Annotated in this window: 52 protein-coding genes (1 of these 52 running past the window's edge); 10 read left to right on the top strand and 42 right to left on the bottom strand. The window is 46.5% G+C overall.

Going from position 1 to position 57,671, the window contains the following annotated elements; translation table 11 throughout:
- Together ACW73I_RS16340 and ACW73I_RS16335 are read right to left on the bottom strand one after the other, a co-directional pair.
- Positions 1–868: the 5' portion of a hypothetical protein gene (locus ACW73I_RS16340; RefSeq protein WP_458030490.1), read on the bottom strand. 347 nt of this gene lie to the left of the window's left edge; 868 of the gene's 1,215 nt are visible here — the first part of the coding sequence; it begins with the start codon at positions 866–868; the stop codon falls past the left edge of the window.
- Positions 865–1,563 (bottom strand): tetratricopeptide repeat protein, encoded by a 699-nt coding sequence (locus ACW73I_RS16335; protein ID WP_458030489.1) that lies wholly within the window; start codon positions 1,561–1,563, stop codon positions 865–867. The genes ACW73I_RS16340 and ACW73I_RS16335 overlap by 4 nt, the downstream gene beginning before the upstream one ends.
- 175 nt (positions 1,564–1,738) lie before the next feature.
- Here ACW73I_RS16335 and hemJ point away from each other — a divergent pair, with 175 nt between their 5' ends.
- Positions 1,739–2,164 (top strand): protoporphyrinogen oxidase HemJ, encoded by a 426-nt coding sequence (hemJ, locus tag ACW73I_RS16330; RefSeq protein ID WP_458030488.1) that lies wholly within the window; start codon positions 1,739–1,741, stop codon positions 2,162–2,164.
- A 5-nt stretch (positions 2,165–2,169) separates the two neighbouring features.
- On the opposite strand, the gene ACW73I_RS16325 is transcribed toward hemJ, so the two are convergent.
- From ACW73I_RS16325 to ACW73I_RS16220, 22 genes are all read right to left on the bottom strand, one after another.
- Complete coding sequence (locus ACW73I_RS16325; RefSeq protein ID WP_458030487.1) at positions 2,170–3,951, bottom strand: asparagine synthetase B family protein; 1,782 nt, start codon at positions 3,949–3,951, stop codon at positions 2,170–2,172.
- A gap of 15 nt (positions 3,952–3,966) precedes the next feature.
- Entirely contained in the window at positions 3,967–5,319 is a 1,353-nt protein-coding gene (locus tag ACW73I_RS16320) for a phenylacetate--CoA ligase family protein (protein ID WP_458030486.1), read from the bottom strand.
- Positions 5,316–6,521, bottom strand: a complete 1,206-nt coding sequence (locus ACW73I_RS16315; protein WP_458030485.1) for a glycosyltransferase — start codon at positions 6,519–6,521, stop codon at positions 5,316–5,318. The genes ACW73I_RS16320 and ACW73I_RS16315 overlap by 4 nt, the downstream gene beginning before the upstream one ends.
- Positions 6,518–7,729, bottom strand: coding sequence for a TIGR04063 family PEP-CTERM/XrtA system glycosyltransferase (locus ACW73I_RS16310; protein WP_458030484.1), 1,212 nt, complete (start codon positions 7,727–7,729; stop codon positions 6,518–6,520). Before ACW73I_RS16310 ends, ACW73I_RS16315 begins: the two co-directional genes overlap by 4 nt.
- A 55-nt stretch (positions 7,730–7,784) precedes the next feature.
- The gene (locus ACW73I_RS16305) at positions 7,785–8,867 is read right to left on the bottom strand and encodes a nucleotidyltransferase domain-containing protein (RefSeq protein ID WP_458030483.1); all 1,083 of its coding nucleotides are present in this window, start codon (positions 8,865–8,867) and stop codon (positions 7,785–7,787) included.
- A complete protein-coding gene (locus ACW73I_RS16300; protein ID WP_458030482.1) occupies positions 8,860–9,771 on the bottom strand; it encodes an HprK-related kinase A in 912 nt (303 codons plus the stop codon). Before ACW73I_RS16300 ends, ACW73I_RS16305 begins: the two co-directional genes overlap by 8 nt.
- Before the next feature lie 11 nt (positions 9,772–9,782).
- The gene (locus ACW73I_RS16295) at positions 9,783–10,052 is read right to left on the bottom strand and encodes an HPr-rel-A system PqqD family peptide chaperone (RefSeq protein ID WP_458030481.1); all 270 of its coding nucleotides are present in this window, start codon (positions 10,050–10,052) and stop codon (positions 9,783–9,785) included.
- A gap of 6 nt (positions 10,053–10,058) precedes the next feature.
- Positions 10,059–10,862 carry a hypothetical protein gene (locus ACW73I_RS16290; protein WP_458030480.1) on the bottom strand — a complete coding sequence of 268 codons (804 nt, stop codon included), beginning with the start codon at positions 10,860–10,862 and terminating at the stop codon, positions 10,059–10,061.
- Between the two features lie 101 nt (positions 10,863–10,963).
- Positions 10,964–12,850: an XrtA/PEP-CTERM system amidotransferase gene (locus ACW73I_RS16285; protein ID WP_458030479.1), complete on the bottom strand. Its 1,887-nt coding sequence runs from the start codon at positions 12,848–12,850 to the stop codon at positions 10,964–10,966.
- Positions 12,851–12,870: 20 nt separating this feature from the next.
- The gene (locus ACW73I_RS16280) at positions 12,871–14,007 is read right to left on the bottom strand and encodes a TIGR03088 family PEP-CTERM/XrtA system glycosyltransferase (RefSeq protein ID WP_458030478.1); all 1,137 of its coding nucleotides are present in this window, start codon (positions 14,005–14,007) and stop codon (positions 12,871–12,873) included.
- 4 nt (positions 14,008–14,011) lie between these two features.
- Complete coding sequence (locus tag ACW73I_RS16275; RefSeq protein WP_458030477.1) at positions 14,012–15,211, bottom strand: TIGR03087 family PEP-CTERM/XrtA system glycosyltransferase; 1,200 nt, start codon at positions 15,209–15,211, stop codon at positions 14,012–14,014.
- A gap of 7 nt (positions 15,212–15,218) precedes the next feature.
- Positions 15,219–16,238: a FemAB family XrtA/PEP-CTERM system-associated protein gene (locus ACW73I_RS16270; RefSeq protein WP_458030476.1), complete on the bottom strand. Its 1,020-nt coding sequence runs from the start codon at positions 16,236–16,238 to the stop codon at positions 15,219–15,221.
- 17 nt (positions 16,239–16,255) lie between these two features.
- Positions 16,256–17,074, bottom strand: a complete 819-nt coding sequence (locus tag ACW73I_RS16265; protein ID WP_458030475.1) for an XrtA system polysaccharide deacetylase — start codon at positions 17,072–17,074, stop codon at positions 16,256–16,258.
- Between the two features lie 38 nt (positions 17,075–17,112).
- Entirely contained in the window at positions 17,113–18,264 is a 1,152-nt protein-coding gene (wecB, locus tag ACW73I_RS16260; protein ID WP_458030474.1) for a non-hydrolyzing UDP-N-acetylglucosamine 2-epimerase, read from the bottom strand.
- Entirely contained in the window at positions 18,245–19,270 is a 1,026-nt protein-coding gene (locus ACW73I_RS16255) for an XrtA/PEP-CTERM system-associated ATPase (protein ID WP_458030473.1), read from the bottom strand. The genes wecB and ACW73I_RS16255 overlap by 20 nt, the downstream gene beginning before the upstream one ends.
- A 17-nt stretch (positions 19,271–19,287) precedes the next feature.
- The gene (locus ACW73I_RS16250; RefSeq protein ID WP_458030507.1) at positions 19,288–20,886 is read right to left on the bottom strand and encodes a TIGR03016 family PEP-CTERM system-associated outer membrane protein; all 1,599 of its coding nucleotides are present in this window, start codon (positions 20,884–20,886) and stop codon (positions 19,288–19,290) included.
- Positions 20,873–21,784, bottom strand: a complete 912-nt coding sequence (locus tag ACW73I_RS16245) for an XrtA-associated tyrosine autokinase (protein WP_458030472.1) — start codon at positions 21,782–21,784, stop codon at positions 20,873–20,875. Before ACW73I_RS16245 ends, ACW73I_RS16250 begins: the two co-directional genes overlap by 14 nt.
- 16 nt (positions 21,785–21,800) lie before the next feature.
- Positions 21,801–23,330 carry an XrtA system polysaccharide chain length determinant gene (locus tag ACW73I_RS16240; protein ID WP_458030471.1) on the bottom strand — a complete coding sequence of 510 codons (1,530 nt, stop codon included), beginning with the start codon at positions 23,328–23,330 and terminating at the stop codon, positions 21,801–21,803.
- Positions 23,331–23,372: 42 nt separating this feature from the next.
- The gene (locus tag ACW73I_RS16235; protein ID WP_458030470.1) at positions 23,373–24,074 is read right to left on the bottom strand and encodes a polysaccharide biosynthesis/export family protein; all 702 of its coding nucleotides are present in this window, start codon (positions 24,072–24,074) and stop codon (positions 23,373–23,375) included.
- A gap of 46 nt (positions 24,075–24,120) precedes the next feature.
- Positions 24,121–26,535: a tetratricopeptide repeat protein gene (locus ACW73I_RS16230; RefSeq protein ID WP_458030469.1), complete on the bottom strand. Its 2,415-nt coding sequence runs from the start codon at positions 26,533–26,535 to the stop codon at positions 24,121–24,123.
- A gap of 51 nt (positions 26,536–26,586) precedes the next feature.
- Positions 26,587–27,342, bottom strand: a complete 756-nt coding sequence (locus ACW73I_RS16225) for a PEP-CTERM/exosortase system-associated acyltransferase (protein WP_458030468.1) — start codon at positions 27,340–27,342, stop codon at positions 26,587–26,589.
- Positions 27,343–27,374: 32 nt separating this feature from the next.
- On the bottom strand, positions 27,375–27,848 hold the full coding sequence (locus ACW73I_RS16220) for a Crp/Fnr family transcriptional regulator (RefSeq protein ID WP_458030467.1): 474 nt from the start codon (positions 27,846–27,848) through the stop codon (positions 27,375–27,377).
- A gap of 118 nt (positions 27,849–27,966) precedes the next feature.
- Here ACW73I_RS16220 and prsK point away from each other — a divergent pair, with 118 nt between their 5' ends.
- Positions 27,967–30,057: an XrtA/PEP-CTERM system histidine kinase PrsK gene (prsK, locus tag ACW73I_RS16215; protein WP_458030466.1), complete on the top strand. Its 2,091-nt coding sequence runs from the start codon at positions 27,967–27,969 to the stop codon at positions 30,055–30,057.
- A complete protein-coding gene (gene prsR / locus ACW73I_RS16210) occupies positions 30,044–31,417 on the top strand; it encodes a PEP-CTERM-box response regulator transcription factor (protein WP_458030465.1) in 1,374 nt (457 codons plus the stop codon). Before prsK ends, prsR begins: the two co-directional genes overlap by 14 nt.
- 149 nt (positions 31,418–31,566) lie before the next feature.
- Here prsR and cydX read toward each other — a convergent pair whose 3' ends face one another.
- The 10 genes from cydX to ACW73I_RS16160 form a co-directional block, all read right to left on the bottom strand.
- Entirely contained in the window at positions 31,567–31,710 is a 144-nt protein-coding gene (cydX, locus tag ACW73I_RS16205; protein ID WP_458030464.1) for a cytochrome bd-I oxidase subunit CydX, read from the bottom strand.
- 10 nt (positions 31,711–31,720) lie between these two features.
- Positions 31,721–32,860: a cytochrome d ubiquinol oxidase subunit II gene (gene cydB, locus ACW73I_RS16200; RefSeq protein WP_458030463.1), complete on the bottom strand. Its 1,140-nt coding sequence runs from the start codon at positions 32,858–32,860 to the stop codon at positions 31,721–31,723.
- Positions 32,861–32,878: 18 nt separating this feature from the next.
- Positions 32,879–33,391, bottom strand: coding sequence for an aspartate carbamoyltransferase (locus ACW73I_RS16195; RefSeq protein WP_458030462.1), 513 nt, complete (start codon positions 33,389–33,391; stop codon positions 32,879–32,881).
- Positions 33,392–33,407: 16 nt separating this feature from the next.
- Positions 33,408–34,970 (bottom strand): cytochrome ubiquinol oxidase subunit I, encoded by a 1,563-nt coding sequence (locus ACW73I_RS16190; RefSeq protein ID WP_458030461.1) that lies wholly within the window; start codon positions 34,968–34,970, stop codon positions 33,408–33,410.
- Positions 34,971–34,985: 15 nt separating this feature from the next.
- A complete protein-coding gene (gene cydP, locus ACW73I_RS16185) occupies positions 34,986–35,198 on the bottom strand; it encodes a cytochrome oxidase putative small subunit CydP (RefSeq protein ID WP_458030460.1) in 213 nt (70 codons plus the stop codon).
- A 10-nt stretch (positions 35,199–35,208) separates the two neighbouring features.
- A complete protein-coding gene (locus tag ACW73I_RS16180; RefSeq protein ID WP_458030459.1) occupies positions 35,209–36,237 on the bottom strand; it encodes an urease accessory protein UreH domain-containing protein in 1,029 nt (342 codons plus the stop codon).
- Between the two features lie 25 nt (positions 36,238–36,262).
- A complete protein-coding gene (locus tag ACW73I_RS16175; protein WP_458030458.1) occupies positions 36,263–38,077 on the bottom strand; it encodes a multicopper oxidase family protein in 1,815 nt (604 codons plus the stop codon).
- A 70-nt stretch (positions 38,078–38,147) separates the two neighbouring features.
- On the bottom strand, positions 38,148–38,573 hold the full coding sequence (locus tag ACW73I_RS16170) for a phosphate-starvation-inducible protein PsiE (RefSeq protein ID WP_458030457.1): 426 nt from the start codon (positions 38,571–38,573) through the stop codon (positions 38,148–38,150).
- 2 nt (positions 38,574–38,575) lie between these two features.
- On the bottom strand, positions 38,576–39,505 hold the full coding sequence (locus ACW73I_RS16165) for a sulfite exporter TauE/SafE family protein (RefSeq protein WP_458030456.1): 930 nt from the start codon (positions 39,503–39,505) through the stop codon (positions 38,576–38,578).
- 9 nt (positions 39,506–39,514) lie between these two features.
- Positions 39,515–40,213 carry an MBL fold metallo-hydrolase gene (locus tag ACW73I_RS16160; protein ID WP_458030455.1) on the bottom strand — a complete coding sequence of 233 codons (699 nt, stop codon included), beginning with the start codon at positions 40,211–40,213 and terminating at the stop codon, positions 39,515–39,517.
- Positions 40,214–41,222: 1,009 nt separating this feature from the next.
- On the opposite strand from ACW73I_RS16160, the gene ACW73I_RS16155 reads away from it, so the two are divergent.
- On the top strand, positions 41,223–42,275 hold the full coding sequence (locus ACW73I_RS16155; RefSeq protein ID WP_458030454.1) for a vWA domain-containing protein: 1,053 nt from the start codon (positions 41,223–41,225) through the stop codon (positions 42,273–42,275).
- Between the two features lie 334 nt (positions 42,276–42,609).
- Positions 42,610–44,883: a bifunctional diguanylate cyclase/phosphodiesterase gene (locus tag ACW73I_RS16150; protein WP_458030453.1), complete on the top strand. Its 2,274-nt coding sequence runs from the start codon at positions 42,610–42,612 to the stop codon at positions 44,881–44,883.
- Between the two features lie 73 nt (positions 44,884–44,956).
- Here the strand turns inward: ACW73I_RS16150 and ACW73I_RS16145 are convergent, their stop codons facing one another.
- From ACW73I_RS16145 to ACW73I_RS16120, 6 genes are all read right to left on the bottom strand, one after another.
- Positions 44,957–45,841: a carbohydrate kinase family protein gene (locus tag ACW73I_RS16145; protein ID WP_458030452.1), complete on the bottom strand. Its 885-nt coding sequence runs from the start codon at positions 45,839–45,841 to the stop codon at positions 44,957–44,959.
- The gene (locus ACW73I_RS16140) at positions 45,831–46,682 is read right to left on the bottom strand and encodes an HAD-IIB family hydrolase (RefSeq protein ID WP_458030451.1); all 852 of its coding nucleotides are present in this window, start codon (positions 46,680–46,682) and stop codon (positions 45,831–45,833) included. Before ACW73I_RS16140 ends, ACW73I_RS16145 begins: the two co-directional genes overlap by 11 nt.
- Positions 46,679–48,826, bottom strand: a complete 2,148-nt coding sequence (locus ACW73I_RS16135) for an HAD-IIB family hydrolase (protein ID WP_458030450.1) — start codon at positions 48,824–48,826, stop codon at positions 46,679–46,681. Before ACW73I_RS16135 ends, ACW73I_RS16140 begins: the two co-directional genes overlap by 4 nt.
- A gap of 144 nt (positions 48,827–48,970) precedes the next feature.
- Positions 48,971–49,483, bottom strand: a complete 513-nt coding sequence (locus ACW73I_RS16130) for a hypothetical protein (RefSeq protein WP_458030449.1) — start codon at positions 49,481–49,483, stop codon at positions 48,971–48,973.
- Positions 49,483–49,959, bottom strand: coding sequence for an SRPBCC family protein (locus tag ACW73I_RS16125; protein WP_458030448.1), 477 nt, complete (start codon positions 49,957–49,959; stop codon positions 49,483–49,485). Before ACW73I_RS16125 ends, ACW73I_RS16130 begins: the two co-directional genes overlap by 1 nt.
- Positions 49,960–50,145: 186 nt before the next feature.
- Entirely contained in the window at positions 50,146–51,741 is a 1,596-nt protein-coding gene (locus tag ACW73I_RS16120; protein ID WP_458030447.1) for a tetratricopeptide repeat protein, read from the bottom strand.
- A 271-nt stretch (positions 51,742–52,012) separates the two neighbouring features.
- Here ACW73I_RS16120 and ACW73I_RS16115 point away from each other — a divergent pair, with 271 nt between their 5' ends.
- Entirely contained in the window at positions 52,013–52,288 is a 276-nt protein-coding gene (locus ACW73I_RS16115) for a hypothetical protein (RefSeq protein ID WP_458030446.1), read from the top strand.
- 144 nt (positions 52,289–52,432) lie between these two features.
- Complete coding sequence (locus ACW73I_RS16110; protein WP_458030445.1) at positions 52,433–53,293, top strand: L-ribulose 3-epimerase; 861 nt, start codon at positions 52,433–52,435, stop codon at positions 53,291–53,293.
- Between the two features lie 70 nt (positions 53,294–53,363).
- Here ACW73I_RS16110 and ACW73I_RS16105 read toward each other — a convergent pair whose 3' ends face one another.
- On the bottom strand, positions 53,364–54,200 hold the full coding sequence (locus ACW73I_RS16105; protein WP_458030444.1) for a CvfB family protein: 837 nt from the start codon (positions 54,198–54,200) through the stop codon (positions 53,364–53,366).
- Positions 54,201–54,220: 20 nt separating this feature from the next.
- Entirely contained in the window at positions 54,221–56,110 is a 1,890-nt protein-coding gene (gene parE, locus ACW73I_RS16100; protein WP_458030443.1) for a DNA topoisomerase IV subunit B, read from the bottom strand.
- Positions 56,111–56,179: 69 nt separating this feature from the next.
- Here parE and ACW73I_RS16095 point away from each other — a divergent pair, with 69 nt between their 5' ends.
- The 3 genes from ACW73I_RS16095 to ACW73I_RS16085 all read left to right on the top strand — a co-directional run.
- Entirely contained in the window at positions 56,180–56,413 is a 234-nt protein-coding gene (locus ACW73I_RS16095; protein WP_458030442.1) for an exodeoxyribonuclease VII small subunit, read from the top strand.
- On the top strand, positions 56,406–57,299 hold the full coding sequence (ispA, locus tag ACW73I_RS16090) for a (2E,6E)-farnesyl diphosphate synthase (RefSeq protein WP_458030441.1): 894 nt from the start codon (positions 56,406–56,408) through the stop codon (positions 57,297–57,299). Before ACW73I_RS16095 ends, ispA begins: the two co-directional genes overlap by 8 nt.
- Positions 57,300–57,336: 37 nt before the next feature.
- Positions 57,337–57,671 (top strand): 1-deoxy-D-xylulose-5-phosphate synthase N-terminal domain-containing protein (locus tag ACW73I_RS16085; RefSeq protein WP_458030440.1); only part of this gene is annotated, 335 nt, incomplete at its 3' end.

Raw genomic sequence — 57,671 nt, 5'->3', positions numbered from 1 at the left:
AAATAAAAACATCCATATCCTGAAATTTTTCAGGTGCGTTATTTGCTCTAACCGTATTCGCGTCAACCGGAACCAAATTGATGTTGCCGGCAAAGGCATTATTTTGTTCAACGCCGGCAAAAGCTCGTAATTGCTTGTCGTCAGCATCAATCCAGACCTGATGGCTGTCGGGTAGAATGATTAATGGCTTCCAGATCGAATTAAGCTGGAAGGCTCTTTTTTCGTGACCGGCCACTCTGTAGGCCGAAAGCACAAAACTAAGGAAATAGGCCTTCGGGTCAAAACTCGCACTGAGTAATTGATTTTTATCATTAAAATCAACACCGGATAACATCCCGAGAAAAGCGGTATATCCTCCCTCATTGTCTTCAAACATCACCTTTTTCTTAGCCGCTTTTTGTGCATTCCGATCATCGCCGGATACACTCACCGTTGCACGCCCCGTGGTGACCATATGCTCATCTGCGGCAGGCAAAGTTTCATGCGTTTTAGGACCAGCGTCCTGCCTTTCTATCACTGCATGCGATTTCCGAAGTTCGCAAATTTGTGACTTCAGTTCATTTAGGACTTTGGTTAATTGCCCAGCACTGACTGGTTTCTGTACAAAATAAGTGTTTTCAACTTTTAAAAGCTGTAAAGACAATAAGATAATCGGTCTGTCAGGCGTTTGCTGGCGTCGAGTTTCTAAAATTTCACCCGCCGTGGCAAAATCGGCATCGATAATATCGGTTTCCGCCTCGTCCGCACTTACCACCACTGCAACGCCTTTACATGGACCTTTTAAATAGAGTTCCATGGTCTTATAGCTGCGCGAATCCATCCCATACAGCGCGACCTTAAGCGGCGGCGCGCTCCCGGCTTTTTTCATTTCAATTTTCCATCAAAAAAATCTGCCAGCCTCCGCCAATCATCGATCAGCGGTGCGCTTTCTGCTTTGATCGCTTTATACGCCTTGCGAAATCGATCCCGACTGTCAGTCGACTTATACAACTCCAACAATGCCGCTTGTAAGTCTTGCCGTTCAGGGTACCGATCAAGCCCTTGCTCCAATACTGACATCGCTTCTTCTAGCTGACTAAATTCAATAAAGTCGTTCGCGAGCGCCAAGTAATCATGCTGTTCTTCAGAACCTTGCGATATCTCGATCAGGTGAGTTGTCCCCGATATTCCGCTAGTGAATAAAGAATAGCGATTCCCTGGTGCTTGGTGAGGATTGCTTAGGGCACGTTTAATTTCGGATGTACGATATGAGTGAAGTTGCGAACGGCTACCGTGGATGACGCGCAAACTGATTTCACGTCCTTTACCATTTAGAACAATCAGAAAATCCAATATCGATGCATACAGTGGCTCTGCTAACGCATTTTGATAACAGAAAAAAATACGCTTTAAGTGCGCCATTAAATCTCTTGGTTTTCTACTAACTTTTGAACTCAATACATTCAAATTCCGTTCTCTCGGATTTGATTCATTGCCGAATAGCAAAGGTTCATTGTCCAAAAATGCGTCTGGGCTAGGTTCAGTTTGGCTATCAGCGAACAAGTCCATAGAAAACCGAGACATTTAATCCCTCCAAACATCACTATTTGTGAAAGAATAGCAGTTAATCTAAAAACTTTTATTGTGCGACCAACGAGATATGAAGGAAGTCACATAATAACGAATCGCATCTACGCGATATTGCTTTAACGCAATTCTCGCATGTTCGTCACTTGTAGTCGCGGAAGGAGAATCAACGATGCTTTGGTTAAAAGCACTCCATTTAATCTTTATGGTCACTTGGTTCGCAGGCTTATTTTATCTGCCGCGACTTTTTGTCTACCATGCCATGAGCGAAGATGCGATCGGCAATGAACGTTTCAAAATCATGGAACGTAAATTGTATTTCGGCATCATGACACCGGGCATGATTTGCACGTTTATCTTCGGTATCTGGATGCTGGGAGATTATGCATGGACCTTGTATTCCGGTGCTGGCTGGCTGCACGTCAAACTGACGCTGTTGTTGTTACTGGTGTTATATCATGTTTTCTGCGGCAAATGGCTGCTGGACTTTAAACATGACCGCAATCAACATAGCCATGTTTATTACCGCTGGATCAATGAAATCCCGGTATTGTTTCTGTTTGCTATCGTGTGGTTGGCTGTATTGAAACCGTTTTGACTCAATTAATGCTTTTTCCCGGCAAACCATAACTCCAACATCATCAAGATCCAAATCAATTCGCCGTAATAAGCCGCATGGATGCTTTGATGCATCTGGATGGCGTGATCGAGAAATTGCGGATTGAAGTAGCCACGTTTTTTCAAATCATTGATGGTATCGTATGCCAACTCCTTCAGGGGGCGATGGTCTTTTAGCCAGATGCCGAAGGGCAAACCGAACCCATGCTTGGACTTATTGATGATTTGCTCCGGTAAAAAATCCTTCATGGCTTGCTTATAAAACCAACGCAGTTTCCGGCCTTTCAATTTAATGCTTGAGGGAATACGGCAGGACAAATCAATGATACGCTGATCCAATAACGGATAACAAACATCCACTCCCACCATTTCACACATACGGTTGACTTTGACCAAATCGTTATCGTGCAAGGTTGTCTTCCAGTCCATGTACAACATCCGATTTAATGTACTGGCATTTTCGGGCCTTTCATAACAATCTCTAAGCAATTGCAACGGCTCTGAAGTATCAACCTGAGATATAAAATCAGACTGAAAAATATCAGCGACATCATGGCGATGTAGAAAATTGTAATCCTGCATACGGTCAGGCATTGCCGCATTAGCCTGATCGATATATCGTTTTGTCTTGAAAGGCAACTTTTGTTTAGCCAATCCTGCCGGCAAGCGATTTAGGCCGGTTTCCAACACCGCCTTAGCAAAGCCGGGTAAGGAATGATAATGTTCGAACAACATTTGTTTGGCATAACGTTCATTGCCGGCAAAAATCTCGTCGCCGCCATCACCTGCAAGCAAACGCTTGATACCGTTTTCCTTTGCCAATTTGGCACAGTAATAGGCCGCCAACGCCGAGGAATTACCAAATGGTTCGTCGTAATACGCAGCAATCAGCGGTACTGCGTTGACGGTATCTTCCGGCGTTACATAATATTCGTGTTGTCGGGTGTTAAAATGCTTAACGGCGATATTGGCATATTCGATCTCGTCGTATCCCTCCACTGGAAAGCCCATGGAAAACGTTTTTGCCTGTCCCGGAAATACTTTTGACAAGGCTCCGGCGACACTGGAACTATCCAGACCGCCACTTAAAAACGCTCCGGTATTTTCCTGACTATCAGCATTCGATTCGACTGCATCCATCAATAAATCTTTGAACTCCAAGCCTGCCTGTTTCAGTTCAATGTCATCTTCTCGAAAACTTGGCGTCCAGTAACGATGAAGCGTCACTCGGCCTGATTCATAAATCAGACATTGCCCGCCTTCCAACTTTTTTACTTGTTGATAGATGCTATTGGGGCTAGGGATATGATGATAGTAAACGTAATCGTAAATACTTTGCGCATTAAAGGCGTTATCGACATCGGGGTGCCTAATAACGAAATCGGCACGGGAGCCAAACACCAAGCCGTTACCGGTCTGAGCGTAATAAATATTCGTCAGGCCGATTGGATCCGTCGCCAGAATCAAACTTTGTTTCTCCGCATCAATCATCAGCAACGCGGTTGGATTGGCATGACCGGATAAAAAATGATTACCTCGTAGCCGATAGTGATGGAGCAGGTCACCGAGCGGCTGTTTTTGAAGAGATTGCCCTAGTGAAACGAACAAACATTCGCCAAAAAGTTGCATGCTGTGCGCTGGTGCAGCCACCGCATAATTTGAATCGACCTTACAGTCCAAAACCTCATGCGCACTCATACTGTCCAATAAAGCACAGGCTTCTTCGGTTTGTCGGGCTCCTCCGATCCATCCAACCAATTTTGTCATTGCCGTTAAAGAAAGTTAATTGGAAACGTGGCTGATTACATAGCGGAACTTGCCGGATCGCTCTTTGGCAATGTAATCACAATATTGAATATCAACAATCACCGAATCACCCAAACGCTTTTTGAATTCACGAATGATTTTTTCTTCGGCAAGTGCGGCTTGGTAGGTTTGAGTTCGGACGATCTGTACCGTAATCTTTTCAAGACTATCCTGGATGATTTTAAAAGCATCGACACCTTCGAGATCTCGAAGCACATATATCAATGCCAATCCATGTAACACAGTACCATCTTGGGAAACGACAAAATCCGTAGTGCGTCCTTGAATTTCTTCTAGCATCGGCAAACCCCGACCGCATGCACAGACTTTATCGGATAACCTCCCCATATCGCCGGTCCGATAGCGAATAAACGGAAATTCACCGGTTGCAAGATGCGTCACGACAATTTCGCCCAGTTCACCCGTCGGTAATATTCGCCCCTCGGCATCGACGATTTCGACGATTATATCTTCCGCTGTAATGTGCATTCCGCCGTGCGGGCATTCATGCGCGATAAAGCCGGCATCACGCCCGCCATAGCCGTTTGCAACCCGACAACCAAACACGCTTTGTATTTTTTCGCGCTGATGATCATAAAGTCTTTCGGAGGTCACAAAGGCGACTTTGATGCCCAGGCTATTCAAAGATATATGTTTTTTCTCAGCATGACTGGCAATGTGAGCCAATGCGGACGGATAGCCAAATAACATCTTCGGACTAATCTGTTGAATTCGCCGTATAAATCCATCAAGTTTCTCAGGGGACATTTCGAAAGCCGGAATCAAATGAGTTCGGAGCATTTTGTCCCTTATCAAGCGAATTTGATCTTGAGCTTTTAGCTCAATTGGCGACCCCCATACCACGGCTTCCGGGTCGCCGATATCGACCCCCCACCAACGGGTCGCCCGCCATTTTGCCGCCACATCATGACTGACCCTTTGCTTGCCGATATAAAAAATCAACGGTTCGCCACTAGAGCCACCGGTATTGAAACGCGCCAAACTAATTGCATTATAGGCCCGCATCTCTTCTAGATGGCTTCTAATCGTAGCCTTGGTGAGAAAAGGTAAGGCACCAAGCGATTGCAAATCTTCCACCGCATTCGGGTCAAAACCACATTTAGAAAAAAGACTTGAGTAGAAAGGCACATGTCGCTGAGCGTCGATTAAAAAAGCCTTTAATTTTTTTCGCTGCAGTTCCGCTATTTGGTCAGGATTAAACCATTGACTCTTCTCCAGATCGCGCCGAACCTTAACCGTACTGTGTTTTTTGACGGCTTCGTGCAAGGGAAATAACAGTGCTGAACAAACAGAAGTGTAGAGACTCATGAATTGACCAATGTGTGATATTCCGTCAACAATTGTTTAATACGCCTATCCCATTCATTGTCGGCAGCATAATCTATAATCTTCTGGCGATTCCACGCGTGGTCCAAGCCATTGTCAATCGCATCTAGAAGGAGGCTAGAATGTCCAAATGGCACCACAGTTCCCAATTCCGGCGAAGATACGACTTCACGATTTCCACCTACATCAGTGGTGATCACTGGCAAACCACAAGCCATAGCCTCCAAAAAAACGTTTGCCCACCCCTCGTTTGCAGTTGCCAAAACGAAAATATCGGAAGCCGACAAAGGAATATGTAAGTCTTTAGCGGGCATCTCGCCCAAAAATCTGACTCTTTGATTCAAACCCAAGGAGCTAACTTGTTTTTCCAATACGGCCCGATTGTTACCTTCCGGACTTGAACCACCGACAATCACGTAAATCAACGTCGGGTGCTTTTCAAGTAATTTTGGAATTAACTCGATTACACGGTGAAAACCCTTTCTGTCAACCAAACCACCAACCGAAATTAAAATTTCAGCATCACCGGCTAACCCTAATTGCCTCCGAGCATGCATTTTATCGACAGCCATGAACTTTGCGGTATCGACGCCATTGCCAATCACTGTAATTTTCCGGTTATCCGCTCCTAGCGCAACGACGTGACTCTTCAAAGATTCAGATACCGAAAACACTTTTGCCGCCAGCTGCAGAGCCTTCATTAACCGCTTTCGTCGCGCCGGTATTTTAGACAACGGCACCTCGGTACCGCGTAAAGTAATTGTAACCGGTACTCTAAACCATCTGCCTAATTTCGTTGCCGCATAACCGTCAGGATAAGCAAAGTGGGCATCGATTAGATTAAATGCAAATTCCCGTTTGAGTCTCAAAAATATTGGCAAGGCGCCAATTGCCATCAGAAAGCCATCCAAAAATCGAAAAAAACCCGGTATGGCTAAAAAACGCGGAAAATAAACATCTATATCGCTTTGTCGTTCATATCGAGCAGGCTGAGGCCGATATCCCGGCTTAAATAACCGTAGCAATCCCTGCAATGGAAACCACGGAACAGGAGAAACCACCACCAATGGGCAATGCTTAGCAACCCGGCTCATACGTTCACGAATAAAGGTAGCCGCATTAGGCCTGACTTTACTAGGGTATAACGAACAAAAGACAACTAATCTGGGTTCGGTATAAGTCATTGTTTGGCTTCGAGTGCATTTGCATACACAGTCTGATAATTAGCGACGCTACACTGCCAATTCCGTTCACGTTCAACATACAACCTACCGGCATTCCGTATCGCATCCCAATGAGATTGATCGGCTATCGCTTGTATTGCTGTTTCCGTCAACGACGTCCTATCACCAGCCTTAAACAAATAACCAGTCTCGCGATCCCTTATCAACTCACGGTGCCCTCCGACATCAGATGCGACCAATAATCGACCTTGTGCCATGGCCTCGAGCGGTTTTAACGGCGTTACCAAATCGGTCAGGCGCATCGAAAGCCTAGGATAAACAAAAATATCCACCAAATTATAATAACGCTGTACTTGATCATGCGGCACACGCCCGGTCAGGGTAACCTTTTTGTTTAAATTAAGCGCTCGAATCTTGTCTTTAATTGCCTTTAACTGGGGTCCACCACCAACCAATAATAAATGAACATTAGGATGTTTAATTATGATTTCCGATAATGCATCTAGCAAAAGTAATAAGCCTTCGTACGCATAAAACGAACCGATAAACCCCAAGACAATATTCCCCTCAAGATTCAATTGGCGAACTAATTCCAAGTCGGCCTTTCCGCCAAAAGTAAACTTGTTGATATCCACCGCATTGGGAATCACTGTGATTTTATCGGCAGACACACCACGGCTGATAATGTCTTTCCTCAAGCCGTCGCAAATCGTTGTCACCGCATCAGATCGCTTAAAAATATACGTCTCCATAGCTTTCGTCAGCCGATAGCGCAAGCTACCTTCTCGCGTCGTGCCGTGATCGACTGCGGCATCTTCCCAAAAAGCGCGACATTCATAAACCAATGGAATCCGGTATTTTCTCGCCATATTCAACGCCGCAAGACCATTCAACGCCGGTGAATGGGCATGTAAGATATCAGGTTTGATGTCTGGAATGATTTCATCCAGGCGATTTTGTAAACTTTGCACAATCGCCCATTGATTAAGAACCGGCAAATTTGCGAAAGGCCCGTCAGGGGGTATCGACCGATAAAATGACAGACCATTAGCATTTTCAAGAGCCCCTCTTGTCCCAACATGTTTAGCCGATGTTACATGAAAAGTTTCCCAACCTAATTTACGCTGCTGTTCGATAATGGCTTGTGTACGAAAGGTGTAACCGCTATGAAGAGGAATAGAGTGATCAAGAATGTGTAGTATTTTCACGTCTTTAAGCCACAATGATTTGTTTTGCTAAAGTTATCAGTCAATCCATTGAGAGTTAGTCTTCTTTTTTAACTATTCGCAACCACGCTTTTCTGGATAAATGTGGTATCAGCAAATACAACGGCATCTTTAACCAATGAGACCTTACATACAACATCCATCGTGCGAAACCGGTTAAATAATCTTCGCAACTGGGATGACGTGGTTTCAATGCCTTTAAAAACAATTGAGCGACTATTTTATCCTCAAACCTCTTATTAAATCCTTCCACAATCTTAATCGCCTCAATAGACAGCGGCGTATTTAAAATCTTATGTGAACAAAACAATGCATTGAATAAAGGTTTTCGCAAATTTAAAGCTTCCGCACGAACCAGCAGTTTTTGCCAAAAATCTCGATCATTGTTACTAAATTCACGGAGAAGAAGATCAATATCGCTCAAATCACGTAAACCGTTTTCAAACTCTCCACCCCAAAACAAGTGACAGGCACTATGTAAGACCATGTCTTCGGGCGCTAAAGTCCATAAACCTTGATTTGGAACCTCTACGATCGCATTCAATAATAATTCCGGTTTTGGCGCCAAATCACAAGTAAGTGGTAAGACGTTATGATGAACATCCAAGGTCGTACCGCGTTCTATATGGCGTAATGGTGGCAATTCATGCATCCAACATTCGTAATAGCGTTGGTCATAACTATTCAAGCGTTCCGGCAACCAGCCGCTCCACCGTAATGCACGTGTAACTTCGCTTAAACGCTGCTTAGGTACCAATATATCAATATCATTAAACACCCGCCCGAACCCTGCATTTAAGTTTGCCGCCGAATACGCAGTTCCTTTTAGCAAAATAAGCGGTAACTGTAGTTGGTGAAAAATTGGTTTTAAATTATGCAACTCCCAATTAATAATCCTTTTCTGTGACAGCCAATATTTTTCAGCTGAATCCAAATGACGACTAACGAAAGGAGGCGGACAAAACAATTCAAACTTTTTCCAATAGAAAGTTAGCCTAGCTAAAACTCCTGCTGCCCGTGCCTGTCGAATTAACAACTCCCATTCATCCTCTCTATATGAATATGGAGCCAAATCGAACGCCAAGTATCTGATAAGCAACAACGAATTATCATCATTCATCAACTTGCTCATTGATTAGTTGATCAAAACATGCTCGGGCTTGATTAAAATCTCCACTGTAAACAAAATCATAAGCGCGGCAACGTGCAATCAATCCCGCCAACACGTCAAAACCCTGATAACCTAGTGTACTGTAATTAAAAGACAAATCAGCCAAACGCATAAAGGCTTCACCTCTGGACACATTTTTCACCACCAAATCGACACCCTCTCCATAATTAGGAAAAACAACTAAACAAGGTGACGCAATTTGGTCAGCCAATAACACAGCACTAGCAGGTGGTTTCATAAGACTCACCTCGCCTTTCAGCGTATCTCGAACTATAGGACTAAATATGCATTGAGGATAAGTTTTCCTTATTATTTCTATCGACTGATTTTTCAAACTAACTGGACGAGGAACAGGAACAATATTGCCTGTCACGCAATCAATTAAGGTTAATTCGTCCGACAATAATCGCCAACCCGAATTAATCAAAGAAGCGCATAGAGTACTCTTTCCGGAACCCGGTGCTCCCGGCAAAATTAAAGCCTTGCCATAACGCTCTACAACGGCTGCATGAATGATCAAATACTGGTGGGAATAACCAGCGATACACCAATTCAATCCCCATTCAAATAAAGGGTAAGCCTGCGCATAAGGCAATGGTTTAAATGGTGTGAACTGATCAAATGCAAACAAAACTTGTTTTCTAAAAAGTCTCCGCAAGCCTAACGGCGGAAACAAACGCACATAAAAGTCGCAAAAGGAATCTGACGTCAAACGTGGATAGTCGCCATACAACTGATCTATCCCGTCATGCACCGCCATAATGGATGATTGAACTCGAACCGAAAAAGGCCCGATTTTTAGGACAAACGCGCCGTTTTTAATTAATGCTGATTGAGATGTTTTTCCGCTCAAGACCGGCTAGACTAGACTGTTTCGACTAACTGAAGTTCCTGCAATTGCCGTAAGACTGAGTCAAGATCTTTCAAATCAAAATCGCGGCCAGACCGTTGACTCATACCCAATATTAATTGTTTTTCACTCATTGGCTTCTTTTGCTCTATAAGAATTTGAATTACTTGGCACGCGACAGAACTAAGCAGATGAGTTGCTCCACTACCAAAATGAAACAAGACAGATTCTTGATCAAAGGCTCTGATCCCAATCTCGAAGCTACGACAAACACTCCATTTCATTGAGGATTAACTAGCCCAAGCGGCAAGCAAAGCCACAGCCCCACTTGAATTAGTTACTAACAACGAACCATCCTGAAAAGGTGTGCCCAATGCGGCCAAATTCCAAAGAGCGACAATATCATCCTTTGTTACGAATTCAATTTGATTTATCGCGGCGTTCAAATAACAAACACACGCGTTCTGGTCTAAATTATTAGATCCAGCCAAAACTTCTCTGAATGTTGTACCTGAACTGGACGTCGGAGGAGCACCAAATACTTCTTCAAAGGTAGTTTCATCGATTATAGTTAAGTAATTTTTATTCCCAGCGCAAACTTTTGTCGTGGCCGGATAGCCACCCCCTAAACCTTCCCGAAGAGCGGCGCACATTTTATAAGGAATAGAATCACGATTAGCATATTCCAATACGCCACTACACGAGAGTGAATTTAGCGTTCCTTTTATATACCAGTATCTTTTATTATTAGTTTTGTACTCAATATAAATAGGGCTGACACCCGCCTCAGCCCAATGCCTGGCATTGGGTACAGCCCCAGATACCGCGTCACGAGATTCAAAATCTAACCAGTCAAATGTTGAAAATCCCTGAGGACAATCCGACATATTATCTGAATCATGACTAGAAGCATTACCTGACTGCATCCCAGATATTGTGCACTGGTATACGTCACCTAACGCCGCTTTGCTAGCCAATGTCATCGCAACGGGGGAAATTACACCAATCTTTGTAATCGCTCGGCGAAAATGATCAATCTGTTGATTTTGTTTATTTTCGGGCAACGACGCTTTTTCTTGATTGTTCGCTTTCATTATCATGGCCCCTCAATTATAGTAACCGTTAGTATCAGCACTCTAACAAAATGCTCTGCACCTGTCTATTGCACCTAAGGTCGAGAAAATTTGATTCCCAATCACTCTCTACCCCGCAAAAAAGCTTCGAACATCAATAGCGACCATATAGATGTACTATAGTCCCGCAAACCAGCTTGGTGTTGGGTAACCATACGTTTTAGAAAAGCGTCATTGAACCAACCTGTACGACGTAGCGTATCGCCCAACAAGGCTTCTTGCACACGCTGTTTCAACGGCCCCCTGAACCAACTAGCGAGCGGCACGGCAAAGCCCATTTTCGGTCGATACAAAATGTCCTCAGGCAAATAAGGCTCCAACGCTTTTTTAAAAACAAATTTGCCTTCCCTTCCACGCAGTTTCAAATCAGGCGGTAACGTCGCCATCCATTCGACCAGCTTATGATCGAGTATCGGCACCCTAACTTCAAGGGCGTGAGCCATACTTGCCCTGTCGACCTTGGTTAAAATATCACCGGCCAAATAGGTTTTCAGATCTAAATATTGCACCATGGCCAATGGATGTTCCGGCGCATGCTGGCGATAACGTCGAAACACTTCAATTGCGCGATAGCCCTGTAGCTGTTTGTTTAGTTGGTCGCTAAATAGCTTGCCGCGCAACTCGTTCGACATCACCGATACGCTGTGGAAGTAGCCTTCCATCGAATCGCGTCCGATTGACTCTAACGTACTTTTGGCCCTCATCACTTTAGGCGCCCAATCCAATTTTGGATACATGTTGCCTACCATAGAGAACAACGGCATCCGAAACGCGTCCGGCAACAACGACCGCATCTTGTCTTCGTAAGTATGCCAGCGATAACGGCGGTAACCCGCTAGGTTTTCGTCGCCACCATCACCCGACAATGCCACCGTCACTTGCCGTCTAGCTAATTCGCAAACTCGATAAGTAGGCAATGCGGAACTATCGGCATAAGGTTCATCGTATAAGTCTGAAAGTTTGTCGATCAGTGTAAAGTCATCCGGATCAACCTGTTGGACCCGGTGTTCAGTGCGGTAACGTTCCGCAACTTGTGTCGCAAACTGCGACTCATTAAATTTCGGATCGCCAAAGGATATAGAACAAGTATTAACCGGATCGCCGGATAGGCCGGCCATCATCGCGACAACGGCGCTCGAATCGACACCGCCGGATAGAAATGCTCCCAGCGGAACGTCGGCTACCATGCGAATTTTAACGGCCTCGCGCAAGCGCTCGATCAACTCGTCACCAGCTTGATCGGCATCCTTAATTGTTCCCACCTGAAATCGAACGTCCCAATATTGCCGAGGTTTCCATGCTTTCTGACCACGCTTTATTGTTAAGCAATAACCAGGCTCTAACTTGTAAACATTTTGATAAATGGTTTTAGGATCTGGAATATATCCGAAGCCAAAGTAATCCTCTATTGCAGTCGGATCGATATTTTTCTGCAATGCAGGATGCGATGTCAACGACTTGAGTTCCGATCCAAAAATCAGCTGTCGGTTGGCTAATTCAGCATAAAACAGCGGCTTAATACCCAGGCGATCGCGCGCCAAAAATAAGGTTTGACTAGCCCTATCCCAAATCGCAAATGCAAACATGCCTCGCAAACGTTCGACACAACTTTCGCCCCAGGCTTGCCAAGCGTAAAGAATGACTTCAGTATCGCAATGGGTCTTAAAAACATATCCCTGCGATTCCAACTCCATCCGCAATTCGCCGAAGTTATAGACTTCGCCATTATAGGTCAACACGACATTACCATCTTGGCTGTGCATGGGTTGCTGCCCGCTAGACAAATCGATAATCGATAAACGTCGGTGCCCAAAACCCAAGCCGGGTTCTAAGTGCAAACCGCCTTCATCAGGCCCACGATGAAATTGCGATTCGTTCATCCGAGATAACAGGTTACGATCGATTTCGCTAGTGCCTTGAATATCAAATATACCGACGATGCCACACATGTTGATTCTCTTTGGCAGAGTCACTGCCCATCATAAAGTTGTTGATAACGAGCAACCATACCATCAATCGAAAACTCGTTCTGAACACGTTGATATGCCGCTTTAGAAAATTGCCGTCGTTTGTCCGCATCGGTCGTCAGCATTGACATAGCTTCAGTCATTGCCGGCACATTTTCTTTTTCGACTAAATAGCCCGTTTTCCCGTCAACGACCAATTCCGAATTACCGCCGACTCGGGTTGCAATGACTGGCAAACCGGTTGCCATGGCTTCTAATATAGTATTGGAGATGCCTTCCGCTTTTGAGGGCAACACAAATATATCAAAACTACGCAATATATCGGCGATATCATTTCGCTCACCAGGCAGCCAAGCCTGATTCATTAAGTGTCTGTCCTTCAGCAGATCAACCGCTAGTTCGCGCAAAGGACCATCGCCAACCAATACCAGACAGCTTTCCCGGGAAAATTGCACGGATTGCATACAGGCATGAATATAGGCATTAACCAATGTGAGCTGATCCTTAACACCATGCATGCGGCCAACCGTGCCGATCACCACCTTGCCGTCGGAAATTAGCGGACAGTCGGCCGGAACAATACGGTTTCCTGCATGAGGATAAAAGATTTTGGTGTCAACACCATTACAGATCCGCGTGATTTTTCGTTCCGGGATGCGTACTGTATTCTGCAAATAGGCCTGAAGATGTTTCGATAATGGAATGAAACGATGTATGAATAAGCCCAATAGACGACGCAACCACTGATATTTGACGTTATTACCTTCGGGATCGAATACGTCCCAACCATGTTCACCATGTATCCGATACGGCACGCCGGCAAAAAAAGCACAAAGCTGATATTCGATTGCGGCCAAGTTTCGCGTATGGACAATGGCCGGCTTTAATTGCTTGAGGAGACGATAAACCGTGAAAAAAGATGCCCAATCCTGACCTGATCGCTTGTGTATTCGATAGATGGCGACATCGCTACGCCTTAGCCGTTGGCCAAAATCCGTACTATCAGTCAGGCAAACGATGGCATGGCGGTAACGGTCTTCCGGCAGTCGATTGATAATGTTAACCAGTCCATTTTCTAGACCGCCGATTCCCAGTCTATAAATGATATGAACAATCAGAGGCGGCCGTTGTGACGACATGTTGTTAGCCACCCTCTCCATTTACGAAATGACATATATCGTGGCCACTTGTTTGCCAACTAAAATCCGCCTTCACATAACGACGATTACTTGGTTCATGCAGAAACGGCCTCCGCAAAACATTCAATACTTGCTCGGCGAATTTCTCAGGTTCATCCTCTACTTGTATCTGAATCTCTGCGTTACCCGGTATACCCTCCATTGCCGCCGGCGTCACCACGACAGGCCTCGCCATCGCCATAGCCTCCAACACTTTATTCTGAATGCCTCTAGCAATACGTAATGGCGCTATTACCACATTGGCGTGAGCAATATAAGTTCGGACATCGTCGACTCGACCTGTTACGACTACAGCCGCGTCATTATCTGTAAGTTGCCGAACAGCGTTATCGGGTTTAGAACCCACAATATAAAATCGTGCTTCGTTACACCCTCGCCTTATTAGCGGAAAGACTTTCTGGGCAAACCAAACGACTGCATCCACATTCGCCCAGTAATTCATCGCGCCAGTAAAAACAATGACTTTTGTTCCTATCGGAAACGGCGAAACATAAGATAAGTCAGGATCAAAAAATGCAGTATCGACCCCATTATTAACGAAGCTTATTTTTTCCGCTACTGCTGGCGCCAAATCTTTAAATAACTCAGCCTCTTTTTCCGATACAAACAGTGTCGCATGGGCTTTACTTGCAATTCGAGTTTCGAAACTCAAAAGTTTTTCTGCTTCGCGTCGATAAACCCAACTGGCAAGAAAGTTTTTATTCTCTGCATACTGCCGCCATTTATCGGAGTCCACATCGACAAAATCGGCTACGAAATGCAATTTAGAGTAGTTTTCAACATATTGCGCCATCGGCGACGAAAAAATTAATATTCGCTCTATACCTTGTTCCGCTATCGTCCTGTCCACCCAATGTTGTAAAGCCTGGTTGCGGTAATAAGGCAAACTTAACGCTTCGCCATTAATAAATCCTACCAAGCTTTTGAACTTGCTTAATTTAGAATACAGTTCGACGCATAAACTTTCTTTACAAAAGGGACTCAACGCCTCGACATATTGCTTATCATCCGGATCGTCGATAAATGTACCTAAGTAGATTTCGTATTTTTCGGCCAAAGCTTTTAGAAAATTAAACGAACGAATCTTGTCGCCTTTATTCGGCGGATACGGAATACGATGAACCAAATAGAGTAACTTGGTCATAATATTGTCAACCCAGATCTTTTGCCAACCAAGGACCAATTACCTGGCTAAGCGGCAATGGTAGTTTTTTCCAGGCGGCGATTAACAACCGATACTTTGGATTTAACGGATTGATTTCAGGAATTTCGTTCGCTTTGACCAAATCGATTTCGTAAAACAACGGCTCCGCTTCAAAACCCCAATGTTTCTTAAAGCGATACGACCCCGTACCAATTTTGCTGCGGCCATAATCGAATACCCGGCAACCTCTATCGACAGCGCGTCGCATCACTTCCCAATACATGAAATCATTGCCTTTTAGATCTCGCGCCATTTCGGTGCCGCCGCCGTAATAAGGCAACACTTCATCCTTAAAGTAAAAATTCATAACACTGGCGACAACGAAACCATTATGCTCGACCGTTAGAATCTCGCAATCGTCAGCAAAAACTCTTTTCAAGACTTCAAAATAACGTTTTGGAAACACTGGTGTGCCCAAATTTCTGACGCTTTCCGCATAGGCTTGATAAAACCGGTCAACCGACTCGTCTATGACGCTGTTTAAACCAGCCTTTATGCCAGCACGTACCATCGCTCTCTGTTTCCGTGGAATCGCCATCATGTTTTTGTCATGATCGGCATCTAAAGTCTTTCTGAACGTGACATAAAGCTCCTTTTGCGGCCAGTCAGGATGGCTTTGACATCGGTTTCGCATCTCCAGATAATCGACGTTCAACTCCCTAGCCAATTGTTGAGCCTGCTTTTGCAATGCGTCAAAAGCCTGTTCATTACTTGCGACTATGCCGCCGTAAACGCAAAAAGCGTTCGATATCAAAGCATTACCAAATAACAAGCTCTTTATTTGCACAAGCGGCAAAATACCGGTTATTTCACCGTCCTGTTCGTAAAAATAATAATAAGCGTGGTGGGAAAACGCTTGCTGTATTACCTGTTGCCATGCCGAGAGATGAAAAAAACTTGCGTCATCCGACGTCATGACGTAATTATCCCAGCGCCGACAATCGTTTTGTGTCAGTAATTTGATCATGATAAAAATCTGTCGAGCTAAAAACGAAGAAATACGCTTTGCATAGTATCCCAGGCAAAATCGGAAAGTAAGCGCTTTAGTCTGTCTTCGACTCGACTCAGGTTTAGATAGTGTCTAAAGCGCGATTTGAAAGGCAAATTTTGTTGTCGAGGTTGATTAGGGTCAATTTCCCATGGATGAAAATAAAATATACCTGATTGTTTTTCTATCGAGTTAATGTATCGGTAAGCCCATTTCGAAAATTGATAGGGATATAATCGAAAAAAGCCGCCACCGCCACATGGTATATTTTTGTTCAAGACTTTTAACGAAGTAATGGGGATCTCTAACAGATTCCGGACATTCTCCGGATGAAAAGCAAAACGCGGCGCCGACGGCATCCCGTATAAGTCATGTTTAACAGGATAAATACTGGAACTGTATAGATGCCCCTCTTCCTCCAAAATTTGCAAGGCCCATAAGTTTTTCGCACCTATCGAATAACTCGCGGCTCGATAACCAATGATTTCTCTCCCACTAATTTCTTGGAGAATTTGCTTATTCTTTCTAATGTCCGCACGAAATTGTTCAGGCGTTTGTTCGGTTACGCGTATGTGCTCATAGCCGTGCGAGGCTAATTCGTGTCCTTCGTCTACGATTCGCCTAATCAGTGCGGGATAGCGTTCCGCCACCCACCCCAACGTAAAAAAAGTTGCCTTCACATGATATTGTTCGAACAAGTCCAAAATGCGACCGGTGTTGTCAGCGACGCGGTGGGTAAGGTTATCCCATTCTGAGCGTGCAATGTGCTTTTCAAACGCCGAAACTTGAAAGTAATCTTCGACGTCTACGGTCATAGCATTTCTGATGGTGGAAGGCATCGTCACATTGATACTCAATAGCCTAAGTTATAACGGCGCACAATTTCGGCAACGATACGTTCCGCTGCTTTACCATCCCAATATTCCGGGATACGGCCGGTTTTGCCGCCAGTCAGAATAATATCGTCGACACATCGCATAATTTTGTTCCGGTCGGTGCCGACAATCGTATTGGTTCCCTCTGATACAGTAATAGGGCGTTCCGTATTATCTCTCAACGTAACACAAGGCACTCCTAACGCTGTTGTTTCTTCTTGCAAACCGCCGGAGTCCGTTAAAACCAATTTTGACGATTGCATCAATCCCAACATCTCTAAATAACTTACTGGCGGTAAATTAATTACGTTATTTTCCGTTAAAACATTTACTAAGCCAGCCTGAGCAATTTTTTGCTGGGTTCGAGGATGAACCGGAAAAATTATTGGTATTTTTTTTGCGACTTCACCGATAACGTCTACCAAACGTTTTAATGTATCTAAATCATCGACATTCGATGGACGATGTAGAGTCAGCAGCGCAAAACCATTTTTCTTAAGCGGCTGCTTAAAACCATATTTAAGTAATATATCTGATAAAGACGAGGCTTGATTACAATTGCTTAGCAAACTATCAATCATGACATTGCCGGTAAAACAGATACGGTCATCAAGAATCCCTTCCTTATGTAAGTTGTCAGCAGCCTCGCGCTCCGTGGTTAATAGTAAGTCGGCAATTTGATCAGTTAACACACGGTTGATTTCTTCCGGCATTTCTCTGTCATAACTACGCAAACCGGCCTCAACATGAATTAAAGGAATTTGTTTCTTTACCACAACAAGGCCGCAAGCAATTGTTGAATTCACATCCCCGACCACTAATACGGCGAACGGCTTAACATCATCAAGTATCGGTTCGAATGCCAACATGATATTTGCCGTTTGAACCGCGTGAGAACCAGAACCCACGCCTAAATCTTTGTCAGGCTCAGGAATTCCAAGCTGTTTAAAAAAGGTATCCTTCATGGCCTGATCATAATGTTGTCCAGTATGGACTAAGTAAGGTCTGATCAGATGTTTAACAGCTTCCAATTGACGTATGATTGGCGCCATTTTCATAAAATTGGGCCTGGCACCGACCACACATATCAGTGGTTTTGGCTCCGCTGTCTTAATTCCCGATGTCGTCATAAACAGAATCCAAATCCAATTGAATCAAAATGGCTTTCCTAAGCAAGGCTTTTTCTTTTGCCGCACTCGTTTTTAGTTGGAGAACATCATGCTCCAAAGTCAATAAACGTTCTTCCATAGAACCAGCCTCGGCCGTATTAGTTTGAATAGGCGGGATTGGTGTATTAAAGTCTTGTCGGTCGCCATTTTCCAGCCTCATCTCTTCGTTTACTTCAGAAATCACCTTTTCAACGGCATCGCTATCGAGCACGTTTAACTCTTCTAAATAACCGAACAGTAGCAAACGATCACAGATTGCGTTGATTCGGCGCGGAATACCGCCGGAAAATTGATGAATTTGAGCGAATACCTCATTTCGAAACTCCGGCTTACCTTTCCAGCCCGCCGTCTCTAAACGGAAGGTAATATAGTTCCTTGTCTCTTCGACGTCCAATGGCTCCAGATGATAAGTGGAAACTATCCTCTGTTTAAGTTGCTCCATATCTGTGGCATAAATTCGGCGCTTCAACTCTGGCTGCCCCATTAAGAAAACTTGGAATACCTGAGAGCCGTTGACGTCCAAGTTCGTAAACATTCTCAATTCTTCAAGCGATTGTTTCGGTAAATTTTGTGCTTCATCCACGATCAACAACAAACGACGTCCTTCCCTTGCTTTATCGATAATAAATTTTTCAAAACTCGAAATTAAATTAGCCTTATCGTTATGCAGATATTGAAAACCAAAAGTCGACGCAATCAAACGCAAGGTGTCTTCCGGCCCTACCTGCGATGTCATCATTACTCCTATCAATAACCTATCCTTATTGAGACTTTTGATAAGACTTTTGACTAACATGGTTTTGCCAGTGCCTGGCACGCCGGTCACTAACACAAAGCCTTCACCTTGGGTTAAGCCATATTGCATATAAGCTAATGCTCGCTTATGCACAGAGCTTTGAAAAAAGAAATCCGGATCTGTGCTTAATTGAAACGGCTTTTGGGTAAGATTATAAAATCCGTCGTACATTGTATAGATATTAAAAGTTAAAATCGGACGGCAAATCCCGCTGTTGCGCGGTTTTCGGTATAGTCACTGGAAGACAAATCTGACATTTGACTGATATGGCGAAACTCTAATCGTGCCTGCATTACCGAAGGCCTCCATCCTAAATTAATTGGGATGGCGCGGGATAATCCAAGCGCGACATCATATCGAGTATTACTAGAACCGGTTTCTGAGTTACTAATATCCGTGGATTGCCACGTAGGTCGCAGATATAAATTTAGTCGAGATTCAATTTGCCAACGCCAGCTGGCAGAGGCTCCAAATACGTTATCCTGTTGCGGATTCAGCTCGTACGTTCGCCTGGTATTGTATAATGAAATATCATAAAAACTTTTACCACTCCGATAACCAAATGTTAATGTGCCCTGCTTACTGATGATGACATCATCCACTAATAAGGGAAAGTCAATGGTTATAATAAACGGCAATCCAGTTTCCGGATCAATCAGCACATTACCGCTCGGATCAAAAACATTAATGTCATATTGCTGAGTCAAAATTTGTTGAACCGTTGTGGTCTCTTGAGCGTACCTAAAACGCGCAAATCCCTGTTGAGCCCTGTAATTAATATCAGCATCCCAGGAGCTACCGGTATTTAAGCCTACATTTTTATAACGATAAGTGACGAATCCAGTAAGATGATTTGAAGGATTAAAGCGTGCCGTTACATTATAATTGTTACCGTAACCTGCTTCTAACGAATACCATCTGCTAGGACTCCAACGTCCGCCAATAGTATAAAAAAAGCCGTTATTAATAGATCTGTTCAGAGTTTGATAATCGTTATTTTCATATCCGAAATTCGCATAGACATTAAATTTTCTGTTTATAAAATAACGCAAATCTCCGTGATATCGTTCAAACTGTACGTCTTCTCCGGAATCCCTGTTTTGATGTTGTAGCGAATAATTCAGGTTCCATCTAATCTTATGAAACTTACTGCCACTTAATAATCTAGCATCGGCCGAATAGCTCGTAGAATCAGAAATCTGGTTTTCTGAGGGAGAATTGTCATCAAAACCGCCATTATTAAAACCGGTTTGCCTATACCCCCCCCTAACCAGTCCACTTGCATATTGTCCGAAATGTGGCGTCCAATACGGCGAGATATCGAAGTTTGTCACCGTAGTTCGATCACGATTTCCCGTAATATTATCAGTGGCAATATATGAATTATTAATATTCTGTTGAGAGATTGAACTACTGGTTCGCAAAAAAAGCGTATTGCGTACGGCTTGATATAGAGAGTTCATCTGCAATTGATTATGTAGTTCTATAGATTCACTTCCCCCTGCATTGTAAAGGCCTTGAAGCCGGTAATTTAAATTAAAATTGCTCCAGGGCGACTGGCCATACAACGAAAAACCAGGCGCTACTTCGGATACAAAGCCACTTTTTCTTTCCGTGCTCGACAAGGCAAGATTATCAGAAAAAACTTCGCTCATTGAAAGACTCGGATGCGCTCTCCACTCAAAAGCCGCTACCCTTTTGGCCAGAACTAATCCGCACAGTACAAAACAAACGAAAGACGCAATAATGATCCGACTAACAAAACAGCCGTGGTTATGAGTGTCCATATTTTCCATAACCATAACCATAGCCATAGCCATAGCCATAAAGATCGGGCTCTTTTTTGGTTTTGTTCAATAAAGTCATGACCACATCGCAATTGGCCAATTTTGCAACTGACTCATTGACAACATGTTGAGGCGTTTCTTCAGCCGCAATCACAAGTACCACCTGCCCGACTAACTCAGCTAACACTTGTGCTTGTGTCGCGACCAGCAAGGGGGGGGAGTCGAAAATTACAACCCTGTCTTTATAGCGACGACTGACTTCTTCAGCAAAAAGACACATTCGCTGACTGGAAAGCAATTCCGTAGACAATTTATGCTTTTTGCCCGCAGGAATAACGCTCAAACTAGGCAAATCAGTTTTTAACAAAATATCAGAAAACCTCACTTTTTCGTCCTCTAAATATTCTATCAAACCGGGCGACTGATTAATCCCTAACCTCTTTGATACTGTTGGCTTCTCAACATCGGCATCAATGAGAAGAACGCTTTTATCAAGTTCATTCGCTATACTTAAGGCTAAATTGATGGAAACAAACGTTTTTCCTTCCGACGGAAGACTACTACAAATTAAAATCAGATTGGGCCGCGCAAGCCCATTGAGGTCGGCCCCTTGAATATTATTGACCAAGGGCCGTTTAATGACTCGAAATTCTTCCGCCAATTGCGAATTAGTATTTACTCGATCCAGAAAACCTTCAGACGACAAATGATTCCAATTTATCGTTACTTGATTCTCCAGGTTTTGATTCGTACTCTCAACTTCCGGGATAGTATTTTCCTGATTATTTCTCTGATCCAGGCTCGTCTCAAAAGATACGCTTTTGGTAACGTTCTCGATTTCACTGTCAACCAAGCCTTGCTGATTAGCTTTTTTTAAGGCGTTTTCAATTATGCTCATAGAAATTACCTAATGACTATTTGATCACTTCAAATAACATAAACCCGATATAACCGGATAAGATAGCGAGTATCGTAATCAATAATAGCCAGTCAAAATGCTTGGTTTTGGAAATAGTTTGACTAGTCAAAGACACACTCCCCAATAATGGCAGCCCCGTCACCAACCTTACCTGCCTAGTTGACATAAAAACCGGCCGTATAAAATAAGTCAGAAACGCCAAACCGAACCCTGTAACAACCCCACCCACTAACACTAAAGAATAAAAAAGCGGTCTATTTGGAAAGGATGGTTCAGTCGGTCTCGTCGGCGGATCAGCAATTTTAAATTTAAGCCTTGAAGTTTGATCATCGACGCGCTCGGTAATGCGAGCTTGCTCTCGCCGCTCTAGAAGCTGAGAATATTTGGCACTAATGGTTGAATAATCACGATTTAAGTTTTTCATTTCCGTTTCAATGGAAAGTCTTTCATTCAGTCCTTGTTCAATCTGATTAATTCTTGATTGAATTGAACCAATTAACGCCTGATTCGAAGCCACCTCAGCTTCGGCGTTGTCATAGGCCATTTTCAAGCTTTGCACATAGGGATTCGACATTTTTTGCGGGCCAATAATATCTGTCTCCGGAGCAACTTCTTTTTTATCTTGTTCTTTTTGTTCTTTCAAAGACTCTATTAATCGATCAATCGCCAAAACTTCTGGATGCAATTCAGTATATTTAATTAAAAGGTCCATTTTTTTATCAACGAGAGTTGCTATACGAGTGTCATCTTGCGAAAGTTCGCTAGTGAGTTCGGTTAAGCCCCAATCGTCGTCCGATTCTTCAATATTTTCCACCTGTTCAGCAAGAACATTTTTTCTTGCTAAAGACTGTGCTAAAACTACATTCGCCTGCTCAAGCTCAGATTTCAATTGACTCAATTTACCAAACTGGCCGGATTCACCCGTTAGCAAATCGAGATTTGCTCGATTAAAATCCTCTTTGGCCTTTTCGGCTTCTTGTAATCTTATTTCATATTCACGAATTTGTTGCTCAATGAAACGCTGTGCATCATCCGCGTCCGCTAACGCTTTTCCCTGTGTCTGTTCTGAAAAAACCGTCAATACAGCCTGAACGACATTTTTCGCCGCTTCCGGATCCGTTGAAGAGTAAGCAATATCAAATATATCGCGACTACCCGCCGCACTAATTTTTATACCCTGTTTTAATTCCTCAACAGCCTCATTACTAATTCCAGAACCAGATTTACCTATACTTAAATGAGATAATTGAACAATTTTTTCCAAGTTCGGCCTCGTGAACATTAATTGCTGGATAATTCTAATTAGTTCCGATACATTGGGTTCAATAACCATCCCTCTCATCAAAGGCCGGATAACTGTCGATGAATCAATATGAACCTTTGCTTTTGATTCAAACTTATCGGGCATCGTAAACACAAAAGTCCAGCCACAAATACAGACTAACAGTGCAAACAACACTGCAACCCGCTTATATTTGAGCGTTCCCTTAATATAAAAATAGACTTCGCTAAGTTCTTGTTGCATTTTTACAAATTAAAACTTTTATAAAAACTGACACTGTATTATCTAAAAATAAGCGTCAGGGATAATTAAAATATCACCCGGCATCATCAAGACATTTGCCGACAAATCCGCATCATCTATCAAATCGTCGATTCGCACTCGATAAGATTTCAACTCTCCATCAACCTCTCGAATAACGCTAGCTCTATTCCCATCGGCATATTGGTTCAAACCTATTTGAATGATCACATCAAGTAAAGTCATACCTCTTTCATAAGGTATCGATTTGCCTTGGTAACGGCCAAGTCCGCCGCCGCCTCCGCCGCCCAGGCCGCCGCCTCCGCCACCAATGCCGCCTCCGCCGCCTCCAGATCCACCACCTCCTCCACCAATACGCCCAATAACACGTATCTGCTGATCTCTAATCCCTTTAAATCCAGACACCATTACCACAACTTGGGGACTCTTTACATAAACAGCTAATACTTTCTCAATATCTCGGGCTAGTTGGTAAGGCGTTTTACCGTTCGCTAATAATTCTTCAACTAACGGTGTTGTAATTTTTCCATCCGGCCGAACCGTTGCGGACGCAGACAATTCCGGATTTCCCCAAACAAAAATATTAACACCGTCACCCGGCCCAATTTGATATGTGTAGTCTGACGCTTGCTCAACATCTTCTAATAAAGGTTGAGAACAGCCACTAATTCCTAGTAGTACAACAACCATCATCATTACGTAATCGAGCTTTCTTAACTTAGACATAATCATTATCTCGTACTCAAAAGACACTTAATCCCAAATTACTTAATTAATGTTCAAGCTCTTTAAGTAGCTTCATCGCCTCATCCTTATTCGAAAAACTACGATGTTGCTGATCAGCTAAAGCAATAGCTTGTTTTATTTCGATTATTGCTGTTGCTTTATTACCATTATTTAAGTGTGCAACTCCCAAGTGATAACGAAGCTCAGGAATTTTAGGTTCTTTTACGATTAACGATTCTAGTATGGCTAGCCCATCACTATTTTTTCCATTTTTTACTAGTCCCCAAGCGTACGTGTCTCGCATAAAGACGTTATCAACATCTTTAAACCTCTCCGCTAAGGCTAACCCTTTAGCAGTCTGTTCCGGAATATCCGAATCAATTAAAATTGCCGCAAGATTATTGATGGCTAAATTAGCATCAGGATATTTCTGGATTATACGTTCATAGGTTTTCTGCGCTGCATCTTTTTGACCAATTTGCTCATATAAACCAGCCAATGCTAACGAAAGAGGTAAATTATCGGGATTGGCCTGCAAACCTTTCAAGTAGACTTCTTTAGCAGCGTCTACACTTTTTTCGGATTTAGCTTCAACTTTAGCTAATGCAAGATAAAGTGCGGCAGACTTGTCCGGCGACAGCTTGATTTGATTCATTAATAATTGCTTAGCTTTCGGATATTCGTTATCGGCGACATAGAGATCAGCTAAGATGCCAACCGTAGTCAGATCTTCTTTATGTTTAGCGTGATGGGTCTCAAGGAAACTTATTGCCTTATCTCGTTGCTTAAGTGCTTCATATGATCTGACTAAATTCACCAATGAATTCAAATGACCTGGCTGATCCGCAAGGATCTTTTCGTAAATTTTCACAGCTTCTTCATATTTTTTTGTTCCTTGCAATACATTCGCTTGTAAATATAAAGGCAGCAATTTATTTTTGGAAAATAAAGAAAGCCTTTGGACAGTTTCCTGTGCATCACTCCATTTCTTTTCTGAAATATCTAACTCCGCTTTCATGCTGAGTAGTAACATCTCGTTAGGCCTAGCTTTCAATGCTTTATCCAAAAACTGCCTCGCCGTATCTTTCTGATTCGCTTTTAAATAGGAACTATATACGGGGAGAAAAGCCTGTAGATTTACTGGATTAACTTCCAATGCCTGCTTAAAGTATTTATCTGCTTGTTTTAGATCTTTTTTTAATGTGTAAGCTTGCCCTAATAACATATATGCTTTATCAGAGTCATTCTTAGTCCATACAACATTATTCAGCACATCAATCGATTTATCTACTTCGTTTTTGATTAAAAATAATCTAGCCTTAAGCAAGCTCGCATCAACAAAGTCGGAGTTAACCTGTAAAATATGATTAATTGATTCCTCTACTTTGTCGTACTCTTTATTTTTTAATGCAAGTTCAGCCAATATCGTTTGAGCGGCCAATCCGGTTTTGTTATCTTTTTCCGAGTCAACAACTCGAACTAAACCTCTTGAGCCTTCTTTCAAATATCCCGCACCCAGCATCCATTTGCTGAGCTCTAGCATTGATGACGGATTTTTACTTGAAGACTCCAGCATTGTGTCAAACTCTTTAACAACACCATCCTTTCTTTTTGCATTTAAAAATTCAAGCAAAACAATTTTCGGCTCAACTTTATCCTGTTTATTATCAACCTCAACACGTAACAACTCTTCCGCTGGTTGTAATTTATCGGTCATAGAATAAAGCGATGCCAATCGTAATTTGAAACTATCATTATCAGGATAAAGCTCTACTAGCTTTTTATATTCATCCATAACACCATCAATATTATTTTCACTTCCATAGACTTTTATGCGGAACAATCTAATTGGCAAATTTTTTAAATCCTTTTCCAAGACTTTTTCAGATATAGTTAAGGCTTGGTCGAATTTTTTCTCTTCAAAATAAATAGCGGCTTTTAATGATAGCGCATCTATATTGTCAGCACTTACTGCCAAAACATCATCGATAAGTTGAGTTGCCTGATCCTTCTTACCTTGCCTGAACACGACCGATGCTTTTAAAAGCTGCGCTTCTTGATTTTTTGGATCGTTCTTTAGTAAAAAATCAGCTTGCTCTAACGCCTTATCTAAATCACCGAAAACTAAATGAACTTTACCCAACTTCTGTCTAGCGTCGACATTATTTGGATCAAGCTCAACAGTTTTTTCCAAATTCTCGCGCATCGATTTATAGTTTCCGCCTTTTTCATCTAGCAACGCCATGTAATAATAAGTATCGCTACGATTAACGCTATTTTGACTTGACGTTTTTAATTCCAATATTGCCTTATCATATTCTCCCTTTTCAAATAACTCCTTACCTTTTTCAAAATGATTTTCCGCAGTTTCTTCAGGTGTTTCGCATGCCGTCAAAATCACAGAACCAGCAAACAATAACGACAGGTAAAGTTTATTATTTAATACTCGACTGATTAACACTATTATCTCCGATAATTATTATTTATTTCGATCCATATGGCAAAATTTCAATCAAGAAACTCCTTTGCATTCTACTTCGAGACTTTGTTTGATCCAGTAATATAGATCGAGCAAATCTTTATGCATGTTGAGCAAGGCGGATTGCGTCGTAATAAAATAAGGCGCTCGAATTCCATGATAATCTATCTCTTTGCCTACTCGTTGAAAATCAATTCCAGAGCGATGCATCATTCGTGGTAAAAACGGTTCCATCATAGCAAAGACATTAGTTCGATTATCAATTTCAGTCAACGCTGTGGCTGCCAAGAAACATGCCACCGCAATCAATGAAAATGTCCTTTGCTCCTGTGCAGAAATATTTAAACCATTAATTTCACCAAACCGTGTCAACGTTTCACCTGAACGCCGGCGAAATGCAGCATCAACAGCCAAACGAGAAATCTCGCACACAGTTGACCGGTCCAAATTCAATCGATCTATATATTCGTGATCGAGGCTCGAACTGCAATACCTTTCTAACGGTAACGGATCGAGTTCGCAAGATCCGGTAGCGGGAACCAGTCGAACACATCCTGCAGCCAACCCCGATTTGCGATGAATCACTAAGCAATGACGAGAGTATCGATCGTAGTCATCTTCCTCTAGCTCATCAGGAAACTTGTCTTCCGCTTCATATTTAAATTCTTCACAGTAAACCCGATACCTTATGCCATAAACTAATCTCTTTTGTGCTTCCGAAATAGCCAGCTCTATTTTGAAATAGTGTTCAAAACTCTCAGTCAAACTTATTTTCGATTCGTCACTCATAAGTCTTCCTAACGATTAATTTATTGAAGGGCTCAAAGATATTTATCGATATCATGCACTTTTATACCCCAAGCTAAAAGCTTATCGATCCGCTCGTTGGCAACCTCAAGTCGCTTAACCATGATTTCAAACAAAGCCTTTAAAAACAGGTAGCCTTGTATAGGATGATCATCCAAGTAAACACTCAGCGATTCGCTCTGGATTTCTAAAACACAGCCATCAGTCAAAGCAACTACGGTGGCAGTTCTACGATGTGGACCATACAGACAGATATCGCCAAATAAAGCACCTGTTTCTAAATCACACAAACCCGGACTAACTCGTATATTCCCATTCAACTCCGTCTCACCAAGAACCCGCACCGTCCCGGTTTCTACTAAAAACAAGGAACCGCCAACTTCACCCTTTTCAATAATTTTTTCACCGGCCTTGTACCATCGTCGTTTCCAAGTCAAGCCTTCTGCAAACTGAGGACTACTTAAAATTTCATCAAGAATCAGTTTCATACCCAATATATCGATCGCAAAATCCGGTTGGCCTAATTCAAATAAACCTTTCGCGTATAATAAAAGAAAAGGTAGCCCCTCATCCCCGTCCAAAGGTCTTAACAAAATAATCTAAGTCATGGAAAATCTTCTTTTTATTAGCTACCTCGTCAGCGCTATAGCCTACTCAGGTTTACTATTATTCGCGTTGATTCAAAAAAAAAGAGACCTCGCGTTCATCACAGCGGTATTTTTTTCGATTCTATGGAGCTCAAACGTCGTCCGCGCTACATTAGACGATCATTTTTTCTTAGCCGACACGCTGATATACGAAACCCTCCGCAATGCATCCTGGCTTTTCTATAGTTCAAAGCTACTGGCATTACAACAACACCGCACGTTCACTTTTCATAATTTTAAGCGGTCGCGCTCTATTTACTTCATTTCATTATTTATCATCTTCACGATAAGTATAGAGACTTTTCCTAACTTCTTAGACATCATTCGCTCTGAAGCAAATTTGGACCCGCGATTTGTTGTTCATGTCATATTTGCAATCCTAGGACTTATCGTTTCAGAACAACTTTACCGTAATACTCCGTTAAGCCAACGCTGGCACATAAAGTTCTTCTGTTTGGCATTGGGCGCCCTTTACATAGTTGATCTACTTGTCTATAGCAAATCCTTACTGTATCAGCACTTAGACATTACCCTATGGCGATCTCGTGGCGTTATCAATGTCATGGTAACACCACTTTTTGCAATCTCGCTTGCGCGTTTGAGCGCCACCGGCTTTAACCCTCCATTGACCATCCCTCGTAAAACGATTTTTTACACGACCGTGCTATTCGGATCGGGACTGTATCTAATCGTAATGTCTATAGCCGGCTATTATTTGAAACAAACCAATACAGAATGGGGAGAGACGCTTCAGATCCTGTTCATTTTTCTCGCTTTGCTACTATTGTTGATTTCTTTTACCTCTGGAAAAATCAGGGCCTTAGCGAAAATCTATTTCAGTAAACATTTTTTTCATTACAACTATGATTACCGCGAAGAATGGCTGAAAATCAGTAAAGCGTTGGCTCAACTTCAGTCATTCGACGACTTGAAGATGTTTATTCTAAACACCTTAACAAATTTAGTTGAAAGCAACGGCGGCGGCTTATGGATAAAAGACGAACAAGACCAATTTAATCTGGTTGCTCAGCATAATTTTCACTTAACAGATCAGGAACTCAGCTATCTCAAATGCGGCCATGACCTTCCGAACTATCTGGCTAACAAACAATGGGTCATCGACTTCTTTGAATTAGAACACGCTCCCGAAGTATACGAAGATATAGACCTGTCACCCTGGTGCTATGAAGACGGTCAAGTATGGCTAATCGTGCCTCTATTCCATTTAAACCGTCTCGAAGCATTTGCCGTCCTCACTCAACCTAGAGTGCCGAGAAAGTTAAATTGGGAAGACCACGATCTGTTAAAAACCGTCGGCATGCAACTCGCCAACGCGATAGCTTTAAACAATGCCAGCGAAGCGCTAGCGAGTAACAAACAGTTCGAAGCTTATCACCGTCTTTCTGCTTTTTTGGTACACGATTTGAAAAATATCACTGCACAATTGTCTTTAATTGTAAAAAATGCTGACAGACACAGGCATAAACCCGATTTTTTCGACGATACCATAGACACCATCAATAATGCAGTCTACAAAATGCGGCATATCGTGGAGCAATTAAAACAAGGAAGACCAACCAAATCTGCCGCATATCTGGTTAATTTAGTCGATCTTACCCAACGGACTTTACAACAAAACCAAAACCTACCGAAGCCCCGACTAGAAACCTCCTTAAGCACATGCATGATTAAAGCTGACCCGGCGAAGATGACTAGTATCATCGGTAACTTAGTTCAGAATGCTCAAGATGCTACTCAGAATATAAATAACGGCCAAGTCGTTCTGACCTTAACATCGGAAGGTAAATATGCGATGATCAAAATCATAGACAATGGCATAGGCATGGATCAAACCTTTATCGCTGAACGCCTTTTCAAGCCGTTCGATACCACTAAAGGCAACGCCGGCATGGGGATTGGTGCTTATGAAGCCAAAGACTATGTTCTAAGAATCGGCGGACAACTGCATGTAGAAAGCCAGCTAGGAGAAGGAAGTATATTTACCTTGCAACTACCGCTGATACAATCAGAAAGATATGAATCAAACTAATTTATTATTAGTCGTAGAAGACGACCCCGGCCTTCAAAAACAACTCAAATGGAGTCTGGATCAATACGAAATAATCATAGCTAGTAATCGCTCGGAAGCAGTTGCCGCAATTAGGCGCCATATACCTGACGTCGTTACCTTGGATCTTGGCCTTCCTCCGGACGCAACCAACGCCGCAGAAGGCATGGCTACACTTAAAGAAACACTTGCATTGGCTCCTTACACCAAAGTTATCGTAGTTACCGGCAATGATGACCACAGCAACGCAATTGAAGCTATTGCTTTAGGCGCATACGATTTCTATCAAAAACCGATTGATCCGGACGAACTAAACCTCATCATTTCACGCGCGTTTCATCTCGCCACGTTGGAACGGGAATTCCGCAACCTGCAGGCCCAACAAATCATTTCGTCAGGCATAATAGCAACCAGTCCACAAATGCAACCGGTTATGCGTATGGTCGAACGCATAGCGCCAACTCAAGCCACGGTACTTTTGCTAGGCGAAAGCGGAACTGGTAAAGAAGTGCTGGCCAAAGCCATTCATCAACAGAGCCCTCGCGCCAAACAATCCTTTGTAGCGGTTAATTGCGCCGCCATTCCGGAATCACTACTGGAAAGCGAACTATTTGGCTACGAAAAAGGAGCATTCACCGGCGCGGTAACGCAAACCAAAGGAAAAATCGAATATGCCGAAGGAGGTACATTTTTTCTAGATGAAATAGGCGATCTACCCATTGGACTCCAAGCGAAATTACTTCGCTTCATTCAAGAACGCACCATCGAACGTTTAGGCGGGCGGAAAGAAATCCCGGTCGACGTGCGAATTATTTGTGCGACACATCAGAACTTGCAACAGTTGATTACTCAAAATTTATTTAGACAAGATTTATATTTTCGCCTGAGTGAAATCACCATCGAAATCCCCCCATTACGCGAACGCGAAACCGATATCCTAGCAATCGGTAACGCTCTTTTAAAACGTTACTGTCGGGAACAAAGCTGTAAAGAAAAACGATTCTCCCCAGAAGCAGCGCTTGCCATCGAAAACTATGCTTGGCCCGGAAATGTTCGAGAATTAGAAAACAAACTAAAACGCGCGGTAATTTTATCCGATAACCATTGGATAACATTAGAAGACTTGGACCTAGCACAAACAACCAGTCCGTCAATGCCTCTGAATCTCAAAGCCGTCAGAGACGCTGCAGAATTAGCTGCAATTAAACGGGCGCTTCATTACGCTGACTTCAACATCTCGGAAGCATCAAAACTCTTAGGCATTACTCGCCCAACTTTATACAGCTTATTAGACAAACACGACATAGAAGATATGGTTCGCAACCACGTCGAACATGAATAAAGTCCTCGATCCGTGATCATCTCTGGTGTACGGTTGGAGGGTAAAGCGGTGCAGCCTTGCCTTGGTCGGTTAATCCGGGAAAATCTGAACCTAACCGCTTACACCGCTTTCTTTTTAGCTCGTTCACCAGAAACGATCATAATTCTCGATCAGGAATCGCTATTTTTTAACGTATCGCAGGATTGATCGATGCCGTGGGTATCGATATCGCAGACAGACTCTAACCACATAGCGTTAATGATGCCGAATGCCGCGGCGAAACCGACCCCTAATATCCAAGCAAAGTACCACATTGATTTCTCCTTAGTAAAGTGTGTGGCTGTCTTTCAAAACCGCCGCTTCAGTGACGCTACCCCAGATGACTCGATAGACGAACCGGGTATACCACAATACGATGGGCAGGAATATCACCGTGATCCAAAATGCCAGCAGCATCGTGGTGTGGCTTGCGCTGGCATCCCACAACGTTAAACTGGAACGCGGATCAGTTGACGAGATAAGCAAGAATGGAAACAAGCCGAAACCTACAGTCAACGCAATGCCGGCTATTCCAAGGCTGCTGGCCAGAAACGCAGTCATGGTCGCTTTTGCTTTTCCCAGCAACCAGGCCAGCCCGATGCCGCCAAAACCTATTATTGGCGCAAGCAGCATCCATGGATAACTCAAAAAGTGCTGTAACCAACCGGCGCCTTCAGCGATCACAGTCTTGTGTAGCGGATTGGACGGCGCGCTGGTTGCCGCCATGTGTGTAATTTCGGGTCGCTCTATACCTATGAAAACCCATGCGGAGGCCGCGGCTAAACCCGCCAACAGCATCGGCCCTAAAACTTCAGTCGCCAAGGTGGCGCGGTCGTGAATCACGCCTTCGCTGCGCCATTTCAGAAAAATCGCTCCGTGAAACGTGGTCAATAACAGACCGACAACGCCGCATAACAATGCGAACGGACTCAGTAAGCCCCAAAACGAACCGTCATAGTATGGTCTTAGGTCTTGATCCAAATGGAAAGGCAAACCCAAAATCAGGTTGCCGACCAGCACCCCAAGCAATATCGGTGGCAATGTGCCACCCAGAAACAGCGCCCAATCCCAAGCTTTACGCCAAGTGGGATTTTCCAGTTTACTGCGGTAATCGAAACCGGCCGGCCTGAAGAATAAGGCAAATAGAACTAACAACATGGCGACATATAAGCCGGAGAACAGCGTGGCATACACCGCCGGCCATATCGCGAATATCGCCCCACCCAGCAGGACTAACCAAACTTGATTGCCTTCCCAGGTAGCGCCGACAGTATTGATGATCACCCGGCGTTCGACATCTGTTTTGCCGACAAAAGGCAACAAAGTGCCGACACCGAAATCGAATCCCTCTGTCAGCGCAAAGCCAATGCCGACAAGGCCTATAAATATCCACCAAATCACGCGGATGGTTTCATAATCGAACATGATGGTCTCCTGAAAATCTTAAGGCTGTTGGCCGTGATGCATTTTGTGGCTGCCGCTTACCGCATGGCGGGCATGGTCGCTAAGCTGGGCATCGAAATAGCGATGTATCGCATCGATCAATTTAGGATCTTTGCTGCGGTATGTGATTTGTCCGCCGTTTGGCAGATCTTGATATAAAAATTGAACTTCGGCCGCATGTTCGCTGAGCATTTTTACGCCCGGCATATTATCGCCGTGAATTTTCTTAGGCCCGGAAAAATCGCCTTTTGCAAACCGCCCGGCGATTTCGGCCAGATGCTTACGAATCAGCGCAATCTGCTCGCTATCCGATTCGACTTTGGCAACCACTTGTTGTAAACCGCCGGCATCGGTTTTGTCGAAAACATGTAAGGTTTTCTCCAAGTCGAACGGCATGACATGAGAGCCCCGTTCAGCCACTTCATCGAGGCGAGCGGGATCGGCCGGCTCCACGGCATTAGCGAGCGAAACCGGCAATAGCAGCGATATTAATATCGGAACGTGTTTTTTCATGTCGCAGTCCTTTATGTCAATGCGCTAAGGCCGGTTGCTCGAAATAATAGCGGCCGGTATGCAGACTGCTAGGTCCTAGGCGGACGTATTTGATCATCAAATACATCTCGATGATCAGCAGCACCGTGTAAAACAGCGCGAAACCGCTAATGCTAAACCACAACTGGCTGCTGCTGAGGCTGGAAACGCTCATATGCGTAGGCAGCACGCCGGAAATGGTCCAGGGTTGCCTACCGTATTCGGCCACGAACCAGCCGGTTTCGGCCGCTATCCAGGGTAAAGGGATGCACCAGACGGCCATGCGCATTAACCAGCGTTTTTGATCGGCCACGCGGGTCGCGCAGTAGTAAAAACTCATTGCGAACACAAACAGCATGATAAAGCCGCAAGCCACCATGACCCTAAAGGTCCAGAATAACGGTGCGACTTTGGGTATGGTATCGTTAGCCGCCTTGGCGATCATTTCCGCATCGGCATCGGCAACGTTTTCCGTATACTTTTTCAGCAGTAGTCCGTAACCAAGGTTAGCCTTATGCGTTTCGAATTCCTGTTTTACGGCGGGGTTGATGTCTCCGGCGCGTAGCTTTTGCAGGTTTGCATAAGCAATCATGCCGCTTTCGATGCGTTCGGCGCTTTCAGCGCGTAGTTCCTTCAATCCTTTGACTTCTTCATCGATTGAGCGGGTAGCGATTAAGCCAAGTACATAAGGAATTTTAAGCGCGTAATCGGTTCTTTGGTTTTCTTGATCCGGCAAGCCGAACACTGTAAAACCAGCTGGTGCAGGATGAGTTTCCCACTCCGCTTCGATGGCGGCCAATTTGATTTTTTGAGTTTCGCCTTCGGTATAGCCACTTTCGTCGCCGAGCACGATGACTGACAACACCGACGCCAAACCGAACGCGGATGCGATAGAGAACGAACGACGGGCGAAACCGATATCGCGTTTGTTCAGCAAATACCAGGAGCTGATGCCGAGCACGAACATCGAACCGGTGACATAACCCGCCGCTACCGTATGCACGAACTTAACTTGCGCCACCGGATTGAAGAATACATCGGCAAAGCTGGCCATTTCCATACGCAGCGTTTCGTAATTGAATTCAGCCCCAACCGGATATTGCATCCAGCCGTTGGCAATTAGAATCCATAGTGCTGACAGGCTGGTGCCAACCGCTAACAGCCAAGTCACTACCAAATGCTGGACTTTGGTGAGTCTATCCCAGCCGAAGAAGAACAAACCGACGAAGGTCGATTCCAGGAAGAATGCCATCCAGCCTTCGCTGGCCAGCAACGGCCCGAAGATGTCGCCGACATAATGCGAGTAATAGGCCCAGTTGGTGCCGAACTGGAACTCCAGCGTCAGGCCGGTGGTGACGCCCATAGCGAAATTGATGCCGAACAACTTACCCCAGAACTTGGTCATGTCCTTGTATACCTCTCGGCCGGTCATCACATAGACCGACTCCATGATGCCGAGAATAAAGGTCATGCCCAAGGTCAACGGCACGAATAAAAAGTGATATAGCGCCGTCAGGCCGAACTGCATCCTGGACAGCATGACAATATCTTCACCGAACATGGCAAGGCTCCTGTGTTAAGGTTGAGTTGAAAAGTCGGAACGAGATGATGATTGAGAGGGCGACAATGCAAAATGCTTTGCCATGTCCGGTTTAACTGCCGGCTGCTCTTGCCAGCGAAAAATCAAAAACCAAAGGCCGATCAACAAAATCAACTTGATGAAAAGAGCGAAACAAATTTCCCGGCGCAGCAAGCCCGGTTTCGGTAGAGTCGGTTTGTCGATAGTCATATTACCTCCGTCATTGTGCGGTAGGCATGCTTTCATGCGTCATCTTCATGTGGCCGCCTTTGATAAACATCATGCCGCGCTGAGCCATCATTACGCCCATAATAATGACCAGCAAACCGGAGACTTTTACTAATTGCCGCATGGCATTGGCTGACAACAGCGTCGCAAACATACCGAATCCCCATAAAGGCAGAAGCGTGCCCAGGCTGAACATTAGAAGAATCATTGCGCCTTGTTCAGGATCACCGGTGCCGGCGGCCATGATGTACATGGCTTGTAACGGGCCGCAACCTAAAAGGAGGCCGCTCAACAAACCGGTAACTAAGGCATTGCGTTGTTTGCGCATGCCCTCGGTGACTTGCACACTGAAAGAACGAGGCAAGCGCAATACGAAACGGCGTAGAAAGTCGAACACATTTAGCATACGCAGGCCATAAATCACCAAGAACAGACTGGCCGCCAAGGCCGCTATCCCGCGTATTTGCGGCGTGATCGCGATGGCAGCCCCTAGCAAACCGAACACTGCGCCAATGGAGGTATAAGAGATAACTTTGCCCAAACCATAGGCCAAATGCGATAGCATTTGTCTCGGTTTGGAATGCTTCGGGTTTGTGTACGAAACCACGAAGCTACCGCACATGCCGATACAATGAAACCCCGTCAGAAAACCGATGCCAAGCAGTATCACATAACCCGCCTTAGGCGTAATCATTTGCATGACCGCCGGCATCTGGCTTTTACCCCAATAAGTAACGCCGCCGACAAGCAGCAATAGTAGAACAAAAGCTAATACGGTACGTAACAGGGTCAGTATTCGCGGCTTAGGTGGACTCACTATGTAACCTTTATCCACGATGGTTCGACTGACTTGGTCCAAGCCAACCAGCGCCGGGTCATAACTGACTGAAACGGTTCCTTTGCTATAGTTTGCGTTGACCTCCGCGATTCCGGGCAAGGAGCTCACCGCTTCACAAATAATGTCCTCGCAACCGGTACATTGCATGCCATCGACATTAAGCTGCTGGGTCTTGATTGCCATTGTTCGACACCTCCTGGCGTAATCGTCATTCCACTAAAAAATCCCGCATCATGCCCATATCTTCATGTTCCAAATTGTGGCAGTGGTACATGAATAGGCCTTTGAAGTCTTCGAAGGGTTTGATCAATCTGACCCGCTCGCCCGGCATGACCAGAACGGTATCCTTCCATCCTTCGTCGATGAAGCCCTCCTTGACCGTGGCGTAATCGGCACTCTCATTGTTGGCGATGCTGCGACTGAGTATCTGGAAATATTGCCCATGCATATGGATGGGATGAGCCATAGACATCATCATACCCATGCCGCCCGTGTTACGGCCTCCACCGCCCGCCGCCTGTTCGCCACCGCGCATCATGCCCATTCCCATGCGGCGACCGCCTTGCTCATTGCTACTACCGTGTCGCATGCCCATCATGCCCATGCGACGGCCTCCACCCATTCCCTGTCCGGACGACTCGGACCGATCGTCTTGCTTGTGGCGATTTCCGCCGTGTTGCATACCTTCACCGCCATGACCATGGCCGCCGTGAGCGTGAAAAATTTCCATTAATTGTAGGGTATTCACCGGAATTCGTTCGCTGGGTAGAACATCGTCATATGCATAAGGACGACCATTCAATACCATACGCATCGGCCCTTCCGAAATTTCAATCGGTACCGGCTTTTTGGGGTTGGCCGTATCGCTCAATGTATAGCGCTTAATGGTTGACAAGGTTTGCGGTAACGCGGGGCTGTCACTGACTTTTCTGGTGACTTTGACGCTGAAAATCGGATAATCGCTACCAACCGGCAACCCGGAACCATGCATGCCGTGCATGCCACCACCCATCATGTGCCCCGCCATGCCGGGTAAAACCCCTGAAAAGGGAAGACTACGCAATACAAGCTGGTCGCCGACTTCACGTCCGCTGAAATCGGCCCAAACATCGATACGCTCGCCCGGTGCCAGCATCACATAATGTTTGTTGAGGGGTTTCTCCAACAAACCGCCATCGGTGCCGATTACGGTAATGGGGGATTTGTCGTCCCAAGCCAATTTGTAAATGCGAGCAGTCGACGCATTGAGTACGCGGAAGCGATAGGCGCGGCTGGCCACATCCAGATGAAAATTCGGCAAACCGTTGACCAAAATTCGGTCGCCGTAAAAGCCCATCATGCGGTCATGCATATGGCTGGCATAGATCAGTTGATTGTTGCTGTCGAACAAGCGATCTTGAATGACGACAGGCACTTCGTATTCAGCGCTGGGTAAATCCAGTCGACGTTCTTCCTCGTCATTAACTAAAATCGCACCGGCCAATCCGTGATAAACTTGGCGGGCGGTGATGTTATGCGGATGCGGATGGTAAATATTCATGCTGGCGCGATTCAGCATTTCGAATTCGTAGACGTAGGTTTCTCCTGGGTCAATCGAATATAAGGGATGTCCGTCCATGTTGGCGGGAACGTGCAGACCATGCCAATGGGTTACCGTTACTTCATTGAGTTGGTTATGTAAGTTGATCCGGATTTTTTGGCCTTTTTGAAAACGTAGTATGGGGCCCAGATAAGAACCCGGTATTTCGGTTAATGTGTTTGCGGGGCCTTTGACTAGCTTGGCGAAATACCGTTGTACACGGGTTGCTTTACCAGACAGGATATGGATAGTCGAAGGTTTGCACACCAGATTGATTTCAACGTCCGGCTTGAAGTTTGGCGATGCTTTGTGAGGCGCCATTTTCGGCATGTGTCCCATTCCTTCCATGGCTTGTAACCAGCCGGGTAATCCTACCCAAGCCAATAAGCCGGCGCCTGCTTGACTAAAGAAGCGGCGACGGTGAAGGTTGGTATTGTGTTGCATGTTTGCTCCTCGACCTGATTTGGTTCTCGTTATAATAGTTATGATAGTGGTCGTATCCCTGTCGCTTTGGTCATTTGCCGTCGTCCGACGTTGGCTTCAGAATAACGCGAGTCGATATGGCCAGCAATAAGATCGCTAACGATACCCATAACATACTGATGCCGGCTTCATGGTGAGCCTGTACATCGGCGATAACTAATCGGGCTAAAGCCGTAATTGCCACATAAATCAAGCAACGCACCGGCATGACGTTGGTTTTGAAGTACATGCCGACCATTGCGCCCAGCTCCAAATAAATGAACAACAGTAGAATATCACCGATACTGGCTTGGCCTTGTTTCATCATGCCGATATAGGCAAATACCGCCGACCAAACGATGCTGGCGCCAATGACGAATAAGGCCAAATAATGAAAGGCTTCGATTAGTAAGTCGCCAACTTGATCCGCCCAAAGCTTGAAACTAATTTGCCATTGTTGAAAGCGTTGTGGTTGCATATTCAATGTTCGTCCGCCGTGTGCTCTGTCTCAAAGATTACCGAATCGGTTTTATGAATCCAACTTCCGATGCGCAATAATACTAATACGCATAACAAAGCCAATGCCAGCCAGACTTCGCTATGGGCGTTACCTAACCAGTCGCTTGTATCCAGCAACAATTGAGCGGTAAAGGCTTGCGACAACACATAAAGGCCAACAGCGGCCACCATCACACCAAAGCCTCGCCGCAACCAGGCCGGCTTGATATAGCCCGATAATATGGCGCCCAGCCCGCTGCCAACCAAAGCGCCTGCAGCGACCTCTAGCGTTAAGGTTAGATCAAGTTCGGCATGTTGGCTGTAACCGCTTAAACCGGCCAGCGCATTCATGACTATGATCATCAGGGAGGTGCCTACCGCGCTCTGCATCGGCAATCCGACGAGTAAGGTTAAAGCAGGAACGATCAAAAAGCCGCCGCCGACACCGACCATGCCAGTTAAAGCGCCGACGAAAAAGCCGTCGAACAAGACGCGCAAATAGGGAACACGCAATGGACAGACTTCCATGGTCGGTAGTTGCGAAACCTTGTGTTTTACTGTTTTTGCACGACGCAACATCAATAAACCGGTCGTCAAACTAACCAAACCGAATAGTGTCATCAATAAATCGGAGGAAAAAAAAGCAGCCAATCGACCGCCGCCAAATGCGCCGGCCATGCCGGAAAGTCCAAAGAACAAGCCGCTTTTCCAGCATACCGAATGACGTTTCGCATGCGGAACAAGAGCCAGTACGCTCGATAAACCCACCACAACGAATGACGTGGAAATGGCGGTTTTCGGTTCGACATGCAGTAAATACACGAGCATCGGTACGGTTAGAATCGACCCGCCGCCTCCCAGCAATCCGAGCAACAAACCGATAATTAGCGACAGCGACAGCGTCAGCAACATGAAAAGCTCCTAGTTTTGCTCGGCTACCATCCCGCAAGATTGGTTCGCGGGTAAGGCTTGATCGATAAATTTCGGGTAAGCTAGTTTCAGCTCCTGCATGATAGCGATGAACTCTTCACGAGACTTGCCGTCGCCTAGCCGCGTATTTTTCGCGATTTCCTGCTTGATGGTGGAAACGGTGTCGCCTTTGTAATCATGGCCTGGGTACACCAAGGTGTCCGGTGGCAAACTGAACAGTTTTCCGGTAATGCTGTCGTAAAGCTGGCCGGCGTCGCCTTGTTGGAAATCAGTACGACCGCTACCGCCGATTAGTAAGGCATCGCCGGTAAATACGCGATCCGCCATCACGTAGCTTACACAACCACTGGTGTGGCCTGGCGTGTGTCGCACTTCAATTTCTAGATCGCCCACCTGCAAAGTTACGCCATCAGTAACCAATAAATCGGCGCACATGGCTCCGGCATCTCTATGCACCACGCTCTTACTGCCCAGTTTTTCACGCAATAAACCTGCGCCGGTGACGTGGTCGGCATGGACATGGGTTTCCATCGTGTAAATCAATTTAAGATTCAAGCTTTGCAGTAAATCGGCGTAAACCTCGATCTCCGATACTACTGGGTCTATGATCAGCGCCCGACGAGAACGCTCGCAACCCAATAAGTAGCTATAAGTGGAAGTTTCGGTTTCAAAAAGTTGTCTGAAAATCATCTTTTCTCTCCTGACGGATTAAGTTAGAAATATCTAATTAACTGATACCAAATAGCATGCCAACTTAATCAATCATCACTAAATATATAAGTTATTGTTTTTTTGACAGAATCTTCGCGACATGACTTCACGCCTGTTTCAAGCTGATAAATAATGAAACAAACGTTTCAAATGAAACTATTTTCCGTCGTTTTGAAACGTTTGCGCTTGGGTGTAATCGCTTCAATTAAGGATATCGTCCAAAATAACTTCCCGATATGGCAATAGTCACTGGGGACGCACCGAGTGAGGACGTCGGAGCAAGGACGCTGCCGTCAAGCCCCCATGGAAGGGTTCACGGCGCTCTTCATTCGGTATGCCCCAGGGTTCGCACCGGCAAAACGGGAAGTTGTTTTTGGCCAAATCCTAAGACGCAACCGGTCCGAAAAAAGTGGGTAACGCGAAATTTCGCACCGCTATGCCATGAAGAAGATGCGACAATTCCTGGTAGGATCTTGTGGATGCATTTATCCGCACATGTTTCACTCAAGCCCTGCAACAAGACAAGCGAGGAATCAGCATCGGCCTAAGACTATACGCTCTGAGCGATTTTAGGCGCGTAAAGTTCGAAATTGCAGCAAAGCGCTGTCTACGAACCGTAATTTCACCGGTGCCAATGCGACTATGCAAAAGTCAAGGCGCGACCGCCCGCCAGTCAGACGGGAAATGAGCTTTACAATCGAGGGTTACTATTGAGTTGTCGGATAACAATGGTTACCTTACATTCGTGGCGTAAGCTGTCAGAATAGGCTGGCTACGAACGACTTAGGCTCTCACAGTAGAGCTGGCAAACGAAAAAATTGCCGAAAAGGTTGGAGCGCCATAGATAGCATGTGCTCCGGTTTCAATTAAAGTTTGCGGCGCGATCTCGTCTGGTAATAAGAGGTTTTCAAGCCAATGACGGACCCGGGAAGCAACGTCTTTATTTGGACCCTTGCCTTAATGCTTAGAAAAACAAGGAGAATACATTATGCCTTATGTTTGGTTTTTTTTGCTTGGGCTGTTAGCGCCAGTTGCGCAGGCTGAAGAGGGTAATGATCTGCGGATATTACAAGTACAAGCCGACCTACCAACTTTGACCCTTTGGGCAAACCTTCCGTCTAATGAACCGATCGAACGTAATCAGCTCAACGTCAGCCTAGGCGATCATCCCGCAAAAGTATTCGGCATAGACCATTTTCGCCAGACCGGCGAAGGTATCGGTTATATATTTCTTGTCGACATTTCCAGGTCGCTTCGAAGCCGTCAGTTAGTGCAAATCAAACGGGCGTTGCATCATTGGATTGCAGGTATGAATGCGAAAGACAGAGCAAGCTTGGTCACTTTCGGACACGAGATGCGGCATGATTTTCAGTTTACCCATAATCGGTTCAAACTGACCAACGCCATCAATATGCTGGCAATCACCGACGCGGAAACCAGTTTGTACCATGGTCTATTGGAAGCGATTAATGTCGGACGCAGTCGGCAACCGAACCTGCCGATCCGCCGAGCAATAATCCTGCTTAGCGATGGAATCGGCGACGGCCCGGAAGGAACGTCGCTCGACGACGTCATCAGGCAAATCCGGGAATACCGAGTGCCGATTTATAGCATCGGTTTTGTCACAGAACCTCTGACCGAGAGGAAACGCAAAGGGCTTGAGGTACTTAACCTGCTATCATCGGAATCCGGCGGCTACTTTATTCAAGCCGACATTAACCGTTTGGATAGAGCCTATCAGCAGCAATATGAACGAATTACCCAGGCCTATCGGCTTCGCATTGATTGTCCGGACTGCGTGGCGGACGGCAAGTTGCATCACGTCCACCTCACCTGGAACGACGGCCGGCGTACCTTGAGTGACGATTTGGATATACGCTTAACGACCAGACAAGAGACGAGTCATCCGCGTCGTCATTCCGATAGCAACAATGACGGCGGTTGGGCTATCTTCATTTTTGCCATCGGGTTATTGGCGTTCTTTCTGGCCTTGTTATGGCTTTACCGGGATCGGCTCACGTGGCCGTCCAAGTACGATTAGCCAATTATGCGGTTGACAATCGAGTAGTCGACCACAAGACCTACCTATTCAGGTCAATCGTTTGTTGCCTTTTTGGGTAGCCGATTTGGTAATTTCAAGCGCTTGCCTGGTTTAAAAATCAGCCGACTTTCTGCATAACAAGGCATTTTGACTACAATTGAAATAAGCAAAGCCGCAAAATTCTTGGCTTTGCAGCGCTACGATATAGCTATTAATTGTAAATTTATTAACCGATGAAATTGGACGTAGTTAGACCATCAGCTAGACTTAAATTGATATTAAATATTTCTATCTCATATGACGTCCCGTTTCAAGACCAATGCGCTTCTAGCTTATGGATAATCAATTAAGTTCTCGCGATTGGGATAGTCTTCAAAATGCTTGCATTTCGCTAGACAAAGCCACCCAATACATCGAGCTGAGTAAACTAGAGCAAGGCAAAATTTTGCGTTTTCAGCAGGAAGTATTAAAACTAGTGGCTCTGGGTCATGAATGCGAACAAATTTGCGAAACGCTTTGTTTATTGGAGGAACAACTGGTATCTAATTCGGTAGCCTCGGTCATGTTGTTGGACGATTCAGAACAATATTTGAATGTTTTCGTCGCGCCTAGCATACCTCAAGAAGGAATCGCCCAGCTGAATGGATTGAGACCGGGCCCATGTGCCGGTTCTTGCGGCAATGCGATTTACCGTCGCGAACCCGTCTACGTTGAAAATACTTTTACCGACCCACGTTGGCAGGATATTCGCCTTCTAGCGACTAATTTTAATATCCGTGCCTGTTGGTCGATGCCTATTAAAGGCAAAGGCGGCAAGGTCATCGGCTCATTCGCTTTGTCTAGTTTCGAACATCGCCTTCCGGGCCCGTTTCACTGCGCTTTGTTGGAAATCGGCTCTTTTATTATCGGCATCGTACTGGAACAACGTAAAATCAACCAACAACTGCGCCTGTCGAACAAAGTCATCGAAAACAGCATCGAAGGCATCATGATTACCGATCAGGATAACCATATTGTTTCGGTGAATCGTGCATTTACCCGAATTACCGGATACAAACAAGAAGAGGTGTTAGGCGAAAATCCTCGAATATTGTCGTCCAATCGTTACAAAAAAGATTTTTACCGGCAAATGTGGCAAGACATTAATCGCAGCGGCCACTGGCAAGGCGAAATTTGGAATAAATCCAAGGCCGGTAAACCGTATCCGCAGTGGTTGAGTATCACCGCGATTTTGAATGATCAACGTGTCGTCACAAATTACTTGGGCATTTTTTCCGACATAACGGAAAAGAAGCAAGCTGAAGAAACCATATGGCGTCAGGCAAACTTCGATCCGTTAACGGGTTTGCCCAACCGTAGCCGCTTTTACGAGCGCTTGCAGCGCGACATCAGGAAAGCATCCCGTCACACTGAAAAACTGGCCTTACTGATCATCGATATCGATCGTTTCAAGGAAGTCAACGAGTCGGCCGGCCATAATTTGGGCGACGTACTATTAAAAGCGGTCGCAAAGCGGTTGTCGAGTTACGTTCAAGACACTGATTTACTGGCTCGCTTGGGCGGTGACGAATTTGCGGTCATTTTGAACGAGGTTTCCGACATTGATTGCATCGAACAAACCGCAGAACAAATATCGCGGCATTTCACCGAACCTTTCGATTTGGAAGGAAAGCGGACTTACGTATCCGCCAGCATCGGTATCACCATATTTCCGGACGACGCCGCAAACGCCGACAGCCTGTTGAAATACGCCGACCAAGCCATGTATGCCGCCAAACGGGACGGTAGAAGCCGCTGGCGTTATTTCACACCAGCAATGCAAGTTGAAGCCGAAAGGCGTTCGGAAACTATCAGCGACCTGCGTTCAGCCTTGAACAACAAACAGTTTTATTTGTTGTATCAGCCTATCGTTGAACTTATTTCCGGAAACGTGCATAAAGCCGAAGCCCTAATTCGGTGGAAACATCCGGAAAAAGGCATAATCAGCCCGGCCCAGTTTATCCCGCTAGCTGAAGAAACTCAGCTAATCATAGAAATTGGAAATTGGGTGTTCGATCAGGTGGCTCAGCAAGTAGCGGCGTGGCAAATTGCTTACGGCAAAGATTTCCAAGTCAGTATTAATAAATCGCCAATCCAATTTTACAATGCGGTAGGGTACGGCTGGTCTAAGAATCTGCAATTAATGGGACTGTCGGGCCATAGCATCGTGGTTGAGATAACCGAAGGTTTGTTGCTGGATGCTAGCGAAATCGTCTCGAAACAACTTTTAAATTTACGCGATGCGGGAATTCAGGTAGCGATAGACGATTTCGGAACGGGTTATTCATCGTTGTCTTACCTAAAAAAATTCGACATCGATTATCTTAAGATCGATCAATCGTTTGTGCGCAATCTAGCGCTTGATTCTAGTGACAGAGTATTATGCGAAGCTATTATCACGATGGCGCACCGGCTGGGTATGAGAGTGATCGCCGAAGGCGTCGAGACCAAAGAGCAATGTGATCTGCTGAGAGAAGCGGGTTGTGATTACGGACAAGGTTATCTCTTTTCTCGTCCATTGACGGTCGAAGACTTCGATTCGTTTATGGCAAACGACGTCGCGTCCTAGGATCTGTCGGCGTTTCCATCCGTTTTTACAAGCCGATAAAGGCTTTCGAGCCAAAAAGGAAACGGCGATCATTTTACAATTGCCATGCAGCTACAAACGATTGATAAAAATTTCGATCATGCACGGTCGCTCCGCGGTAACCGACCAGATCCGAAGCGAAAAATTGCGCTCTTTCCATGGTTTGCTGTAATGGCCAGCCAAGATGAATACCCAACATGAGCACGGAGGAAAACGCATCTCCGGCTCCGACAGTATCGACAACCGTTAAAGACTGAAGCGGCCGGACTTCGGCTATTTCACCGGCCGCATTGATGGCAATCGCGCCCTCTTCACCGCGGGTAAGCACCAAACCTTTCAGGCCGTGCTCGTGTAAAAACTGCCTCATGGCGCTGTCGAAGTCGGACGAGCTGCTGTGTAAGGCATCCAGTTCATGCTGATTCAGCTTGACCCAATCGGCTTCGTTCACCAGTTTCAACACCTCGGCTTTATTCCACCAGGGTTCGCGCAAATTAACATCCATGAACACGCCGCCTTTATGGCGGCTTTTCAACTTGGTAAGAGCCCGGCGAGACACTTCATTCCGTAAGGCTAAGGTACCGTGATACAACAAGCCATCGTCGCGACCGGACGGCAATTCCGCGGCCTCGATAAAGTCGTATGCTTGATCCGGCACAATCAGATAACTCGGCTCGCCGTTTTCTATGCTGATCCGGACCGCGCCTGTCGGATGTTCCACATCGCGCTGCAAACCGGAAAGATCCATTTTCCATTCCTGCATCGCCTGTCTTACCGCTTCTCCGGCCTGATCGCGGCCGATTCGGCTTATAAAACGGGGGTGCAGTCCAAACGCCTGCAGATGCCACGCGACGTTAAACGGAGCGCCGCCCAATACACTGCTTCCGTCCGGAAACTGATCGAACAGCACCTCGCCAAAAATCTGTATGGTTTTATCGGTCATAGAACTTCATCCATTGTTGAGTCTCAGGCAGATAATGGGCAACGCCCTCTAAAATGCCGGCGCCGTAGTTGCCGTTCATACCCATAAAATGACCTTTCGCCACATACAGCGCATTTTCCGTGGCTTGTTGCTTGGCCAAGCTTAATGCCTCGTCCCGCACTTCGTTACTGGCATTGCCGACCAAAACCGAATGAATAGGACTCACCAATACGGGTAAGTCGTTACCGCTATCGCCGGCAAACACGGTATGGTCTAAGTCCAAACCGAGCGATTTGATCAAAAACTCCACCGCATGGTATTTGGTCGCGCTGGCGGGCAACACGTCCAGCAATCCCACCTTTTTGGCTTCATCGACACTGTAAATCAATTCCGCTTTAACGCCTTCCGCAGTCAAAAGTTTCCGCATGTCCGCCATTAATTGCTTAACGTCAAAGTCCATCCCCAAGTAGTAACTGAGCTTAAAGCGGTTTTGCTTGGCATCTTCCTGCAGAATTAAACCGGGCAAGTGTTCAAACAGGCGATGCAAATCGGCATGATCGCGCCCCGCCCAATCGGGCGCAATCTCATTAGCCCAGGCTTCCGATACGCGCCAAGCGTTTGCGCTCACTTCATATAAAGACGTGCCGACATCTCCGATCACGAAATCCGGCTGCGGCAATTGATATTCGGCAATCGCCTGCTCAACCAATTCTTTATGGCGTCCGGAAACAAAAGCCAGTAATACCTCCGGTCGCGAAACCAACGCCGTAAATAACGGCCTGGCCTCGGGCGATTCCGGCGCACTACCGTTTGGCAACAAGGTTCGATCCAAATCGGTACAAATCAGTATTCGTTCGCTCATCCGCTATCCTTATTCTCATTGAAAAAATCGTAATGCTCGATGGCTTCGACTATCCCTAAGGCATGCGGCTGCTGAGCGAAATAAATGCGTTCAGCCTCATACAACTTCGACAACTCTTCTCTATGCCGGTTGGCCACCACCACTGCCATGGTGTTGCCCTGCATCATATCCTCGTCGGCACCGGAACCGCCGGCGACTAATATACGCTCCAGCGGAATCTTCCGTTGCTGGGCAAAATAACGCAATGCTAAACCCTTGGACGCCCGAGCCGGAACGATATCGAAAAACTGCCCGAACGATAGATTGGCATTAACCGCTTGGTCTTCTTGTCGCAGCAATGTAACGATCTCTTCATAGGTCGGCGCCCGTTCCGCATCGTAATGATAGGAAATCTTAAAACGGCTCTGTTCGTTGGCCGGCTGCAATATCAGCCCAGGCACATCGGCCAAAATTCTCCGAATCGCTTTTGGGTTCCAGTGGTGATCGATATGCCGGCTCCAAGCGATGTCGGCATGAATGTTGGGCGCGTAATAAATTTCCGTTCCCAGACTGGTGATTAATACATCGGGAACCGGCACATCGTTCTTCTTTAGGACGGCGAGAGCGGAATCCAAGCGGCGCCCGGTCGCAATACCAAAATACACGGTCTTGCGGTGTTCTCGTAAACAATGTACAAAGCGCTGTAAACCCTCTCCATTTCCCAGCAGGCTCTGATCGATATCGGAAAAAATGGCTCGGTTTCGATAGCGCGGCGCCTTTGGTTCACGAACCACTTTGAGTATGCGCGGCTGTTGGGCCAGCAAGCCCTGCAGCCTGGACAAATAGTGGCCGGCATGAGCCTCCCAGGAGTAAAAACGAACGACGTTTTTCAGACCGTCCTCAGAAAACGACTTCCATTTCGTCTCGTCCGCTAATATGGACAACAAAGCATCCGCAATGGCCGCCGTATCCAGAGGATCAACCAATAAACCATTGTGACAATTACCGATAATATCGACAGGCCCTCCGTTTTCGGTCGCCACCAACGGCAAACCACATGCCGCCGCTTCCAACAACGTCAGGCCGAACGGTTCGGTCAAGGCCGGATTGATAAAGACGCCTTTGGACTGAACCGCCAGCCGGTAAATATCCGGCACTTCTTCTTGAGTATGATGTTTGGGCAAGGCAATACGGCCATATAAATCGTAATGGTCCACCAATAATAACAGCTCGGTCAGCACGGACTGCGCACCCTCGTCCATGTCGCGGATATCATCGCGGTTGCCGGCGATAATGACCAAATTCGCTGCCGCCTGTAAGTCTTTCGACTCCCCGTAGGCTCTGACCAACGATCCGATGTTCTTACGTTCATCCGGCCGGGATAAAGCCAGGATCATCGGTTTTTTCGGCTGTTTTAAAAATCGCTTTAAGGTCTGGCTGAAAGGAATAGGTCCGATATCCGAGGCCGCCGGATAGAACTGCTCCAGATTAGTGCCCGGAGGGATTACCACCATGCGCTCGGGATGATAGTAATCGTAAAGCTCGTATTGTTCGGCAATCTCGTGGCGGGTACTGGTAATCACCAGATCGGCAGTGGCGAGAACGTCCTCTTCCGCATTGATCCGGCGTGACACGTGATAACGCTGTTCCAACAGCTCGCTGTCTAGGCCCGTCGCCAGCAAGCGGGTACGTTTGTCCCGCCCCAAGGAATGTCCGGTAAACACCAGCGGAATACCGGTCTGATGCGATAAACGCGTACCGACATATCCGGCATCGGCGTAATGAGCATGGATCACATCCGGCATGCGCGACTGCTGATTCAACCAATGCAGCAGGTTGTCGGAGAATATATCGAGACTATCCCACAGCTCTTCCTTCCTAATGTAACCTTCGGGACCAGCCGGAATCCGCACGATCTGCGTACGGTCGCCTAGCGGCTCGATCGCTTCGGCGTAATCGGCGCTAACTTCCGCATCGACTACTTGGCGCGTGACCAAGTCGACACGCGCGACCGCTTTTTGCAGCCCCAAGGCCCGGGCCAAGTCAACGACGTATTTGGTTTGGCCGCCGGTATCGGCGTCTCGGCCCAACTCCAGGTCATGGCTACGAATCAAACCGTGTACGCTGATCAGTAGCAAATAAAGAGAGTCTTTTTTACCTGTCATATCCGGTTTAGTTGTTATTGGGAGAGAAAGGTCTCGGACGTTCCTTTTCTATCCTACCCCAAATTTCCTAATCTGGCGCTGACTTTTGCTTAGCTGTCCGACCTATTAGCTATTTGGGGCGAGCTATTGCCGAATGCATGACCATCACCGACAGTCGACTATTTCCAGGCAACGTTGCAACGTGTAACGAACGATGAACAATGTCATTGCAACCGGATACAGCAAATAGTGATCGGGCAACATTAGAGTGATCAACACGAAAACTCCAAGCAAACGCGTATCAAATCGAGCCAGGTTATTTTGCAAATATCGTAACGCGTTCCGCGATTCAACATCGAAATGAGCGCTTTTATTGATGATCGCTAGCGTCATCCAAGCACTTAACAGCGCGTAATAAATCGGAAAAACAAAGAACATAGGCGCTTCGCTATCGAATAAAGGCTGCCAATCCGCATACCACGCCCATAGCACGCCGCAAGCAAATCCGTCATGCCAGACAACGCTGGACAGCTTTTTGAACCAAGCGGCCGACAAAAAAATGACCGACAAACTGACCCCGGCGAGCCATACCGGCTGACCGATCAGAAAAGGCAGATAAACACTCTGACTTTTCACCAAAAAAGCTAGCAATAAACAGCAAATAATGAATATAGGCATTATGGCGTTCGTTTTCGGTCGACACCCCAACTGACCTGCAAATAATTGCGCCGGGTATCGAAAATTTGATTCAACTTAGCCCCAATCAATAGTGCATGCAAGCATTCTCCCAACCATCCCCATGGCATTGCATAAAACACGATGTCTTCCAATAGAACTCCGTCCTCCATCTCGGTTAAACAAACCTCATGACTCCAGAATTTAAAAGGGCCCACGCCCTGCCGATAGACAAATCGATTGGGTTCATCACAATGACTCACTTCCGACAGCCATGCCATCGGAACCCCGAATACGGCCTTCATCCGATAGCTAACCATCAATCCGGCATAAATCTTTTCCGGCACTTTCGATGTTATCTCGACGTTGAAAAAATCGGGTGTGATTTCGTTTAAATAGTACGGAGACGAGAAAAACTTCCATGCTTCCTGCCTAGACAGCGCAAGTTCTTGACGTCGATAAAGCTGATAAATTTTCATGCCTAATTCGTTTCCAGTTGCATCGGAATACTTTCAATTAAACCTAACGATCATGGAACCAAGCCATCGTTCTGGAAAAATAGAAACAGAACTTGTGGAAGCGACACTTTGTCGCGACGTAGCGTCGCTCCCACGATGACTCTCGCAACAAATAATTACTTTGTATTCCGCAAACATCGACTCGAATCAGGCTCGAGGCTTGATGTCAAATGCAACGCATACCCGCTCTTGATCCGATTGAAACGGAATCGTGCGGTGGAACAATGAAGACGGAAACAGCACTAAGTCGCCCACTTTTTGATCGACGATCCGGCTTGGAAAATCATCGTGCAAGCGTGGATAGTCATCGCCGTCGGTGCCGTATTCGAAACTACCCTCGTGACCATCGTTGCCTTTATCAGGCAATTGCAGATAGACGCAGCCGCTGATCCAACCTTCTTCATGAATATGCGAGGTCAAATATCCCCCCTGCTTCATCCGCAGATACCAAGAGCTGGCAAATTCCAATTCTTTCGGAAACAAACGTATCAACGCATCATCCTTAGTCAAAAAATGCTGTCGATAGGCTCTGACCTTGGCCCTGATCAAAGCAGCCAGCTTCTGGAAAGACGGTTCGGCCCGCTGCAACAGATTGCCGGCCGACTGTATGCCGTAATAGAGCCGCCCTTGCTTGCGCTCGGCTATTGCCAGGGACTTGATGTCATGCAACAACTGCCCCAATAACGGTTCATTGAAGTCGGACAATTCGCTGATATGAGTATGCTGCACAAAATCCATCGGATTTCGGCAAAATTTATAGGGGTTGTCCTGATGAAAATTGATCGCATAGTGAGTCGACAAGGTGCCCATCAGTATCGAGCTGTGCGGTTTATGGTTAACCAAGTCATCGAAGCGCTGCTTGAATTCGTTGAACTGCCTAGTCTTATATAGGCATTGCAGAACCCGCTCTTTGGCATCGGCGAAATCGGATGCCGCAAAATAGGGTACGGCTTGTTCCAGTTGTTCACCCAGACAATAGCTTTCGCCCAAATTGTAATTCGCGCGTGCGTGCATCGGCTCGGCCTTCAACGCTTCGCGGTAGCAGCGCACCGCTTCTTCCATGTTGCCTTGATCTCGGTAGGTTTCGCCCAGATCGTTCCAAGCGTCGGATAACTGCGGGTCAAGGCCTAAGGCTTCGCGGAAGGCTTCGATTGCGGCCGGATGTTGTCCTTGCGCGTACAGCGCCGTGCCCAAATTGCAATAGCCGCGAGCATCCGCCTTCAAATTCAAGGCCTTGCGGTAGCAATTCTCCGCGCCGCTTAAATCGCCCGCCAATTGCAGCACGGTGCCCCAGTTGGCCCACGCCTCGTAAAAACCGGGCTGCTGAGCCACGGCTTGCTGATAATGTTTGCCCGCGTCTTGCAGTTGGTTTTGCTGTTGCAGCAAGGCTCCCAGATTGAAATGCGCCACGGTCAAATCGGGTTTGAGCTGCAAGGCTTTACGGTAACAACCGATCGCTGCCTTGACGTCATTCAATTGCGTATTAATCGCCCCCAAGTTGAAATGAATCTCGGCAATACGCGGATCCAAAGCCAGCATCTTCCGAAAACTGTCGGCCGCTTCCCGCAACTTGCCCTGTACCTGCAGACACATCCCCAACAAATTCAACACGGCCAGGGATTTGGGGAAACGCGCCAGCAGGGCCTTGGCTTGTGCCTCGGCTAGAGGCGCTCGGCCGTTTTGATATAACTGATGCAAGGCCTGTAGCTCGGAGGGGTGAGGTTGTTTGGGTATAGTTTTCATTGAATGAATATGGACAGCTAAAAACTAAGCCGATGAGGATAACGCAAGCCCCCAAGAATACCAAGCGGCAGCGATTATAGCGAACCCGATTTAGCAATTTGCAGCCTTGCATTTTCTATATCAAAGCGTGTAACTTTTTACTTGACACGTTATTGATAATCATTATCATTTACATCCGATGGCTTTCTCTCGTGCTGTCACGGCGCATTCAAGCATCCTCCAAGAACCCTGAATGCGCCGTCATTAATCATTCCTAAATTTCGAGGTTGTTATGCAGTCAGTCGAATCCGCTATCGCGAAGCATGAAATAAACCAGCTACATGCCGCCACTTGTATGATGATGACCCGTTTTATCAGCGGCCACCATTGTCCAAAATTGGCCAATGTCATTGTTCAACAGCTAAAACAACTAATAGCCCACCCAGCCACGCAAGCATTACCGGATAGCCGCGACATGTATTCGCAGTTATTGGCTCACTGGCAAGAGGTTTCGATCGACCTTTCCAATCAACGAGGCAGCAAGCGACTCAACCACCTATATCATTAAACCTCATGGATTTGGATACTTGAAACACGGCGATTACCGAAATTGAGGTCGTATCACGTCGCTTAGTAGGCATTGCGCGCGCCGATTGGCTTATCTTAAAATCGACGCCTGCGAAAAACACGGTAATTGAAAAAAGGAGCGGCTATGACGACTACGAAACCCTTGGAATACGGCGGCCATGCTTTGGTTTGGGCGGGCGATTGGAGCCCGGAAGACGCTCGCAAAGCAATCAGCGGTGCGGCCCGCGCCGGTTACGATTATATTGAAATCGCCTTACTGGACCCATGGAAAGTAGACGTGGCTTTGACCAAGGATTTGCTTGAAGAATTTAATCTGCGCGCTCATGCATCGCTGGGACTATCCGCCACAACCGACGTAACCAGCACCAACCCCGCCATCGTTGCCAAAGGCGATGAATTACTACGTAAGGCCACCGATGTGCTGCACGGTATCGGCGGTAAGGAACTATGCGGCGTGATCTATTGCGCGCTAGGCAAATATCCCGGTCCGGCATCCACCCAAAACCGGGCTAACTCCGTTGCCGCGATGCGGCGATTAGCGGACTACGCGGCCGACAAGGGCATCAACATCAACCTGGAAGTGGTGAACCGCTACGAAACCAATATCATGAACACGGGAATCGAAGGTTTGGACTTTCTGGACGAAGTCAACCGGCCCAATGCCTATTTGCACCTGGACACCTACCACATGAACATCGAAGAAGACGGTATGGAAAAATCGGTACTGGCTGCCGGCGACAGACTTGGCTATGTACATATAGGAGAAAGCCATAGAGGCTATCTCGGCACCGGCAATGTGGACTTCGACACATTCTTTGGAGCACTGAAAAAAATCAATTACCAAGGCCCGATTACCTTCGAATCTTTTTCATCCGAAGTGGTCGACCCGAATTTATCTAATACGCTATGCGTCTGGCGTAATCTATGGCATGACTCGGATGACTTGGCGAAGAAAGCCTTGGCATTCATCAAACAACGCTATTGAGCATCGCCACGCCCGGAGCGCGCCGGCCGCGAGAAGAAGAGCTCGTCCCCCGCGGCACCGATGCGGGGCCTCAGCTCTCACCCACCAAACGAATGCCTTTATCTTCAATCACGATCTTACGCTGTTTGTATAAGCCACCGATCGCTTGCTTGAATACCTTCTTGCTGACGCCGAAGGTATCGTAAATCACATCCGGCGGACTCTTGTCGGTTAGCGGAACGAAGCCACCGTGCTTTTCCAAAATCGCCAGGATTTTTGCTTGGGTACTATCTACTTTCTGACCGTATTTTTCTTGGCTCAATATCACGTCCAAGCGATGATCGGGGCGCACCTTCTTGATAAACCCTTGTAATTTCTGGCCGCGCTTTAAGGTTTGGAATACCTCGTCTTTATACAACAGCCCCCAATATTTTTGATCGACCACCACCTTGAAGCCCAATTCGGTAAAGTCCGCCACGATCAACTCTACGGCCTGTCCTTCTTTATAATAAAACCCCTCGTCCCGGATAAAATCGTCCAACAGCATCGATGCGGCGATGCGGTTGCTTTCGTCCAAAAACAAGCGCACCAGATAAAACCGGCCTTCGACCAACTTGCCTTTTTGCTCGCTAAACGGCAATAGTAAATCTTTCGGCAAGCCCCAATCCAAAAACGCGCCGGCGTGGCTCAGCGACACTACCTTCAGCCAGGCCACTTCATCGACTTGGGCCTTGGGCCTTTGCAAGGTCGCCACCGTTTGGTTATTGCCGTCGATGTAGACAAACACCGCCAGCTCGTCGCCCACCCGGGTGCCGGACGGCGCCGTATCCATCAGCAATAGCGGCCCGTACTCGCCCGCGTCGAGATAAAATCGGCCATCGCGCTCCCCACAGATTTTCAGTGCATTCATTTTGCCGAATTCAATCATCTTCGTAATCCTTATTCACATCAAACTTCGGCTAAATTGCCCTTTTCTTCCAGCCAGCTCTTGCGGTCTGCCGCGCGTTTTTTCGCCAGCAATAAATCCATGCGTTCGAAGGTTTCGTCCTGCTCTTCTATGGTCAATTGCACCAGGCGGCGGGTATCCGGGTTCATCGTGGTTTCTCGCAATTGCGACGGATTCATCTCGCCCAAACCTTTGAAACGTTGGATATTGACCTTGCCGCTCAGCTTTTCCGCTTCGATACGGGCCAGCACGCCCAAACGCTCGGATTCGTCCAAGGCATAGAATACCTTTTTGCCCACGTCTATGCGATATAAGGGCGGCATCGCCACGAATACGTGGCCGGCTTTGACCAAAGCCCGGAAATGCCGGTAAAACAACGCGCAAATCAGTGTAGCGATGTGGTTGCCGTCCGAATCGGCATCGGCCAAAATGCAGATCTTGCCATAGCGCAGATTTTGCAGATCGTCGCTGTCGGGCTCTATGCCCAATGCCACGGCGATATCGTGCACTTCCTGCGAAGCCATGACTTGGCCGGAATCGACTTCCCAAGTGTTCAGAATCTTGCCCCTAAGCGGCATGATGGCCTGATATTCGCGGTCGCGCGCCTGCTTGGCCGAACCGCCGGCCGAATCGCCCTCGACCAAAAACAGCTCGGTGCGGCCGATGTCCTGCGCCGAACAATCGGCCAATTTACCGGGCAGAGCCGGCCCCTGGGTGATTTTCTTGCGGACGATTTTCTTGGACGATTTCAGCCGCTTCTGCGCGCTTGCCAAAATGATCTCGGCGATCTTCTCGCCTTCCTGCGGATGCTGGTTCAACCACAGACTGAAGGTATCCTTGGCCACGCCGGACACGAAAGTCACACATTCGCGCGAACTCAAACGCTCCTTGGTTTGCCCGGAAAATTGCGGATCTTCGAGTTTGACCGACAGCACGAAATGGCAATTTTCCCAGACGTCTTCCGGCGCGATCTTGACGCCGCGCGGCAACAGATTGCGGAAATCGCAAAACTCGCGCATCGCCTCGGTCAATCCGGCCCTGAGGCCGTTGACGTGAGTGCCGCCCTGGGCGGTCGGCACCAAATTGACGTAGCTTTCGGCGATGGTCTCCGGCAGGCTTTCCGGCGTCCAGACGATGCCCCATTCCACCGCCTCGTTGCTGGCGGCCATGTTGGCCATGAACGGTTGCTGAGGAAAAATTTCCACGTCGCCGACTCTGTCCAGCAGATATTCCTGTAAACCGTTTTGGTAACACCATTCGATGGTTTCGTCACTGAGTTCCGAAACCAGCGTGATTTTCAAGCCGGGGCACAATACGGCCTTGGCCCGCAGCACATGCTTCAATTTGGATACCGATATCCGGTTGGAATCGAAATACTTTCCGTCGGGCCAAAACTGCACGCTGGTGCCTGTGTTGTATTTGCCCACCGTACCGGTCTGCGCCAATTCGCCGACTTTCTCTCCGCCGGCAAACGCCATCTGGTAAATACCGCCGCCGCGTTTGATTTCGACCAATAACTTTTCCGACAAGGCGTTGACCACCGACACCCCGACTCCGTGCAAGCCGCCGGAAAATTGATAATTTTTGTTGGAAAACTTGCCGCCGGCATGCAATTGAGTCAGGATCACCTCGACGCCGGGAATGCCTTGCTCCGGATGAATGTCGACCGGCATGCCGCGGCCGTCGTCGACGACTTTCACCGAACCGTCTTTATACAAAGTGACTTCTATACTTTTGGCGTGGCCGGCCAAAGCCTCGTCGACACTGTTGTCCACCACCTCCTGCACCAGATGATTCGGGCGCGTGGTGTCGGTATACATCCCCGGCCGTTTCCGCACCGGATCGAGGCCGCTCAGGACCTCGATCGCGGCGGCGTTATATTCATTACTCATTGTTCCTCATCATTGGCTGTCAATTCATACTATAATGCTCGGTCATTTTGAGCACTGCTATAACATTATATGTCGAGAAGAAAAAGCGCATCTCACTTTGAAGAGGCGATGGAAGAACTGGAGAAGCTGGTCGAACAAATGGAACGCGGCGATATCTCTCTGGAAGAGTCTTTGAAATCCTTCGAACGCGGCATCAAACTAACTCGCACCTGCCAACAAGCCTTGCAGGACGCCGAACAAAAAGTGCAAATTCTATTAGAAAAAAACGGCCAACAAAGCCTGGAGCCCTTTACCGATGAGTAATTTAAAAACCTACTTGATTGCCTGCCAAAACCGTGTAGAACGCGCCCTGGACGCCCGCCTGCCGGCGGAAAACATATTGCCTCAAACCCTGCATCAGGCCATGCGCTACAGCACGATGAACGGCGGTAAGCGCATGCGCCCGATGCTGACCTACGCCACCGGCCGGGCCTTGGGTTTGAGCGAAGAGGTTTTGGATGCGCCCGCCTGCGCCGTGGAGTGCATACACGTTTATTCATTGATACACGACGATTTGCCGGCGATGGACGACGACGACCTGCGCCGCGGCAAGCCGACATGCCACAAGGCTTTCGACGAGGCGACCGCGATTCTGGCCGGCGATGCCCTGCAAGCACTGGCCTTCGAAATCCTGGCAAACGATGCTTCAATCCAGGTCGGTGCCGAAGCCCGTTTGAAAATGATCTCGGCACTGACCCGCGCAAGCGGCTCGCAAGGCATGGTCGGCGGCCAAGCCATAGACTTGGCTTCGGTTGGCCATAAACTGAATCTACCCGAACTGGAGAATATGCACATTCATAAGACCGGGGCCTTGATCCGCGCCAGCGTCAATCTGGCTTCGCTGTCCAAACCGGAACTCGACGCCGACGTCGCCAAAAAACTGGACCATTACGCCAAATGCATAGGCCTGTCGTTCCAGGTCAAAGACGACATACTGGATATCGAAAGCGATACCGAAACCCTGGGCAAAACCCAAGGCAAGGATATGAACAACGATAAACCCACCTACCCGGCCCTGTTGGGCTTGGCCGGCGCCAAACAAAAAGCACAGGAACTGCATGAACAAGCCGTCGAAAGCCTGAGCGAATTCGGCAGCGAAGCCGATTTATTACGTGAATTATCGCTGTATATCATCGAGCGCACCCATTGATACACCCGCCCGATGAATCCAAGGAACTAAGAACAACATGCCTCTTTCGAAAAATTACCCCTTACTCAATTCCATCCAAAATCCGCCCGATATCCGGTTATTAAGCAAGACCCAACTGAAACAATTATCCGACGAAGTGCGCGCCTACCTGACCCACACGGTGAGCCTATCGGGCGGGCATTTCTCGGCCGGCTTGGGCACGGTGGAATTGACCGTGGCCTTGCATTATGTATTCAACACGCCGGAAGATCAGTTGGTCTGGGACGTCGGCCACCAGGCTTATCCGCACAAGATTCTGACCGGGCGCAAGGAGCGCATGCCGACCATTCGGACCTTGGGCGGAGTGTCGGCCTTTCCGGCCCGGGACGAAAG

The sequence above is a fragment of the Methylomonas sp. MgM2 genome, assembly GCF_054172045.1.
This window is presented reverse-complemented; position numbering and strand designations above follow the sequence as displayed.

What these genes read in the sequence shown, in the direction of transcription:
- wecB (WP_458030474.1), bottom strand. Translation starts at nt 18,264, where the DNA reads ATGACGACATCGGGAATTAAGACAGCGGAGCCAAAACCACTGATATGT.
- cydP (WP_458030460.1), bottom strand. Translation starts at nt 35,198, where the DNA reads ATGACTATCGACAAACCGACTCTACCGAAACCGGGCTTGCTGCGCCGG.
- ACW73I_RS16320 (WP_458030486.1), bottom strand. Translation starts at nt 5,319, where the DNA reads ATGAGTCTCTACACTTCTGTTTGTTCAGCACTGTTATTTCCCTTGCAC.
- ACW73I_RS16095 (WP_458030442.1), top strand. Translation starts at nt 56,180, where the DNA reads ATGTCGAGAAGAAAAAGCGCATCTCACTTTGAAGAGGCGATGGAAGAA.
- prsR (WP_458030465.1), top strand. Translation starts at nt 30,044, where the DNA reads ATGAATCAAACTAATTTATTATTAGTCGTAGAAGACGACCCCGGCCTT.
- ACW73I_RS16105 (WP_458030444.1), bottom strand. Translation starts at nt 54,200, where the DNA reads ATGATTGAATTCGGCAAAATGAATGCACTGAAAATCTGTGGGGAGCGC.
- ACW73I_RS16165 (WP_458030456.1), bottom strand. Translation starts at nt 39,505, where the DNA reads ATGTTGCTGACGCTGTCGCTGTCGCTAATTATCGGTTTGTTGCTCGGA.
- ACW73I_RS16240 (WP_458030471.1), bottom strand. Translation starts at nt 23,330, where the DNA reads ATGCAACAAGAACTTAGCGAAGTCTATTTTTATATTAAGGGAACGCTC.
- ACW73I_RS16325 (WP_458030487.1), bottom strand. Translation starts at nt 3,951, where the DNA reads ATGACAAAATTGGTTGGATGGATCGGAGGAGCCCGACAAACCGAAGAA.
- parE (WP_458030443.1), bottom strand. Translation starts at nt 56,110, where the DNA reads ATGAGTAATGAATATAACGCCGCCGCGATCGAGGTCCTGAGCGGCCTC.
- ACW73I_RS16245 (WP_458030472.1), bottom strand. Translation starts at nt 21,784, where the DNA reads ATGAGCATAATTGAAAACGCCTTAAAAAAAGCTAATCAGCAAGGCTTG.
- ACW73I_RS16130 (WP_458030449.1), bottom strand. Translation starts at nt 49,483, where the DNA reads ATGCCTATATTCATTATTTGCTGTTTATTGCTAGCTTTTTTGGTGAAA.
- ACW73I_RS16275 (WP_458030477.1), bottom strand. Translation starts at nt 15,211, where the DNA reads ATGACCAAGTTACTCTATTTGGTTCATCGTATTCCGTATCCGCCGAAT.
- ispA (WP_458030441.1), top strand. Translation starts at nt 56,406, where the DNA reads ATGAGTAATTTAAAAACCTACTTGATTGCCTGCCAAAACCGTGTAGAA.
- prsK (WP_458030466.1), top strand. Translation starts at nt 27,967, where the DNA reads ATGGAAAATCTTCTTTTTATTAGCTACCTCGTCAGCGCTATAGCCTAC.
- ACW73I_RS16110 (WP_458030445.1), top strand. Translation starts at nt 52,433, where the DNA reads ATGACGACTACGAAACCCTTGGAATACGGCGGCCATGCTTTGGTTTGG.
- cydX (WP_458030464.1), bottom strand. Translation starts at nt 31,710, where the DNA reads ATGTGGTACTTTGCTTGGATATTAGGGGTCGGTTTCGCCGCGGCATTC.
- ACW73I_RS16335 (WP_458030489.1), bottom strand. Translation starts at nt 1,563, where the DNA reads ATGTCTCGGTTTTCTATGGACTTGTTCGCTGATAGCCAAACTGAACCT.
- ACW73I_RS16220 (WP_458030467.1), bottom strand. Translation starts at nt 27,848, where the DNA reads ATGAAACTGATTCTTGATGAAATTTTAAGTAGTCCTCAGTTTGCAGAA.
- ACW73I_RS16190 (WP_458030461.1), bottom strand. Translation starts at nt 34,970, where the DNA reads ATGTTCGGTGAAGATATTGTCATGCTGTCCAGGATGCAGTTCGGCCTG.
- ACW73I_RS16150 (WP_458030453.1), top strand. Translation starts at nt 42,610, where the DNA reads ATGGATAATCAATTAAGTTCTCGCGATTGGGATAGTCTTCAAAATGCT.
- ACW73I_RS16285 (WP_458030479.1), bottom strand. Translation starts at nt 12,850, where the DNA reads ATGTGTGGCATCGTCGGTATATTTGATATTCAAGGCACTAGCGAAATC.
- ACW73I_RS16265 (WP_458030475.1), bottom strand. Translation starts at nt 17,074, where the DNA reads ATGACCGTAGACGTCGAAGATTACTTTCAAGTTTCGGCGTTTGAAAAG.
- ACW73I_RS16305 (WP_458030483.1), bottom strand. Translation starts at nt 8,867, where the DNA reads ATGAATGATGATAATTCGTTGTTGCTTATCAGATACTTGGCGTTCGAT.
- ACW73I_RS16135 (WP_458030450.1), bottom strand. Translation starts at nt 48,826, where the DNA reads ATGACAGGTAAAAAAGACTCTCTTTATTTGCTACTGATCAGCGTACAC.
- ACW73I_RS16195 (WP_458030462.1), bottom strand. Translation starts at nt 33,391, where the DNA reads ATGAAAAAACACGTTCCGATATTAATATCGCTGCTATTGCCGGTTTCG.
- ACW73I_RS16225 (WP_458030468.1), bottom strand. Translation starts at nt 27,342, where the DNA reads ATGAGTGACGAATCGAAAATAAGTTTGACTGAGAGTTTTGAACACTAT.
- ACW73I_RS16290 (WP_458030480.1), bottom strand. Translation starts at nt 10,862, where the DNA reads ATGAAAGCGAACAATCAAGAAAAAGCGTCGTTGCCCGAAAATAAACAA.
- ACW73I_RS16155 (WP_458030454.1), top strand. Translation starts at nt 41,223, where the DNA reads ATGCCTTATGTTTGGTTTTTTTTGCTTGGGCTGTTAGCGCCAGTTGCG.
- ACW73I_RS16170 (WP_458030457.1), bottom strand. Translation starts at nt 38,573, where the DNA reads ATGCAACCACAACGCTTTCAACAATGGCAAATTAGTTTCAAGCTTTGG.
- ACW73I_RS16160 (WP_458030455.1), bottom strand. Translation starts at nt 40,213, where the DNA reads ATGATTTTCAGACAACTTTTTGAAACCGAAACTTCCACTTATAGCTAC.
- ACW73I_RS16125 (WP_458030448.1), bottom strand. Translation starts at nt 49,959, where the DNA reads ATGAAAATTTATCAGCTTTATCGACGTCAAGAACTTGCGCTGTCTAGG.
- ACW73I_RS16255 (WP_458030473.1), bottom strand. Translation starts at nt 19,270, where the DNA reads ATGTACGACGGATTTTATAATCTTACCCAAAAGCCGTTTCAATTAAGC.
- ACW73I_RS16270 (WP_458030476.1), bottom strand. Translation starts at nt 16,238, where the DNA reads ATGATCAAATTACTGACACAAAACGATTGTCGGCGCTGGGATAATTAC.
- ACW73I_RS16315 (WP_458030485.1), bottom strand. Translation starts at nt 6,521, where the DNA reads ATGACTTATACCGAACCCAGATTAGTTGTCTTTTGTTCGTTATACCCT.
- ACW73I_RS16175 (WP_458030458.1), bottom strand. Translation starts at nt 38,077, where the DNA reads ATGCAACACAATACCAACCTTCACCGTCGCCGCTTCTTTAGTCAAGCA.
- ACW73I_RS16180 (WP_458030459.1), bottom strand. Translation starts at nt 36,237, where the DNA reads ATGGCAATCAAGACCCAGCAGCTTAATGTCGATGGCATGCAATGTACC.
- ACW73I_RS16145 (WP_458030452.1), bottom strand. Translation starts at nt 45,841, where the DNA reads ATGACCGATAAAACCATACAGATTTTTGGCGAGGTGCTGTTCGATCAG.
- ACW73I_RS16295 (WP_458030481.1), bottom strand. Translation starts at nt 10,052, where the DNA reads ATGAAATGGAGTGTTTGTCGTAGCTTCGAGATTGGGATCAGAGCCTTT.
- ACW73I_RS16250 (WP_458030507.1), bottom strand. Translation starts at nt 20,886, where the DNA reads ATGGACACTCATAACCACGGCTGTTTTGTTAGTCGGATCATTATTGCG.
- hemJ (WP_458030488.1), top strand. Translation starts at nt 1,739, where the DNA reads ATGCTTTGGTTAAAAGCACTCCATTTAATCTTTATGGTCACTTGGTTC.
- ACW73I_RS16235 (WP_458030470.1), bottom strand. Translation starts at nt 24,074, where the DNA reads ATGTCTAAGTTAAGAAAGCTCGATTACGTAATGATGATGGTTGTTGTA.
- cydB (WP_458030463.1), bottom strand. Translation starts at nt 32,860, where the DNA reads ATGTTCGATTATGAAACCATCCGCGTGATTTGGTGGATATTTATAGGC.
- ACW73I_RS16115 (WP_458030446.1), top strand. Translation starts at nt 52,013, where the DNA reads ATGCAGTCAGTCGAATCCGCTATCGCGAAGCATGAAATAAACCAGCTA.
- ACW73I_RS16120 (WP_458030447.1), bottom strand. Translation starts at nt 51,741, where the DNA reads ATGAAAACTATACCCAAACAACCTCACCCCTCCGAGCTACAGGCCTTG.
- ACW73I_RS16280 (WP_458030478.1), bottom strand. Translation starts at nt 14,007, where the DNA reads ATGTCGTCACAACGGCCGCCTCTGATTGTTCATATCATTTATAGACTG.
- ACW73I_RS16140 (WP_458030451.1), bottom strand. Translation starts at nt 46,682, where the DNA reads ATGAGCGAACGAATACTGATTTGTACCGATTTGGATCGAACCTTGTTG.